This is a genomic window from Frankia sp. CcI49 (genome assembly GCF_001983215.1).
In the GTDB taxonomy this organism is placed as follows: domain Bacteria; phylum Actinomycetota; class Actinomycetes; order Frankiales; family Frankiaceae; genus Parafrankia; species Parafrankia irregularis.
Map to the genome: position 1 here is coordinate 57,672 of NZ_MOWP01000015.1, position 57,671 is coordinate 115,342.

38 protein-coding genes and 1 pseudogene (1 of these 39 only partly in view) are annotated in these 57,671 nt (G+C 71.7%); 29 read left to right on the top strand and 10 right to left on the bottom strand.

Features of this window, described 5'->3' with window-relative positions; all coding sequences use genetic code 11:
- Both CcI49_RS13685 and CcI49_RS13690 read right to left on the bottom strand, forming a co-directional pair.
- A protein-coding gene (locus tag CcI49_RS13685) for a DNA/RNA non-specific endonuclease (RefSeq protein WP_054569507.1) crosses the window boundary here: on the bottom strand, nt 1–1,784 show its 5' portion. The gene continues 268 nt to the left of window position 1, outside the view; 1,784 of the gene's 2,052 nt are visible here — the first part of the coding sequence; its start codon is at nt 1,782–1,784; the stop codon falls past the left edge of the window.
- Nucleotides 1,785–2,078: 294 nt separating this feature from the next.
- Complete coding sequence (locus CcI49_RS13690; protein ID WP_076826956.1) at nt 2,079–2,843, bottom strand: hypothetical protein; 765 nt, start codon at nt 2,841–2,843, stop codon at nt 2,079–2,081.
- A gap of 279 nt (nt 2,844–3,122) precedes the next feature.
- Between CcI49_RS13690 and CcI49_RS43260 the strand changes: the two genes are divergently transcribed.
- Nucleotides 3,123–4,271 carry a histidine kinase gene (locus tag CcI49_RS43260; protein WP_158230764.1) on the top strand — a complete coding sequence of 383 codons (1,149 nt, stop codon included), beginning with the start codon at nt 3,123–3,125 and terminating at the stop codon, nt 4,269–4,271.
- A complete protein-coding gene (locus CcI49_RS13700) occupies nt 4,268–4,906 on the top strand; it encodes a response regulator (protein WP_076826960.1) in 639 nt (212 codons plus the stop codon). Before CcI49_RS43260 ends, CcI49_RS13700 begins: the two co-directional genes overlap by 4 nt.
- A 69-nt stretch (nt 4,907–4,975) precedes the next feature.
- Here the strand turns inward: CcI49_RS13700 and CcI49_RS43265 are convergent, their stop codons facing one another.
- Nucleotides 4,976–5,908: an MBL fold metallo-hydrolase gene (locus CcI49_RS43265; RefSeq protein ID WP_158230765.1), complete on the bottom strand. Its 933-nt coding sequence runs from the start codon at nt 5,906–5,908 to the stop codon at nt 4,976–4,978.
- A gap of 196 nt (nt 5,909–6,104) precedes the next feature.
- Between CcI49_RS43265 and CcI49_RS13715 the strand changes: the two genes are divergently transcribed.
- From CcI49_RS13715 to CcI49_RS13730, 4 genes and pseudogenes are all read left to right on the top strand, one after another.
- Nucleotides 6,105–6,353: a type II toxin-antitoxin system Phd/YefM family antitoxin gene (locus tag CcI49_RS13715; RefSeq protein WP_054569500.1), complete on the top strand. Its 249-nt coding sequence runs from the start codon at nt 6,105–6,107 to the stop codon at nt 6,351–6,353.
- Nucleotides 6,350–6,775, top strand: coding sequence for a type II toxin-antitoxin system VapC family toxin (locus CcI49_RS13720; protein WP_076826968.1), 426 nt, complete (start codon nt 6,350–6,352; stop codon nt 6,773–6,775). The genes CcI49_RS13715 and CcI49_RS13720 overlap by 4 nt, the downstream gene beginning before the upstream one ends.
- 198 nt (nt 6,776–6,973) lie before the next feature.
- Nucleotides 6,974–7,330, top strand: a pseudogene (locus CcI49_RS44440) (MerR family transcriptional regulator); the annotation flags it as partial.
- 222 nt (nt 7,331–7,552) lie between these two features.
- Nucleotides 7,553–9,337 (top strand): DUF2207 domain-containing protein, encoded by a 1,785-nt coding sequence (locus CcI49_RS13730; protein WP_241840051.1) that lies wholly within the window; start codon nt 7,553–7,555, stop codon nt 9,335–9,337.
- A gap of 19 nt (nt 9,338–9,356) precedes the next feature.
- On the opposite strand, the gene CcI49_RS13735 is transcribed toward CcI49_RS13730, so the two are convergent.
- Nucleotides 9,357–9,950 carry a TetR/AcrR family transcriptional regulator gene (locus tag CcI49_RS13735; RefSeq protein ID WP_054569498.1) on the bottom strand — a complete coding sequence of 198 codons (594 nt, stop codon included), beginning with the start codon at nt 9,948–9,950 and terminating at the stop codon, nt 9,357–9,359.
- 63 nt (nt 9,951–10,013) lie between these two features.
- Between CcI49_RS13735 and CcI49_RS13740 the strand changes: the two genes are divergently transcribed.
- Nucleotides 10,014–11,114 (top strand): hypothetical protein, encoded by a 1,101-nt coding sequence (locus CcI49_RS13740; protein WP_076826969.1) that lies wholly within the window; start codon nt 10,014–10,016, stop codon nt 11,112–11,114.
- A 68-nt stretch (nt 11,115–11,182) separates the two neighbouring features.
- Here CcI49_RS13740 and CcI49_RS13745 read toward each other — a convergent pair whose 3' ends face one another.
- Complete coding sequence (locus CcI49_RS13745) at nt 11,183–12,025, bottom strand: SDR family oxidoreductase (protein ID WP_076826972.1); 843 nt, start codon at nt 12,023–12,025, stop codon at nt 11,183–11,185.
- Between the two features lie 873 nt (nt 12,026–12,898).
- On the opposite strand from CcI49_RS13745, the gene CcI49_RS13755 reads away from it, so the two are divergent.
- From CcI49_RS13755 to CcI49_RS13780, 6 genes are all read left to right on the top strand, one after another.
- Entirely contained in the window at nt 12,899–13,102 is a 204-nt protein-coding gene (locus CcI49_RS13755; protein ID WP_235498268.1) for a 2Fe-2S iron-sulfur cluster-binding protein, read from the top strand.
- A 55-nt stretch (nt 13,103–13,157) separates the two neighbouring features.
- Complete coding sequence (locus CcI49_RS13760; RefSeq protein WP_054569496.1) at nt 13,158–13,913, top strand: iron-containing redox enzyme family protein; 756 nt, start codon at nt 13,158–13,160, stop codon at nt 13,911–13,913.
- 92 nt (nt 13,914–14,005) lie between these two features.
- A complete protein-coding gene (locus CcI49_RS13765) occupies nt 14,006–15,295 on the top strand; it encodes an ATP-grasp domain-containing protein (protein ID WP_054569495.1) in 1,290 nt (429 codons plus the stop codon).
- Nucleotides 15,292–16,503 carry a hypothetical protein gene (locus CcI49_RS13770; RefSeq protein ID WP_076826977.1) on the top strand — a complete coding sequence of 404 codons (1,212 nt, stop codon included), beginning with the start codon at nt 15,292–15,294 and terminating at the stop codon, nt 16,501–16,503. Before CcI49_RS13765 ends, CcI49_RS13770 begins: the two co-directional genes overlap by 4 nt.
- Nucleotides 16,500–17,885 carry a biotin carboxylase gene (locus tag CcI49_RS13775; RefSeq protein ID WP_076826979.1) on the top strand — a complete coding sequence of 462 codons (1,386 nt, stop codon included), beginning with the start codon at nt 16,500–16,502 and terminating at the stop codon, nt 17,883–17,885. Before CcI49_RS13770 ends, CcI49_RS13775 begins: the two co-directional genes overlap by 4 nt.
- Nucleotides 17,878–19,203, top strand: a complete 1,326-nt coding sequence (locus tag CcI49_RS13780) for an MFS transporter (protein ID WP_054569647.1) — start codon at nt 17,878–17,880, stop codon at nt 19,201–19,203. Before CcI49_RS13775 ends, CcI49_RS13780 begins: the two co-directional genes overlap by 8 nt.
- 105 nt (nt 19,204–19,308) lie before the next feature.
- Here the strand turns inward: CcI49_RS13780 and CcI49_RS13785 are convergent, their stop codons facing one another.
- The 5 genes from CcI49_RS13785 to CcI49_RS13805 form a co-directional block, all read right to left on the bottom strand.
- Complete coding sequence (locus CcI49_RS13785) at nt 19,309–20,202, bottom strand: DUF11 domain-containing protein (protein WP_083749495.1); 894 nt, start codon at nt 20,200–20,202, stop codon at nt 19,309–19,311.
- 124 nt (nt 20,203–20,326) lie between these two features.
- Nucleotides 20,327–29,653 (bottom strand): putative Ig domain-containing protein, encoded by a 9,327-nt coding sequence (locus tag CcI49_RS13790; protein WP_083749496.1) that lies wholly within the window; start codon nt 29,651–29,653, stop codon nt 20,327–20,329.
- Nucleotides 29,654–29,842: 189 nt separating this feature from the next.
- Nucleotides 29,843–30,481, bottom strand: coding sequence for a hypothetical protein (locus tag CcI49_RS41540; RefSeq protein WP_131831088.1), 639 nt, complete (start codon nt 30,479–30,481; stop codon nt 29,843–29,845).
- 524 nt (nt 30,482–31,005) lie between these two features.
- Nucleotides 31,006–31,551: a hypothetical protein gene (locus CcI49_RS13800; protein WP_235498267.1), complete on the bottom strand. Its 546-nt coding sequence runs from the start codon at nt 31,549–31,551 to the stop codon at nt 31,006–31,008.
- Between the two features lie 491 nt (nt 31,552–32,042).
- Complete coding sequence (locus CcI49_RS13805; protein ID WP_076827337.1) at nt 32,043–32,909, bottom strand: TauD/TfdA family dioxygenase; 867 nt, start codon at nt 32,907–32,909, stop codon at nt 32,043–32,045.
- A 952-nt stretch (nt 32,910–33,861) separates the two neighbouring features.
- Between CcI49_RS13805 and CcI49_RS13810 the strand changes: the two genes are divergently transcribed.
- From CcI49_RS13810 to CcI49_RS13885, 16 genes are all read left to right on the top strand, one after another.
- Nucleotides 33,862–34,518 (top strand): peroxiredoxin-like family protein, encoded by a 657-nt coding sequence (locus CcI49_RS13810; RefSeq protein WP_241840052.1) that lies wholly within the window; start codon nt 33,862–33,864, stop codon nt 34,516–34,518.
- Nucleotides 34,519–34,551: 33 nt separating this feature from the next.
- Nucleotides 34,552–35,427, top strand: coding sequence for a class II aldolase/adducin family protein (locus CcI49_RS13815; protein ID WP_076826990.1), 876 nt, complete (start codon nt 34,552–34,554; stop codon nt 35,425–35,427).
- Between the two features lie 259 nt (nt 35,428–35,686).
- Nucleotides 35,687–36,544 carry an NmrA/HSCARG family protein gene (locus tag CcI49_RS13820; protein ID WP_241840053.1) on the top strand — a complete coding sequence of 286 codons (858 nt, stop codon included), beginning with the start codon at nt 35,687–35,689 and terminating at the stop codon, nt 36,542–36,544.
- A 387-nt stretch (nt 36,545–36,931) separates the two neighbouring features.
- Nucleotides 36,932–38,392, top strand: a complete 1,461-nt coding sequence (locus CcI49_RS13825; RefSeq protein WP_076826994.1) for an NtaA/DmoA family FMN-dependent monooxygenase — start codon at nt 36,932–36,934, stop codon at nt 38,390–38,392.
- Nucleotides 38,393–38,499: 107 nt separating this feature from the next.
- Entirely contained in the window at nt 38,500–39,177 is a 678-nt protein-coding gene (locus CcI49_RS13830) for a GNAT family N-acetyltransferase (RefSeq protein ID WP_076827339.1), read from the top strand.
- A gap of 596 nt (nt 39,178–39,773) precedes the next feature.
- Nucleotides 39,774–40,808, top strand: coding sequence for a 3-oxoacyl-ACP synthase III family protein (locus CcI49_RS13835; protein WP_076826997.1), 1,035 nt, complete (start codon nt 39,774–39,776; stop codon nt 40,806–40,808).
- A 113-nt stretch (nt 40,809–40,921) separates the two neighbouring features.
- Nucleotides 40,922–42,907 carry an HAD-IIIC family phosphatase gene (locus tag CcI49_RS13840; RefSeq protein ID WP_076827341.1) on the top strand — a complete coding sequence of 662 codons (1,986 nt, stop codon included), beginning with the start codon at nt 40,922–40,924 and terminating at the stop codon, nt 42,905–42,907.
- The gene (locus CcI49_RS13845; RefSeq protein ID WP_054569483.1) at nt 42,904–43,131 is read left to right on the top strand and encodes an acyl carrier protein; all 228 of its coding nucleotides are present in this window, start codon (nt 42,904–42,906) and stop codon (nt 43,129–43,131) included. The genes CcI49_RS13840 and CcI49_RS13845 overlap by 4 nt, the downstream gene beginning before the upstream one ends.
- A complete protein-coding gene (locus CcI49_RS13850) occupies nt 43,128–44,033 on the top strand; it encodes a 2-oxo acid dehydrogenase subunit E2 (protein ID WP_076826999.1) in 906 nt (301 codons plus the stop codon). The genes CcI49_RS13845 and CcI49_RS13850 overlap by 4 nt, the downstream gene beginning before the upstream one ends.
- Entirely contained in the window at nt 44,030–45,040 is a 1,011-nt protein-coding gene (locus tag CcI49_RS13855; RefSeq protein WP_076827001.1) for an alpha/beta hydrolase, read from the top strand. Before CcI49_RS13850 ends, CcI49_RS13855 begins: the two co-directional genes overlap by 4 nt.
- A 687-nt stretch (nt 45,041–45,727) precedes the next feature.
- Nucleotides 45,728–46,969 carry a cytochrome P450 gene (locus tag CcI49_RS13860; protein ID WP_076827003.1) on the top strand — a complete coding sequence of 414 codons (1,242 nt, stop codon included), beginning with the start codon at nt 45,728–45,730 and terminating at the stop codon, nt 46,967–46,969.
- Nucleotides 46,970–47,073: 104 nt separating this feature from the next.
- On the top strand, nt 47,074–47,271 hold the full coding sequence (locus CcI49_RS13865) for a ferredoxin (protein ID WP_054569480.1): 198 nt from the start codon (nt 47,074–47,076) through the stop codon (nt 47,269–47,271).
- Between the two features lie 71 nt (nt 47,272–47,342).
- Nucleotides 47,343–47,945: an acyl carrier protein gene (locus tag CcI49_RS41545; RefSeq protein ID WP_131831089.1), complete on the top strand. Its 603-nt coding sequence runs from the start codon at nt 47,343–47,345 to the stop codon at nt 47,943–47,945.
- 99 nt (nt 47,946–48,044) lie between these two features.
- The gene (gene fabD, locus CcI49_RS13875) at nt 48,045–48,905 is read left to right on the top strand and encodes an ACP S-malonyltransferase (protein WP_076827005.1); all 861 of its coding nucleotides are present in this window, start codon (nt 48,045–48,047) and stop codon (nt 48,903–48,905) included.
- Nucleotides 48,906–48,966: 61 nt separating this feature from the next.
- On the top strand, nt 48,967–55,605 hold the full coding sequence (locus CcI49_RS13880; RefSeq protein WP_076827007.1) for a type I polyketide synthase: 6,639 nt from the start codon (nt 48,967–48,969) through the stop codon (nt 55,603–55,605).
- 6 nt (nt 55,606–55,611) lie between these two features.
- A complete protein-coding gene (locus CcI49_RS13885; RefSeq protein ID WP_083749499.1) occupies nt 55,612–57,543 on the top strand; it encodes a polyketide synthase in 1,932 nt (643 codons plus the stop codon).
- Nucleotides 57,544–57,671 lie beyond the last annotated feature (128 nt).

Genomic DNA, 57,671 nt, shown 5'->3' on the forward strand with positions numbered 1-57,671 from the left:
AACTGCCGGGGCAGCTGCACGCCCCGGTAGGAGTCGTCGTCGGCGGCGAGGACGGGACCGGCGAAGACGTTCACCTTGAAGTTCCGGTTGTCCGCGTTCTCCAGGATGTAGTCCTCCAGCCCCAGCCAGGTGGTTTTGTTCTGGTTGAAGTCGGCGTGCTGCGGTGTGCAGTTGGTGAAGTGGAAGGTGTCGTCGTTCGCCAGCTTGGCCTGGGTTCGGCTGGCCCCCCAGACGGGATCGAGGCGGCGGACGAGGTGGCCGCGGTCCAGTGGGTTGTTGCGGTAGACCTCCTCGCCGGTCTGCTCGTCCGCTGGCACGCGTGGGTCGAACGACCAGTGGTCCTGGTCGCGGGGCAGCCGGACCGCGCTACCGCCGTCGATGTTCACCGCGGTGAAGAACGCCAGCCGGCGTTGTCGGTTCAGCACGACGCTGAAGTGGTGGTAGGGCAGCACGTATGCGGGCCTCTGCCCGAGGGGACGCCGGTTGATCGCCGCCAACGGCACCAGGTCCGGGTGCAGGGCAGGCAGCGCGACCCGGTTGCCGCCTCCCAGGAAGTCCTCGTCGTAGCCATGCCGGCTCGTGTAGTCCGGGTCGATCCGGATCGCTTCCTCGGCGGGCGGAGAAAGGACCGGGCCGGCGAGGTCGCCGTGCAGCTGGACGTTGAACGACGGCACCGTGAGCGTCACTGACTGCTGGATTCTGCTCGCCTCGGGGACCAGCATCGGTCCGACAGCGGGTGCTCCTCCGAAGACCGGTATCACGACTTCTACCGCGGAAGCCGGTCCGCCGCGGCCGTCGAAGAGGCGGTCGACGAGTGGCTGTTGCATCGAGGGGAAGGACTGGTCGCGCAGGGACGCGAGCAGCCGGCTGATGCGAATCCCCTCGTTCAGGATGCCGCCGAGCTCTCCATGGTCCGGCGCCGGCACGGAGGCGTGGTGCAGCGCGACGATTTCCCACTGGTCGTTGAACACGGGCGACCCTGATGATCCAGGTTCCGTGTCGGTCTCGTAGTGCATGAACAGGTCAAGCACGTCCACGATCCGGTTCTCCCGCAGCGCGATCTGCTTCTTGCCGCCGCCGGGATGCTGAATGATCGTGACGAAGTCCCCGACGATTGCCTTGCCCTCCGCCGTGACCAGCCGGTTGAATCCGAACTGATTCAGCTCGGCCGGGGTCGCCCGCAGCGCGACCAGCGCGAAGTCCATCGCCTCGTCCGCGCAGAAGAACCGGTCCGGGTCAAACGCGAACTCCATCGGTGCCGCTGGCTGGCCGCCAGGCGCGTCCTGGAAGCCGAACTGGACACTGCTCAACCCGGCTGTCCGGGTGTCGCCGAGAACATGGTGGTTCGTCAGGAGAAGTTCGGGGGAGACCATGCTCCCGGTGCCGAAGCCGACCTCCCGGCCCCGGGCGTCCCGAATGACGATCCGGCCCACCGCCCGCGCGGCGGCGACGCCGTTCTCCAGATAGTCGACCCCGAGCAGGTCATTCGTCAGAATGATCTTCTCCAGGGCGACGCCCGCCTCCGCGATGGCCGCCGGATCCTCGGCGCCTATCGCGGCCGGACTGACCGACCGCGCAGCCGGGTGATATCTGGCCAGCCGCTCGATCCGGGCCGCCACCCGGGTCGGGTCGTCCGCCCGCGCGACCCCGCCTGGCTCCTGCAGCACGGAGATTTTCCCCCGGCGTGGTTCGGTCCTGTCCGCCGCCCGTGCCGCGAGCGCTGCCTCCTGCTCGGCGAGAAGTGCTGCCGCCCGTTCGGTTCGTGCACTGTCTACCGACACCATCGGTACCTCCCCGATTGCCCCCCGATCTACTGCCACGGCCTCGACACCGGTGTCTTGCGCCTCATTCCCGCAATGCGGCCGGCTGACCCCACACGCCGGCGCCAGGCTGCTCGGAAATGCGACGGCCTCGGCGAAAGGCCTGATACTCAGGCGTCCGGGCACGCCGACCGCACGAAGATCGCAGCGGTCCGGCTGACGAGTCGGAGCCCGCGGCCAGAGGTGGTCGCGGGCTCCGAAGGACGAAGCGGCGGTCAAGGCCGGCAGACCTGACCGCCGCGGCCACTTCACTGGTCCCTACTGGTCGCTGCCCTTGCGCAGCCAGTGCCAGGCGAGCGCCCCCACCCACAGTTCGAAGCCGAGCGTGCTCAGGGCGAGCAGCGGGAACACGTCGCTGGCCACCAGGGTGGCGCTGCCGACGAGGCTGACCGGCAGCAGCGCGACGCCGGTGCGCCGCAGCCACGGCGCCACACCCTGCGCACGCAGGCCGAGCAGGATCGCGCCGACGAAGAACACCCGCGGCAGCACCGAGAACGCCAGCGCGAACGGCGCGGCCGCGTCCCATCCGGCGAGAATCCGCACGTCACTTCCCGTGGTCGCCGTTTCCAGGGCGATGTCGTGTAGCACCCCGGCGAACGGCCAGATGAGGGCCAGCAGGGTGCCCGCGGCGACGGCGACCGTCGCGAGCATGCCGGTGTCGTCCACCCGGCGCAGGCGCATGTGTGTCACGCCGAGAAACCCCAACAGCAGCGACCCGGAGATCATGAACACGTAGTTGCCGATCCGGTAGGCGGTCTCGGCGTCGAGCACGTTTGTGCCGCGTTCGAGCGCCGGGTCCTCCGGCGAGCCACCGTGCGGCAGCACGAACACCGCCATACAGATCATCACGACGAGCTGGCAGACGGTGAAGGCGATGCCGAAGCGCGCGCTGAGCCGTCCGACGTCCAGGCCGCCGCCGGGGCGGGCGTGGGTGGAGCGCAGGCCACCGCTCGCGCGGTCCGGGGCGTGACGGCGGGACGCGGTGTCCTCCAGAACAGCCAGAACAGGGCTGACCGTGGTCATGATCCACCTTTCATCTGGCCCATCCGGAGCCGGATCGAGCCGGGTTTCGCCGGCCTTGGTGCCGGCACCAGAAAGGTAGGAGTCGGGCGCCCGGCCCCACATCGACCGAGGGGCTGGTCGTGGAGTCAGCCCGGGATGACGCGCGGCTCATCCGGGATGACGTGGGTTTCAGCCCTGGGGCTGATGCCACGGCCGCCCCGCGCCCATACGCTCGCGATCGTGGACCGTGCCCAGGACCGACTGCCGCGATGGCTCCGGACGCCCGGGACGGACGCCACCATGGCGGCGGCGTTCACTCTCGCCGGGCTCGTGCAGACGGCGATCTACCCGATGGCGGGCGGCGTGCTGGGCCCGTTGTATGTGCTCGGCTCCACGCTGCCGCTCGCCTGGCGCCGTAGCCGGCCGGTCGAGTCCGCGCTGGTGTCGTCGGCGTTCTGGCTGATCCCGCTCGAGGGATACCCGGTGCTCGGCTACGTGGTGGTGATCCTTCAGTTCTTCGCCCTGGGAAGCCGCGGGACGCCGCGTGCCGCGGTCGCGCTGGCGACCCTGTGGGCGTGCGCGGTCTCGGTGGTCGGCACCCTCCTCGGGCCTGAGGCGCCGGTCGCCGCCATCGGTGGTGCGCTCGCGGTGGCAGCGCCGGTCGGCGTCGGGCAGGTCGTGGCGCGGCTGCGACGGCAGAACGCCGAACTCGCCAGGCTCACCGAGGACCTGCGGCGCGAGAGGCTCAACGCGGAGGAGGCGGCGGTCGGCGCCGAACGTGCCCGCATCGCCCAGGAACTGCACGACGTGGTGGGGCATGAGGTGACACTGATAGCGATCCAGGCGGAAGCCGCCGCGTACGCGCTGCGGGTGAGACCGGAGCGAGCCGCAGAGCCGGTCGAGGCCATCAGGGCCACCGCGCACCGGACACTCGCGGAGATCCGTTCCGTCCTCGACATCCTTGCGCCTGACGGCCGGGATGGTCGGGACGGCCGAGAGCCCGCCCGGGAGGATGTAGCCGAGATCTCTCGCCGCGCCGAGGACGCGGGCATCGCCAACACGCTCGTCGTCACCGGTGACCCGTGGCCCGCTCAGTCGCCCGTGTCGCTCGCGGTCGGTCGGATCGTGCGTGAATGCCTGACCAACGCGGGGCGGCACGCCCCGGGGGAGCGGGTCAGCCTCACCGTGAACTGGACCGCGAGGGAGGTCCGCCTGGAGGCGGTGAACCCAGGTGCGCCCACCCGCCCGCCGGCCCCCGGCCGAGGCCTTTCCGGGATCCGCCACCGGGCGGACCTGCTTGGCGGAACGTACCAGTCCCGAGTCCACGATGGGCTGTTCGAGATCCGGGTGACATTGCCAGCGGCATCGCCGACCTCCACCGCCGGGCCGGCGGTGCGAGAGGCCGACCCGAGCGTACGGAGCACAACGGTGGCGGGAGGTCCGCGGTGACCCGCGTACTGATCGTCGACGACCAGGATCTCGTGCGGCAGGGACTGCGGATGATCCTGGAGCTGGCCGGGATCGAGGTGGTCGGCGAGGCGCGGGACGGGGACAGCGCGGTGCGGGCCGCGTCGCGGTATCGGCCCGACGTCGTCCTCATGGACCTGCGGATGCCCGGTATGGACGGCGCCGAGGCCACCCGCCGAATCGTCGCCGCCGGTGACGCCCGGGTCATCGCGCTGACCACGTTCGACGTGGATCAGAACGTGGTGGACGCCCTGCGCGCGGGTGCCGTCGGATTCCTGTTGAAGGACGTCACGTCGGAAGGACTGGTCGACGCGGTGCGGCGCGCCGAGGCCGGCGAGCCGGTCGTCGCACCCGCCGTCCTGGCCCGGATGATGGACCACTTCGCCACCCGCCCGCCCGAACAGCCCCGCCCCCCGGCCGGCCTGGACGAACTGAGCGACCGCGAACGGGACGTTCTGGCCATGATCGGGGCCGGGCGGTCGAACGCCGAGATCGCCAGCGAGTTGTTCATCAGCATGGCCACAGTGAAGACGCATGTCCGGCACATTTTCGCGAAGCTCGGCCTGCGTGACCGTGCACAGGCGGTGGTGGCCGCGCGCGACGCCAGGCTCGGATGATCGGCCGCCCTTCGGTTGTCCCGTGAGCTGATCACTTTCGCCGAAGCAGCGTTCGCCGCCGTCCGCGGGTCAGCCGCGCCCGGCACACCGGCGAGCGCTGGAGCGTCCCACGGGGTGGGCGAGGACGAGGTGGTGGAGGACGATGTGGTGACAGCCGGCGGCTGAGCCCTGATCAGCCGCCGGGGCGGGCGTCCTGGCATCCCGCTCGCCCGCCCCGGTACGCGGCGGCCTTGCCACGGCCGGCGACTCGGCGAAGACCGCGGCCGAGCGCCCGGGCTGCTCGACGAGCGTGTCGGGGTGGAAGAAGCGCAGGTCGGGCTCGGAGAACAGGTAACGCGCCTGGGGAAACGTCGGCGTCCAGCCTCCGTCGCCGTCCGGCCGGGTGTTCCAGCCGACGTGGTCGGCGTGCAGGTGGGTGCAGATCACCAGGTCGATGTCGTGGGCCGTGACGCCGACGGCGGCGAGTGCGGCGGGCAGGTCGCTGCCCGCCGGTACGCCCGGCCGCGTCGTCGCCGCGCTGAGGCCCGTGTCGACGAGCACGAGCCGGTCGTCGCTGCGCAGCAGCCAGCTCTGCACGGCTATCCGGACCTGGTCGGTCGCCGGATTCCAGTGGGCCGGCGCGAGCCGGTCGCGGTGGTCGGTCCAGGTGCCCGGATTCATGTCGGGGAAGAAATCGGCCGATGCCAGCGTCCAGTGTTCAATGTGCGGGATACGGGTCAGCGAGACGTCGCCCACCTGAAGGGTGTCCATGGCGGGAAGCCTGGCCGGCATGAGAACCGTCGAGAAGAAGGCACTTTGACGTCCACTGCCTCGACCGCCTCCAGAGGCCCCGCCGTCGACGATGATGCCGGCGCCCAGCCAGGTGTTACCCCGATGCCTGGCGCGCGGGTGGTTGTGACGGGGCGGCAGCGCGAGGAATGCCCGGTGACCGGTGTACTGCGCCGGGTCGGAGACAAGTGGAGCCCGGTGGTCCTGCGGCTGCTGGGCGAGCGGTGGCGGCACGTCGCTGGTCGTCCAGCAGTGGGTCTACGGAGGCCGGCAGGCGGTAGCCGGCGAGCAGTCCCGACTGCGGATCCATGCGCGCCGACCGGCTGGGGGCCGCGCGACCCTGGTCGAGACCGCAAAGCGCGAACTGAGCTCGGCGGTCCGGCACATGAACGCCGCTCGGCGCGTAATGTAGGTACGTACCTACCGGGAGGTGGTTGTGGTGGCCATCGTGTCCTCGCGAGAGTTCAACCGGGACGTGAGCGCCGTCAAGCGTGCCGCCGCCAGTGGCCCTGTGATCATCACTGATCACGGCCGCCCGTCGCACGTCCTGCTGTCGTTCGCCGAGTACCAGAGGCTCACCGGTACCGCTGGCAGTCTGGGGGACGCGTTCGTCCTGGACGAGGAGATCGACTTCGAGCCGGTGCGGCCGAGGGACTCGGTGCGTGAGGTCGACCTGTGAGCTTCCTGCTCGACACCAACGTCATCTCCGAGCTCCGTAAGCCCGCGAAACGCAGGGATCACCGATTCAACGCCTGGGCTGAGACCCTCACCCCGTCGGACACGTTCCTCTCGGTCATCACCCTGCTTGAGCTGCGCGCCGGTATCGAGAACAAGCGGCGGCAGGACGCCCGGCAGGCGGCTGTCCTGGATACCTGGCTGGACCACAGCGTGCTCCCCGCCTACGCGGGCCGGCTGCTCGATGTCGACCAGTCGGTCGCCGACTCGGCGGCGAGGCTCCACGTGCCTGACCGGCGCCCCGCCCATGACGCGCTGATCGCCGCCACGGCGCAGGTCCATGCCCTCGTGCTCGTCACGCGTAACGAGTCCGACTTCGCCCCTATGGGCGTCACGCTCGTCAACCCCTGGACGTCCCAGCCATAGTGCGGTCCTGGTGGCGTCATGGTTGGTGTTCGGCATGGGGACGGAAGGCGGGGTTCGGTTTCGGCGATGGTGCGCGGGCTTGACCTTGACACGATGTCAGGGTGTCCACTCGGTGCGGGAGGTGGTCACGATCAACCCGACAGACGGAACCCCGCGGAGCACCCGGGTGGCCGAGGCGCTGGGCGCCGGGGACGCGGATTGCTGATCGGCGATGTGGCGCGTTGCTCGGGGGTGAACACCCGAATGCTTCGGCTCTACGACGCCCTTGGGCTGGTGCGACCAAACGGTCGCACCGTCGGCGGCTACCGTGAGTACTCCGCCGAGGACATCCGCAGGATCTTCCACGTGGAGAGCCTGCGGTCCCTCGGGCTCTCGCTCAAGCAGGTCGGGGCCGTGCTCGGAGACCCGACCTTCACTCCGTCCGCCCTGGTCAGCGACCTCATCCGGTGGGCCGAGGACCGTCTGGAGCGGGAGCGAGAGCTGCTCCGACGGCTCCGCGCGATCGACGCGTCGCCGCCCACCGGCTGGCAGGGCGTCCTGCGCATCGTCGAGCTTTCGGGACCCTCCGCGCGGGAAGTCCTGCGCCATCTGGCCGACGACAACGACCCTGCTGTGGCCCTCGTCGCTGCGGCTTTCGTCGGAGTTCTCGAAGCCCGCCGCGAGGACTGACGCCTTTTCCGCCGTCGCCTCGAACGCGCGGAATCAATGCGCGGGATACGCGCCGGTGGCATATTGCCGACATTGCGCGCCTCGCCCGTGCCGGTCATGGTTGTCGCCATGTCGGAGGCTTTCTCCTCGTGGAGCCCCTTCGGGGTGGTCAGCCATGTCGTGCTGGCCGGCCCCGCACTCGCGTTGTTCGTCCTGGGGCTGAAACTGATGGCCCTGCGTTTGCGGCTCGTGTTGTGGTTCCGCCTCCGCTGGGGGCCACCCCCGTCGCAGATCGCGCCGCCGGAGCCTTCCATGAACACCGATGGCGGCGAGGGCTCGGAGGCGCGCGAACGGGAGGAGCGGCTGGAGGCGGAACTCGCCCGGCGAAGAGCCGAATGGAGGGACAGTTTCTGGGGACCGGCGGTCGCGGCGACCGTCCTGGACCTGGCGCGCCGGGGCTACCTCCACATCTCGCGGGACGCCCGACATGGTCTGCTGGTCCAGCGGTCAGCCAAACCCGTGGAAAAACCGCTGGCCGGGCACGAGAGCACCGTGCTCGATCTCATCAGCGCGGAGACGGCGACCGGCCCGCTTCCCGCCGACGTCCTGCTCACCGAGGCCCAGCCCGACGGCGAGAAATGGCACGACTGGGTCACGGCCGACGCACTGCACCGGCCACGGCAGTATCAGCGGCTGGTGACGAAGCTCTGGGTGGCATCCGCCCTGTTCGGGCTGACCTACGCGATGATCAACGGTCTGATCGAGGCGGACTTCTGGGTCGCCCCCGAGGTCCGCACCGAGAACACGCTGAACTCGCGCTTTCAGGCCTGGTTCAACGGATTCTTCTGGGGAGCGCTGCTGACCGCGATGGTGACCGGCGTTTTCTACGCCTGGACGAACGGGTGGCGCCGCTCGCTCCACAACGCACAGGTGAAGCGGACAACGAGAGCGATCGACGCCGAACCCGCGCTGGCGACAGCCACCGCGGACGAGATCGAGCGATTCGGGATCGCACTCGTGTACGCCGCCGCGCTCGGCCGCGCTCCCGCCGCGGTCGCTCCCTTCACCCGCGCTGCCGCATCCAGCACAGGATCCTGGACCCCCCGCGGCGGGACGCCCCGGTTCGTCACCATCGACCAGCCATCGCCATCGCCATCGCCATCGCCATCGCCATCGACGTCGATGTCCACGTCGACATCCACCGACGCGGACATCGCTGGTTCCGAGACCCTGGTCGGCCACGTGCTGCGTTCGTGGACCGACTCGTCCGGAATGTGGGTTGCCCTTGACGAAACCGATGGCCGCGGCGACCGGACGCCCGCCCGCCCGATCGGCGGCCTCGTCGGCCCCCTGCCGAGACGCCACACCCGGGTACGCCTGACCCGCCACAGCGGTCAGACCACCTGGGTGGTGAGCACCCTCGAACACGCCCCCGGACCACCGCCGGCCTGGGTGGCACTCCGCGACCTCCTGTCCATGGCCGAACTGGAGCGGCTGCTACCCGGGGGCGAGGTCAGGAGCAACGGCCGGGGGCAATGGGTGATCCGTCATCCGCACGCGCCGACCGTGCTGATCAGGGTCAGCCTGTGGGCTAGCCGGCGCCCGCCGGGCAGGCTCCTGCTGGCGCTGGGCGGCCGGCGCCGCCACCAGCCCACACCCGGCACGGCGGACGTCGCGGGCCGCCACCATGCCCTCGTCCGCGTCGGGGACGTCACCGCTCTCGTGCTGGCCATCGACTGGCACAGGACGGATCGACAGGACACGATCGCCGCCCTGGTCTGGCTCATCGCCGCCCGGCTCGGCGCGCCCGTCGGCGAGCCTCCGCCGGCCCTCTCCGGCCCCTCCGGCCCTGTCGACACCGCCGGCCCCGCGGACACCGAAGAGGATCGGCCGTCGCCGGCCTCGCCTTCGTAGCCGTTCCACCCGGCACTGGTCAGCCGGGCCGCCGGCCGTGACCGGCGGCTGCTCGGAGCAGCGGCATGAGGATGACGTCGACGATGGACCGCAGGGCGGCGTCGGACGGTGTCCCCGTCACGAGTATCTCGTGGCGGACGAGGTCGATTGGGAGTGCCAGCAGACGGCTGGGCAGGTGTGCGTCGCCGAGCTCGCCGCGTTGCCGGGCGTGGTCGACGATCGGCTGGACCAGCTGGGTGCCACGGGCGACCAGCAGCTCCCGCAACGACTCGGCGGCTGAGGGCGGCAGCTCGGCCATCAGAGTGAGCAGCACAGAGCGGTCACTGGCGTCGACGACCGTTCGCACCTGCTCCAGCAGGGCCAGCAGGTCGCCGGCGAGACTCCCGGTGTCGGGCGACACGATTGTCGTCGCGTTCGCTCGAACGGTGGCTGCGGCGACCATCTCGGCCTTGGTCGGCCAGCGGCGGTAGAGCACGGGCTTGCTGGTCTCGGCGCGTGCCGCGACGCCCTCGAAGGTGAGTCCCGCGTACCCGTGCTCGGTGAGCTCGGCGGTGACCGCTTCGAGGATCGCCTGCTCCAGGGCCTCGCCACGTCGTCTGGTTGTCTTCGCCACAGCCCTGTAGGATACGCTACGTTTCTAAATTAAGATACGATCCGTTTCTTATGGAGGCGTCTCATGGCCAGCACTCCACCTGCCGCGCCCGTTGATGACCGCCAGACCGGGTCGGAGACCGCCCCCGCCGTGAGCGCCGCAGCCGCAGCCGCAGCCGCAGCCTCGGTGTCGGTATCGGTACGCAAGATCGTCACGGTTGTCCTTGGGCTGACCGCCCTTCTGGCCGTGCTGCTGCTCGCGTTCGGGCTCCCGGCGTCCAACACCGGTGCGCACGGTGTCCCGATCGGCGTCGTCGCCGACGGCGCCGGGGCGGAGCAGGCCGCGGACCAGCTCCGCGGCTTCACCGTGACCCGGTACGAGACCGCCGCCGCGGCCCGGACCGCGATCCTGCACCGTGACATCTACGGCGCCCTCGACCTCAGCTCGGGTGGCACGGTGCGGGTGCAGGTCGCCTCGGCATCGAGCTACTCCGCCGCCCAGCTGGTTGAGCAGGCGGCCGGCGCCGTGGCCTCGTCGCGGGGGGCGACCACGACGGTCCAGGATGTCCGGCCCTTCCCGGCTGACGACACGCACGGAGCCGGCCTCTCGGCTGGCGCCCTGCCGATGGCGCTGGGTGGCTGGATCGGCGCGGTCGTCATCATGCTCCTCATCCAGACACCGGGCCGCCGCGTCGCCGCTGCTCTCGGCCTCGCGGTTGCGGGCGGTTTCGCGCTCACCGCGGTCATCCGGTTCGTCATCGGGACCTTCGACACCAACTATCTGATCACCTCGACGGGCGCGATGCTCGGGCTGGCCGCCACGGCCATGACCGTCCTCGGGCTGCGCAACCTGCTGGGCGGACTCGGTCTCGGGATCGCCGCCATCGCTCTCGTCGTGCTCGGCAACCCGCTCTCGGGCCTGGCGAGTGCGCCCGAGATGCTGCCGAGGCCCTGGGGTGCCCTCGGCCAGTTCCTTCCGCCGGGGGCAGTCGGCACGCTGCTCCGCGACCTCGCCCTCTTCGACGGCCACGGCAGCACCCGGCCACTTCTGGTCCTGCTCGGCTGGCTCGCGGGCGGCTGCCTGTGCTTCTGGCTCGGTGTGCGCCGCAACCGCGACCAGCTTCAGTCCGAGCACCTCGAGTCCGAGATCGAGGAGGCCATCGGTGAAACCCCCGCCGTCGCATGACGAGCGTCGGCGTTCTCCCGTTTCCGGCCGCTGTCGGCCACGCCGTGCTGCTCCGGCGCCAGGGCCGTTCAGACGCCTCGGGCCATCGCGATCATGCCCTTGAGGGTGAGGCCGGCCCTGGTCCCGCCGTCGCAGAGGATGTCGGTGCCGGTGAGGTAGCCGGGTCGGTCGCCGGCGCAGAAGGCGAGCAGCTCGGCGATCTCGTCGGCCCGGCCGAAGCGCTTGAGGGCGGCGTGGTCGAGGAGCTTCCCGGCGCCGCTGGCCTCCTCGAGCCGGCCCATGGCGGTGTCGAACGAGCCGGGGGAGACGGACAGGATGCGGGCGCCCTTCGCGCCGAACGCCGCGGCCTGGCGCTGGGAGTACCAGATGACGAAGTTCTTGCTGAGCGAGTAGGCCGAGCCGGGGCGTGACGCCTTCGGGCCGCGGCTCGCGGCCGCGAGCAACTTCTGGGTGAACCTCTCGACGTCCACGTCGGCCAGCTTGTAGGCCCGCTTCGGGATGAGGAAGCCGGGGAGCATGTGCCCGGCGATGGAGGCCACGTTGACGAGCGCGAAGCCCTCGCCCGCCACGGCCAGCGCGGCCTGGGTGACGTGGATCGTGCCGAGCGCGTTGATCCGGATGATGGTGTCGGCCGAGCCCATCTGCGGGCTGACGCCGGCGGTGTGCACGACGGCCGTGACCGGTCCCGACTCGCCGGCGCGGGTGAACAGGGCCGTGACCGCGTCCCGGTCGGTGATGTCGCAGGCGACGCCGTCCGCCTCGACACCCAGTTCCTTCAGCTCGGTGACGGCGTCGTCGAGCCGCTGCCCGTTGACGTCGCTGATGACCACACGATGGTCGCGGCCGAGGATTCGGGCGGTCGCGAGCCCCATGCCGCCCGCGCCGCCTGTGATGACAGCGGTCTTCGGCATGGTGTCCTCCGTGTCCTCCGGCGGGCCTTTCGGGCGTCATGTGCGGCCCCGTCCCATTGTCCGGGCGCACGCGCTGCGGGGCGAACGGTCGGCGGGCGTGGACGGTGACGGCGCCGGCGCCGGCGATGGCGATGGCGATGGCGATGGCGACGTGGACGGTGACCCGAGGCCACCAGGCGTCGGGGGATCGTCGCGCCCACGACAGGATCCGGAACCGGCCCGTTCTCGGTGGGCCGACGGTCCGACCCGAAAGGGCGCCACAAAGACAGAGTGACGCTCCGGTGGCCCGGTTCCGTGTCCTGTCAAGCCTGTTAACCCACCGATCGTGCTTCTGTTGGGACTGTCGTGTCACGCGCTGGACAGACCTGCGACGCCGTGTCAGCTGATGGTTGCGGGGAGCGGCACGTAAAGTAATTCGCGTAGCCCGTCACCGAACGGTAACCGGATGGTTTCGGTGTAGGTGGCCGACGCTATCCAGGTCTGCCGAAAGACGGTTATGGAAAACCTCCCGGACGGTGAACGCCGCTGTGGTTCCAGAATATTTGCGGTAGCTCACCAAAGGGGATTGACAAGCGTTGTCGTGTTTCCTTGCGCGGCATCCACCGTGATGTTCTGCCGGATGTCGAAGCAGGCGCGATCGGTTCAGAAGATCTTGTAGTCACCGGGACTGTCCGAAGAGAAGGCGCCGGATCCCCCCGGTGTGGGGGAACCGGGCCGGAGCGCTGAAGGAGTCACTGTGGTCGACGACGGTTCTGCGTCTGGCTGGTCGGCTGTCCGCCCGACCGGACGGCATGGAGGTGCCGAATGCCAAGTCTGAAATTTGTCAATGCCGATGAGACGGTCGAATTCGATGGTTGTGTTGAGCTCATCGAGATGGACGACATCATCACGTTCGGCTGCAGATCCGGCAGGTGTGGAATCTGCGTCGTACGGATCGTGAGCGGCGGCGAGAACCTGTCGCCGCGAACGGCCCGGGAGGAACGGCTCTTCGGGCTCCTCGGCGAAGAGAGCCCGGCGATGCGCCTGGCCTGTCAGAGCAGGGCCTACGGCGACGCCGTCCTGGACGAGATCAACTGAGCGCGCCCCCCGAACCCAGCTTCTACCAGCTTCTACCAGCACCGGGAGTAGTGACATGCAGACCTCGAACCGCCTCACCCACAGTGCCCTGCTGCGCCGCAAGCCGTTCCTTTCCGGCGCCGACAGCGCCCGGGCCAAGCAGGACATCGACGCCTTCCTGGACGCGAAGATCGAGGAGTGGAACGCGACCGTACCGTTCGCGAGACACCTTGAAGGCACCGAAATTCATATGCAGTACTACCGGCAGACGCTGATCGAGCACGCCTGGCGTATCCGGCTGATGCGCACCGCGCAGTCCTACGCACTCCACAAGATCACCCGCGTCAACGCGGAGGCGGCGAAGCTCTACGCCGCCTATCAGGACGAGGAGATGCTGCACGACGTCCTGTTCATGAAGGACGCCGAGAAGGTGGGGCTCTCGGCCGAGGACATCTTCGCGACCGAGCCGAATCTCCACACCCGCCTGCTGGCCGGCTACCTGTACTTCGTCGCGGAGCACGAGAAGGTGCTCGGCGTGATCTGCTACAGCTATCTGGTGGAATACACCACGCAGAAGATCACCCCGAAGCAGATCAAGGCCATGCGCACGTCGCTCGGCAAGGACATGATTGTCGGCCAGGCCGCACACCTGAACACGGACCTCGTCGAGGACCACACCCAGGACATGTGGAACATCCTCAGCCTCTTCGTCGAGAGCGAGCAGGACATCGTCGACATCAAGCGGTACTTCGACGAGATCCAGGAGCTGCTCAGGCAGTTCTTCGTGGACATTTACCAGCGTTTCGGCACCGCCGAGCTCCAGTCGGCCTGACACCGGCGCACAGTCTGATCCCGCCGGGTCGGCGGCCACCCCGCCACACCTGCCACCGACCCGGCCCGCGTCCTCGAGAACGGATTATCGGCATGGCTGGGAATTCTGCCTTTCTCATTCTCGCGCACCAGCTCAAGACCATGGTGCCGCCGCTGGCCGAGGCCCTGCGCCAGCGCGGGATCACCCCCTACGTCCTGTCGTCGCGTCCCGCGCAGGACGCCGGGACGCCGGAATGGCGCTCGCAGGTCGCGGGGCTGCATGTCACCGACGGCCACGCCGTGCGCCAGGCCGACGTCGACGCCGAGCTCGCACGGCTGGCGGCGTCCGGCGTCCGGCTGCTCGGCTGCATCACCGTCTGGGACGCCTACCGGGAGCTGATGGCGTACGCGAACCGCTCGCTCGGCGTCGCTGACCTGACCGAACAGACCGTCCGCGGCCTGCGGGACAAGCTGACGATGCGCGGGCAGCTGCGTGAGCACGGCCTGTCGCAGGTGGCGGCCTGGCCGTTCGACGAGGAGCGCTACGCGGCCCTGGCCGACCCGTCCCGGTACTTCGTCAAGCCGCGCACCGGGTTCGCCTCGCTGGGCGCGCAGCGCGCCGACCGGCTCACCGGTGCCGCCGAGCTGGAGCGGCTCTGGGAACGCGCGGCGAGCGACGTCGCCTACGCCGGCGCCTTCGAGGGCACCCCGTCGTTCCTCATCGAGGAGTTCATCGACGGCGTGGAATGCAGCTTCGAGGTCAGCGTCGAGCGCGGCTCGGCGACGGTGCACGCGGTGCACGAGAAGGTCGACCTGCGTGAGTCCGGGCGGACGGTGCTCGAGAACGCCTGCGCCTGCCCGCCCGTCTCGCTGGACGCCGCGGTGGTCGCGCACGGCGTCGAACACATCGCGCTCGCACTGAAGGCGCTGGGCGTGGACACCGGCGTGCACCATGTCGAGGCCCGGTACACCAGCCGGGGCACCTGGGAGATCGTCGAGGTCAACCTGCGGATCGGCGGCGCGTACATCGTCCCCAGCACGCGGCTGCACAGCGGTGTGGACCTGATGGGCCGGTGGATCGACCTGCTGCTGGGAGACGCCGGCCAGCGGACGGCCGAGCGGTCACCGGCTGGCGAGCCTGCGGGCGACGGCGTGCGCAGGACCTTCTTCCGGGTGTTCTTCGGCGAGCCGGGGCGCCACGTCGCCCGGCTGAGCCGCCGGCCGGGCCGGATCGAGGTCCTGGAGGACAAGGTCTTCGTCCACGAGGGCGACACGCTCCCGCACGTCGATCGGGAGATCTTCGTCGGCCAGGCGCTGTGGGACATCACCGCGCTCGGCCCCGACCTGCCGGCCGACTTCGTCGCCGAGACGGAGTCCTATCTGGAGATCGGCTACCGGCCATGAACATCGTCATCCTGCATCGCATCCCGTTCGCGAAGATCCGCTACGACCTGGCCGTCGACCACGGCCGCCACACCGTGCGCTACCTCAGCGCGACCGGCACCACCGACGGCCTGCCGGCCGGTGCGGGCCGACGTGTCCTGACCACCCCGACCGTGGACGTCGACGCGCTGGCCGCCCAGCACGCCGACTGGCTCGGCAGCGCGGACCGGCTGATCGCCCGCTCCGAATACGACCTGCTGCCGGCGGCGCACCTGCGCGAGAGGTTCGGCATCCCCGGCGACCGGCCGGCCGACATCGCGCCGCTGCGGGACAAGTGGCTGATGCGCACCCGCGCCGCGGCCGCCGGCATCGCGCAGCCCGCGTTCTGGAGCGTCGCGGACTTCCGCCGCAACCCGCCCGCCACCGGTACGTATCTGATCAAGCCGCGCCTGGAGGCGTCCAGCACCGGCATCGAGACCGGTGACGCCCGGCACATCCTCGACCGCCTCGCCGCACGCCCGGCGACGTCCGACACATCCAAGGCGTCGGACATATCGAACACATCCGACATGTCCGATGTGTTCGTCGAGGAGTTCGTGCCCGGCCAGATCTGGCACCTCGACGGCTACCTGCGCCACGGCGTCGTCCGCACCGTGACGAGCAGCGTCTACGTCGGGGACTGCCTGAACTTCGCCCACGGCAGCCCGCTCGGCTCCGCGCAGACCCCGGACGAACCGGAGGCGCTGGCGCTGCTGCGCCGCACCCTGCCCGTCCTCGGCCAGCGCGACGGCGCCTTCCACTTCGAGCTGATCCGGACCGGCGACGGCCGGTTCCTGTTCCTGGAGACGGCGGGCCGGGTCGGCGGCGCCGGCGTCGCGGAGACGTTCGAGCTGCGCACCGGCGTCAACCTCTACCAGGTGGACCTGGCACACCAGCTGTACGGCGACATCGACGAGCCCACCACCCGGCCCTCGGCGCACTGGTACGGCTGGTTCGTCTTCCCGGCGCACCACCGCGCCGAGGGCACCAGCGTCGACTTCGACCCGGGCCGCTTCGCCGGGCGCCTGGTCTCCTACGTGCACAACGACCGCCCCGCGGCCAAGGCCGGCGAGATCAGCTACGCGGCGGCGGCGACACCGCTGTCAGGGGTGGTCCGCGGCAGCGCCGAGGGCCTGCGCGACACGCTCGCCGAGATCTGCACGCAGACATCCGTCCTGGAGCCGGTATGAGCACCGCGTGCTTCGTCCTCACCGGCTACAACAACACCCGCGTCTACGACGTCGCGAAGCTGCGCGACCTGTGCCACCAGGAGTACCGGGCCCGGCTCGTCCTGGTCACGGACCAGCCGAAGCCGCAGGACGCCGCCGCCGCCGACCTCGTGATCGCCGCCCCCCTGAGCCCGCTCGACCAGCTCAACCAGCTCGACCAGCTCAACCAGCTCGACCAGCTCAACCAGCTCGACCAGCCCGGCCGGCCCGGCCTGGACGACGGATCGGATGAGCCGCCGCCGGATGCGGCCGCCGTGGCCGGGCAGGTCGCCGCGCGGCTGGACCGCCACGACCTGCGGCCGATCGGGGTGCTGCCGTTCTCCGACCGGGGCGTTGTGCTGGGGGCGCACCTGGCGGCGCGGTTCGGGCTGCCCGGCGCCGAGCCGGCCCGAGCGGCGCTCGGCCTCGACAAGCATCGGTTCCGTGCGGTCGAGGCCGCGTCCGCCGACCATCCGACCGGCTACACGCCGCTGCGCAGCCTGGTCGTCCACTCGCTGGCCGAGTTCGAGGCCGCCGTCGCACGCTTCGGCGGCACGGCGTTCGTCAAGCCGACCAGCGAGGGCAACAGCCGCGGCTGCCAGCATGTGCCGGACCTCGCCGCCTGCCCGGCCCTGTGGGCGGCCCTGGAGCCCTACCACGACCGTGGCGTGATGGTGGAGACACTGGTGACCGGCGCCCGCGAGTACAGCTGGGACTTCGTCGGCGGCGCGCGCTGGCTGACGGAGAAGCGCACCACCTCGGGCCGGTTCCGCGCCGAGTTTCAGCAGATCGTGCCGGCGCCGCTGGACGAGGTGCAGACCGCCCTGCTCGACCAGGGCGGCGCGCATGTCCGGCAGCTGGTGTCCCCGTCCAACGGGGCGTTCCACACCGAGCTGTTCCTGCTGGAGCAGGGGGTGGCGGCGGTCGAGACCAACCTGCGCCCCGGCGGCATGCACATCTGGGACCTGGCCAGGCTCGCCTTCCCCGGCTTCGATCCCTGGCGGGAATGGCTGCGCTGGTCGACCACGGGTGCGGTGGTGCACAGCCGGCCGCAGGCCCAGGCGGTGAGCGGCATCCGCATGCTGCGCGCGCCGCGGGACGGCGTCGTCGCCTCGGTCCCGGACGTCGCGGCCGTGGCGGACGAGCTCGGCATCCCGCTGCATGACGGGGAGCTCCGCGCGGCGCCCGGGCAGCGGGTGCGCACCGAGATCGCGGACAACGCCGGCTTCGTCGGGCAGATCATCCTGGTCGCCGACGACGCCGCGACGCTGTTGGACCGCCTCGACCGGCTCAGCGAGGCCGTCGAGGAACGGATCGACGTCGACGTCGACGTCGATGGCCGGGCGGGGCGGGGTCATGGGTAGCTGGCGGCTGCGGGTGTTCCTGGGCGCCCGCGTCCTGTCGACGCTGGGCGACCAGGTGCTCCAGTTCGCCGTGCCACTGATCATCTACACCGCGACGGGCAGCGTGTCGCTGGCGGGCCTGGCGTTCCTGGTCGAATGGCTGCCGCGGCTGAGCTCCCTTCCGCTGGCCGGGGTGCTGTCCGACCGGTTCGGCGGACGTCGGGTCTACGCGGCCAGCGACAGCATCCGGGCGGTGGCCTGCCTGCTCACCGCGCTGGCGCTGGCCAGCTGGCCGGGGCATGCCTTCGGGCTGACCGCGGCGCTCATGGCGCTGTGCGCGTTCTGCTACGCCCAGACGTTCATCGCGCTCGAGTCGACCATCCCGCAGCTGGTGCCGCAGAAGGACCTGGCGAAGGCCCAGAGCGTGCTGCAGATCATCAACAGCGGGTCCGGGGTCTTCGGACCGGCCCTGGGCGGGCTGATGCTGCTCTGGGTGTCCCCGACGCGGCTGCTGTGGGTGAGCGGGGTGGCGTTCGCGGTGGGTGCGTGCGGTGTCGCCGCGCTGCGCGGCCTCGGCGCACCGGCCACACCGGCCACGGCCGCGCGGGCCACGGCCGCACCAGCCGTGCCAGCCGCGGGCGGACCGGTCGCGGGTGGACGGGCCGCGGGCGTGCCGGTGGACGCGCGGCGCAGTGTGCTCGGCGACCTGCGGGTCGGCGTCCGCAGCCTGGCCGGGGCGCCGATCCTGCTGTCCCTGGTCGGGCTGACGATGGTCGCCAACCTGATGGTGGGTCTCGCCGTGGCCACCGGAGCACCCCTGACCGTCGGGCATTTCCACCAGCGCGACGCGGTCTTCGCGACGCTGCAGATCACGGTCGGGGTGTTCTCGATCGTCACCCTGGCGTCGATGACGTGGCTGTTGCGGCGCCTGTCCGTCTACCGGATCGGCGTGCTGTCGTTCCTGGTCAGCGTCGCCGGGGTGGTTCTCATCGGGGTCGCGCCGCTGTTCCCGCTGTATGTGCTCGGCTATGGCCTGTGCCTCGGCATGACCGGGCTGTTCAACGTCTTCATCCGGGTCGAGCGGCTGCACTGGATCGCCCCGGCCGAACGGGGCCGCGTCATCAGCCTGATCGTGCTGCTGAACCAGAGCACACTGCCCCTGGCCGGTGGGCTGGTCGCGCTGGTCGGCGCGGTGCTGCCGGTGCAGGTGCTGTTCCTCGCCGTCGCGGTGCTGGCCTGGCCCGCCTATGCGCTGCTGTTGCGCCCGCTGGGCGCGCAGGCCATGACGGCCCGCCCGGCCGCCCCGGCCGTACCGGTGCGCGTACCGGTGGCGAGGTGACGCGTCCTGCCGAGGGTCTCCTCCGCGCCGACCCACCACCGCCCGCGGTCCTGCGGGCGGAGGCGCCATCAGCGAGGGCCGGGCTCGCCTCCGTCTTCACATTTCCTATCGCCTCGGACGCGGGACAGCGCCGTGGTCTGCGGAACGATCCCAGGCATCGTCCGGGGCGGGCGGCTGGGCGGGAACCTCGACGGTCTCGCGGGCCGCGATCGGGTCCTGGGGAAGGGCTGCCCCGCCGCCGGTCACCTGGCCGCCGGTCACCTGGCCGCCGGTCACCTGGCCGCCGGTCACCTCGCCGGTGGTCACGAGCCGGCGGCGGTGAAGGAGCCGCCGGCCAGCGAGCGCGGCCCCGACCCCGAGCACCACAACCCCGCCCAGCGTGGCCAGCGACGCGGCCAGGCCAAGCGGGCCGATGACCCCGTCGGACCGGTCGTCCCGGTGCGCGGCGTCGGTGGCGGCGGCGGACGGCAGCACGTCGGAGTCGGCCGCGCAGACGACCGGTCTGTCCGCGTCCTCGAGTGCGACGCAGGAGACCACCGCCAGCCGGAGCTGGTTGGGCGGTACCTGTCCCACCTTCAGCGAAGCGACGAACGTGGACGTCTGCCCTCGCGGTATGTCGGCCTGCCAGACGACGCTGTCGTCGACGGCGGCATCGCCGTCGGCCGAGTCGACGCGGGTTCCCGGCGGCAGGGACAGGGTGACGACCAGATCCTCTGCGTCGGTGGTGCCGAGGTTGCGGATCGTGGTGGTGTAGGTCCGCCGGTCGCCATCCCTGACGGCGGTACTGCCGTCGTCGACCGTGATCGTCAGGCTCGGGCCGCTCTGTCGCTGGTCGGGCGTTGCGGCGGCGGCCGTCGCGGCCAGCGCCCCGGAGGGCATGAGGACGGACGCGGCGACGGCGAGCGCTCCCGCACCCAGTGCGCCGAGGAGGCGGGCCGCGACGGGCGGCGGCACGCCGGGTGGGGACGTGCTGGGGGAAACGGTGGGGGAAGCGGCCATCTGAGCCTCGTTCCTGAGTTCCTGATGAGCCCGGTGACGTTGCCGCGCGGCCGGTCATGGCACGGCGAAGGGTGCCCCGTGCGGGTGGGCCGTCTCCCGGCGGCGAGCGGCGGTGCGGCGCGGGTCATTGCGTGGCAGCTATGTAATCGAGTGTCGTGCTGTAGGTGTCGGATGCGACGAAGGGGATGTCGACGGAGTAGTCGTTACTGATCGCGTCTCCGCCCGGCGCGGACGGGACGTCCTGGCTGTGCACCAGGACGGCGGTGGTGTGCGACAGCGGCTGGAAGGCACCGTCTCCGGTGGCCCGGACCGACAGCAGGTCCAGCGGGATGGTGTCGTCGTTGCCGGGAAGCGTTCCGGCCAGCGCCGGGGCGGTTCCCTGCACGGAGACCGTGTAGCCGTCCGCGCTGTTCGTGAGGACGGTCATGGTGACCGCGTGGTCGGCGGTGACCGTCTGGTTCGGCACGCCGGACAGGGTGAAGGACGTCGGGAGGTCGGTCAGGCTGAGCGTCTGCGCCTCGATCGTCGTCGTCGCCGTGCAGGCCGGCCCGGACCCGCTGCCGGTGCAGGTGCTGCCCGGGGCCGCGGAGGCGGCCTGGTTCGCCAGCACCGCCCCGGGTGTGGCCGCCGGGTCGACGGTGACGGAGTAGGTGATGGTGACGCTCGCGTCGACGGCCAGGCTTCCGGTCCAGGTCAGTACGGGGGCGGTGTAGCTCACCGTGCCCGTGGTGGCGGTGGCGTCGTTGTTCCAGGTGGCGTTGTCGGTCAGCTCGGTGAGGTCGTCGCTGATGGCAGCCACCGGGTACGGAGCCTCGCCGGTGTTCGTCGCGGTGATCGTGTACTGGATGGTGCCGCCGACCACGGCGCTCGACCGGTCGGCCACCTTGGTGATCGTCAGGGTCGGGACCAGGACAGTGGTGGTGGCCGTGCAGGTGGTGTCCGTGCCGCCGGCCAGGCAGTTGGCGCCGGAGGTCGCCGAGGTGACCACGTTCGTGGCGGTGTGGTCTCCGGTCGCCGGCAGCGCGGTCGTCACCGAGTAGGTGACGGTCGCGCTCGCGCCGACGTCGAGGTCGCCGGTCCAGGTCAGGTGCGGGCTGGTGAAGCTCACCGTGCCGGTGGTGGCGGTGGCGTCGTTGTTGTACGCGGCGTCGTCGAGCACGTCGGACAGGTCGTCGGTGAAGGACGCCCCGGTGTAGGGCGTCTGACCTTCGTTGGCCACGGTGACCGTGTAGGCGATCGGGCTGCCCGCGACCGTGGTGTCGCTGGTGGAGGCCGTCTTGGTGATGGTGAGCCGGGGGATGAGGATCAGGACGATGGTCCGGCAGGGGGAGGGGTTGTTCCCGCCTGCTGGTGGGCAGGTGCTGCCGAGCTCTGTCGAGCTGACGGTGGTGATGAGCGCGTGCGGGCCCAGGATCTGCTGGTGCACGGTGGCCGAGTAGGTGATGGTCACGCTGGCGCCGACGTCGAGGTCGCCGGTCCAGGTCAGCTGCGGTGCCGTGTAGGTCAGGGCGCCGGCGGTGGCGGTCGCGTCGCCGTTGTAGTCGGCGTCGGGGGAGAGACCGGTGAGGTCGTCGGTCAGCGTTGCGGCTGTGTACGACGTCTGTCCGGTGTTGGCGACGGTGATCGTCCAGGTGACGGTTCCGCCGGGGAGGGTGGCGGTCGTGCTCGGCGTCTTCTGGATGGTGAGCTGCGGCACCAGCAGGGTGAGGGTGGCGCTGCAGGCCGGGTCGGTCCCGCCGGCGGGGCAGGTGCTCCCCGGGGTGGGGGACTCCGCGAAGTTGGTCACCACACCTCCCTGGGTGATCGGGCCCACCGTCACCGACAGGGTGATCGTGGCCGTCTGCCCGGGGGCGAGGTCACCGTTCCAGGTCAGCTGGAGACTGCCCGGGCCGAACGTGAGGGTCCCGACGGTCGCGGCCGCGTCCCCGTTGTAGGCCAGGTTGTTGTCGGCGTCGTCGTTGCCGAAGCTCACCGTGACCCCGGGGTAGGCGACCTGGCCGGTGTTGGTGATGGTGATCGTCGAGTGGATCACGTCGCCCGGGCCCGCGGACGTCCGGTCGATCGCGGTGGCGATCGTGAGCTCGCTGATCCGCGCGGTCGCCGAGCACCGGGCGTCGCCGCTCCCGGCTGGGCAGTTGTTGCCGGCGGCCGTGGAGACGGCGGTGCTCGTCAGCACGCCGTCGCCGCCTCCCACCCCCTGGGCGCGCACGGTGACCGAGAAGGTGACCGTGGCGGAGACGTCCGGGTTGAGGTCGCCGGTCCAGGTCAGGGTGGAGCCGGTGACGTCGACGGTGCCCACGGTCGTGGCCGCGTCACCGTTGTAGGTCGCGTCATCGAGCACGTCCGCCAGCGCGTCCGTGACCGTGGCGCCGGTGTAGGGAACCTGGCCGGCGTTGCTGATGGCGAGGGTGAAGGTGACCGTCTCGCCCGGCAGGACCGTCGCCGCGCTCACCGAGCTCGTGACTGTCAGCGCGGGGGTCAGGACCGCGACGCTCACGAGGCACCCGGCGTTGGCGCTGTTCGGCGGGCAGGAGCTGCCCGTCTCGGTGGACGCGAGCGTGGTCACCAGCACCTTGTCCCCCGGGTCGGGGTCACGCACCGTGAGGGAGTAGGACACCGTGACCACCACGCCGACGGCGAGGTCGCCGGTCCAGGTGAGGGTCTGGCCGGCGAACGTCGGGGTCCCCGCGGAGGCGACGGCGTCCCCGTTGAAGATCGCGTCGTCGAGGGCGCCGGTGAGGTCGGCCGTGACCACGGCGCCGGTGTAGGGCGTCTGGCCGCTGTTGGTGATGGTGGTGGTGTACCCGACCACCTGGCCGGGCTCGGCCGAGGTGGTGTTCGCGGCCGTGGTCATCGTCAGCCCGGGGATCAGGACCTGTACGGCCCCGCCGCAGGCCGGGTCGGTCCCGCCGGGCGGGCAGTTGCTGCCGGGCGCGGAGGTGACGAAGGCTCCCTGGACGATCCGGTCACCCAGGTCCGGGTCGTTGATCACCGAGCTCGCGGTGATGGTCACCGTCGCCCCCACCGCGATGGGGCCCCTCCAGACGAGCGCCTGGCCCGGGATGGTGACCAATGTGCCCGAGCTGGCGGTCTGGTCGCCGGTCGGGGTCGCGTCGTCCCTGATGCCGGCAGAGGCCAACGTCACCGTGATGTCGCTGTACGGGGTCGCTCCGGTGTTGGTGAACGTGGCGGTGAACGCGATCCGCTGGCCGGGAACGGCGGAGGTGACCGTCGTCACGTTGATCGCCAGTCTGCTGACGGTGACCGTGGAGGTGCAGCGTGGGTCGGCGGACCCCGCCGCGCAGTTGGAGCCGGGCGACCCGGACTCGAGCTGGTCGGTGAGGGTGCCGTCGCTGAAGGTTCCCACGGTCACCGAGAAGGTGATGGTGACCAGTCCCGATGCCGGGACGTTCCCGTTCCAGGACAGCGTGGACCCCGTGACGCCCACCGTGCCCGCCGAGGCCGCCACGTCGCCGTTGTAGGTGCTCTGGTCGAGCACCTCGCCGAGATCGTCGGTGAGCGCGGCGCCCGTGTACGGGGTGGCGCCGCCGTTCGTGACCGTGATGGTGTAGGTGACCGTGTCGCCCGCGGGAGCGCTGGGCACGTCCGTGCGGGTGGTGAGGGTCAACAGTGCCGGCGCCGTGATCGGCACGGTGGTGGTGCACGACGGATCGGTTCCGCCGGCCGGGCAGTTCGCGCCCGCCGAGGTCGAGACGACCGTCCCGGTCAGCGCCTGGTCTCCGGGCGCGGGATTGCCCACGGTGGTGGTGAAGGTGATGGTCGCGGTGGCGCCGGGAGCGAGCGCGCCGGTCCAGGTCAGAGTGGGAGCGGTGTAGGAGACCGAGCCCGTCGAGGCCACCGCGTCGCCGTTGTACCCGGCGTCGTCGAGGATGCCGGCCAGTGACTCGCTGATCGTGGCCGCGGGGTAGCTCGACTGGCCGGTGTTGGCCACCGTGATGGTCCAGGCGACCGTCTGCCCGGGCAGGGCGGTCGCGGCGTCGGCGGTCTGGTGGATCGTCAGCGCCGGGGTGAGAACCACGACACCCGAGAGGCAGCCGGGAGTGGTGACCTGCGGGCAGGAGCTTCCGGCCGCGGTCGACGTGGTCGTGATGAGAACCGTCTTGTCCCCCGGGTCGGGGTCGCGGACCGTCGCGGAGAAGGTGATCGTCGCCGTCGCGCCCACGGCGAGGTCGCCGGTCCAGGTGAGGGCGGAGCCCGCGAGGCTCACCGTCCCGGCCGAGGCCACGGCGTCGGCGTTGTAGACCGCGTCGTCGAGGAGCCCGCTCAGCCCGGCCGTCACCGTCACGCCGGTGTAGGGGGTCTGGCCGCTGTTGGTCACCGTCGTCGTGTAGGCGATGGTGCCCCCGGGCAGCGCGGTGGAGGTGTTCGCGGTGGTGCCGACGGTGAGGCCGGGGACGACGACCGTGGCGTACAGCGAGCACCGTGGGTCGGTGCCGCCCGGCGGGCAGTTGCTGCCCGGCGCGTCCGTCGTCGAGGAACCGCTCAGGACACGGTTCCCCGGGTCGGGGTCGCGGATCGTCATGGTGGCGGTGACGACGAGCGTTGCGCCCACCGGGATGTCGCCGGACCACACTCCACCGGCCGCGGAGACGGAAAGTGTGCCGAAGTTGGCCGTCTGATCACCGTTGCTGATCACGTCGTCCCCGATATCGGTGCCGTCGCTGCTGATCGTGATGCCCGTGTACGGCACCTGCCCGGTGTTCGTGACGGTGGTGGTCGCCCTGATCACCGATCCGGGGGTCGCGGTCGGCCGGTCGAAGGCCGAGGAGATGACCAACTGGGCGATCGGGACCGTCACCGTGCAGCGGGTGTCCGTCCCGCCCGCGGGGCAGTTGCTCCCCTCGCTCGGCGAGGTGATCGTGTTGGTCAGCAGCCCGTCCCCCGCGGCCGGGCTGTCGGTCGTGACCGAGTACACGATCGTCGCGCTCGCGCCGGCGGCCAGGGCGCCCGCCCAGCTCAGTACCGGCGCCGCGTAGCTGGCGGTACCCGTGGTGGCCGTGACGTCGTTGTTGTAGACGGCGTCGTCGAGCACCCCGGCGAGCGGGTCGGTGAACGACGCGGCCGGGTAGGGGACCTGGCCGGCATTGGTCACCGTGACCGTGTAGGTGGTCACCCCGCCGGGCGTGGACGTCGCCGCGCTCGCCGACTTCGCGATGGTCAGCCGCGGGACCAGGATCTGCACGGCCGCGGTGCAGGCCGGGTCGGTTCCGCCCGGCGGGCAGTTCGCGCCGAGTGCCGAGGAGGTGGCCGTGTTGACGAGGGCTCCGTCACCGGTGGTGGAGCTGAGCGTGGTGATCGAGAAGGTGATGGTCGCGCTGGCCCCCACCGCCAGATCGCCGGTCCAGGTGATGGTCTGCGCGGCGTAGGTCACCGAGCCGGTGGTGGCGGTGGCGTCGCCGTTGTAGTCGGCCTGCTCCAGCAGCGCGGCCAGCGAGTCGGTCACGGTGGCGCCGGTGTAGGGGGCCTGGCCGGTGTTCGCCACCTGGATCGTGTAGGTGACGGTGCCGCCGGGGGTCACCCCGCCGGTGTTCGCGGTCTTGGTGATGGTCAGCGCGGGGATGAGCACCGTCACCGTCGTGGTGCAGGCCGGGTCGGTTCCGCCGGGCGGGCAGTTGCTGCCCTGCGCGGTCGAGGAGATGGTCGTCCGGACCATCCGGTTGCCCGTGTCCGGGTTGCGTACCTGGACCGACGCGGTGATCGTGACCGATGCTCCCGGTGCGAGGTTGCCGGTCCAGTACAGGTTGTGGGCGTCCGCCGTCAGCTGGCCGGAGGTCGCCTGGCCGTCGCCGAGGTAGGTCGCGTCGTCCTGTTCGTCGGTGAGGCCGATCGCGAACAGCCGTCCGCTGTACGGGGTCTGGCCGTTGTTGACCGCGGTGAAGGTGCGTCGGATCACGCCCGTCGGGATGGTGGTGCTCACGTCGGAGCTGGCGGTCAGCGTCAGGATCGACACGGTCACCCTGCTGGCGCAGCGCGGGTCGGTCCCGCCGGCCGGGCAGATCGTCCCCACGGTGGGCGAGGTGACCGAGCTCGACAGCACCTGGTCGCCGGTGTCCGGGTTGGCGACGGTCACCGAGTAGGTGACGGTGACGGTTGCCCCGACAGCCAGGTCTCCCGTCCAGGTGACCGCGGACCCGGTGAAGGCGGCKACACCGGACGAGGCGGTGACGTCGGCGTTGTACGTGGCGTCGTCGAGCACGCCGCCGAGGGCGTCGGTGAACGTCACCCCGGTGAACGAGCTGGCGGCGGTGTTCGTGGCGGTGACGGTGTAGGTCACCGTCTCGCCCTGGGCCGCTGACGGGGCGCTCGCCGTCTTCGCGATGACGAGCGGCCCGGCCGCGACGGCGAGGGTGGCGGCCCGGCTCGCGGTCTGGCCGAAGGAGTCCGTCACTGTGACGGTGAAGGGGTAGCTGCCGACTGTCGTCGGCGTGCCGGCCAGCAGGCCGGTCGACGGGTCCAGGGTGATACCGGGCGGCAGGCTGCCGGAGCTGACCGCCCAGGTGAACGGGGCGGTCCCGCCGGTGACCGTGAGCTGTTGGCTGTAGGGGACGCCCGCCTGGGCGGCCGGCAGCGACGAGAACGTCAGGCTCGGCGGCGCCGCGATCGTGAGGGTGAGGCTCCGGGTCGCCGACTGGTTGAACGCGTCGGTCACCCGGACGGCGAACGAGGCCGTGCCGGCGGTGGTCGGCGTCCCGGACAGCAGCCCGGTGGACGGGTTCAGCGTGAGGCCGGCAGGCAGCGCGCCGGCGCTCACCGACCAGACGAACGGGCCCGTCCCGCCGGAGACGGTCAGCTGCTGGCTGTAGGCCACGCCGACCTCACCGGCCGGGGGAGCGGGGAACGGCAGCGTCGGGGCCGAGGCGATCGCGATGGCCAGGTTCTGGGTCGCCGACTGGCCACTGGCGTCCACCACCCGCAGAGTGAAGGGGTAGTCCCCGGGGGCGGTCGGGGTGCCCGTCACCAGGCCGGTGGCCGCGTTGAGGATGAGGCCGGGCGGGAGGCTGCCGGAACTGAGCGACCAGGTGAAGGGGGACGTACCGCCCGCCGTCGTGAACTGGACCGTGTAGGCCGCGCCCACCTCGCCGGCTGGTGGTGCCGGGTTCGCCAGACCGGGCGAGACGTTGGCCGTGACCGGGGCGGAGATCGCCGACGCCGGCCCGGTGCCCGCCGCGTTGACGGCCGCGACGGTGAACGTGTAGGTGGTGCCCCCGGTCAGGCCGGTGACCGTCCGGGTGGTCGCGGTGCCGGTGAAGGTCTGCGGCGCCTGGGCCACCCCGTTGATGTAGGGGGTGACCACGTAGCCGGTGATCGGGCTGCTGTTGTTCGCCGGGGTCGTCCAGGTCAGGGTCGCCGACTGGCTTCCCGCGCTCACCGCGGTGATCGACGGCGCGGCCGGCACGTTGTAGGGCACCACCGCGGCCGAGGGCTGGCTGGCCGCACCGCTGCCGAGCGCGTTCACCGCCCGCACGGTGAAGGTGTAGGAGCCACCCACCGTCAGCCCGGTCAGCGTCCGCGTCGTCGTCGAGGCGTCGAACGTCACCGGCGTCTGCGCCACCCCGTTCAGAGCGGGGGTGACGACGTAGCTGCTGATCGCGCTGCCGTTGGCCGGGGGGGCGACCCAGCTCACCGTGGCGCTGGTGACCCCGGCGGTGGCGGTCGGTGCCGCCGGGGTGCCGGGGCCGCTGGTGTAGATGTACGGCACCAGCCCGGCGATGCCGGCGGTGACCACGGTGACCCCGACCACTTCGACCGTCGACCGCGCGGGCATCGAGGAGATGGACAGCGAGCCGTTGGGATTGACGGTGAAGCAGCCCGCGGCCGGGCCGGCCTGGYAGGGCAGCAGCACCACGGGGGTGCCGGCGCGCTGCTCGGTCGTGGTGCCGATCTCGATCGCGGTGGCGCCCGCGATGTTGGTGCCGGTCACCGTGACCGAGCCGCCGCCGGACACCGAGCCCGAGGTCGGTGTGATCGCGAGCCCCGTGGGGGCCGACGGCACTGTCCCGGCCGTCGTGGAGCTGGTGTAGCCGGGGGCGACGTCGCCCGCGCCCACGGTGCTGACCGAGGTGGTCTGGATCAGCGATGGCGTGACACCCGACCCGGTCACGATCGCCACCACCGTGATCGGTGGCAGGGACGTCCCGGCCGCGAACGGCGCGCTGCTGTTGGTGCAGCTGATAGTTCGCCCCGAAGGCGCCTCGCAGACCCAGCCCGATCCGAACGCCCCCACCGGCACCACGTTGACCGGCACCGTCTGGGTGACCGTGACAGGCTGCGTCACCGCGGCGCCGGCTGCCACGGCCGCGGTGACCGTGTAGGTGACCGGGTCTCCGGGCTGCGGGCTCGACCCGTTGTAGCTCGTGGTCGCGACCGTGAGGGTGGGAACCGCGTCGATCGTGGCCACCTTGACCTCGTCGATCTCGTGGTTGTCGTTCTCCCCGCCGGTGGCGCCGACCCAGCCGAAGGTGAGCTGGCGCGGGACGCCGTCCGCGTCGGTCCAGGACGACGACGGGTACAGGCCGGCCGGCGCCGCCGGCAGCAGGCCGGTCAGGACCACGGCCGACCCGCCGATCGGGGTCACCTCGACCCGGTAGCGTTCGGGGCCGACGGACGTCCCGGTGTCGTCGACGATCGTCGACGAGGTGGGGTTGATGATCACCTTGACCGGCACCCGCGCGCTCGCCCGGTTGCTTGTCCGCAGGTTCAGCGGCGTGGCGGAGGTCGTGGTCGCGGTGCTGTTGACCGCGCAGTACCCGGTCGTCCCGTTGCCGGGGCCGCGGACGACGACCTGCGCCGGCACTCGTGCGCCCGAGGCGATGTAGGGCGGGTCGACGCAGTTCGTGCCCTCGTACTGGTTGTTGCTGAAGTCGCCGTAGAGGTCCACGCCGACGCCCAGGTAGGCGTTGCTCAGCCCGACCGCGCTCGGCCGGCTCGGCGCGTAGCCGAGGGCACCGGCGGACTGCCCGAGGTTCGCCGGCGCCGCCGGCCGCGCGGGATCAGTCGCCGCCAGGACGAACCCGATGCCGTCGCCGCCGGACGAGCCGCCGTACTGGTACGTGTTGAAGCTGACGACCAGCCCCCGGGAGGTCGGCACGCTGGTCGCCCCGAAGACGCCACCGACCAGGCTGGCGGAGTGAGTGGTCAGCCGCAGTTTCCCGAACCCCTGGGTGTCCTTCTCGGTCTGGCAGCTGCGCAGCACGCCGATGGTGCTGTTCCCGTTGGCCGTGAGGCAGGCGGCGTTGCCCCCGCTCTGCCCGGGGGCGAGAGCGGGCAGCACGACCGCGCCGGTGCCGTTCGGCGTGTTGTTGTGGAACGGCTGATCGAAGACCACCGTGCCGGCCGCGAGCGCCGGCGGCGACGTGAGCATCGAGATGGACCCGGTCAACAACGTGGTGATGACCAGGAGTACCAGGACTCGCTCCGGACCGCGCCCCATTCGGGAAACCTGGCCCGGTGCCCTTTCCCGTTCCGATTCTCTCGCCGTGCTCACCGCGGCCACGATAAGGGTCTTTACGCCGAACAACAGTGAGGCGTTGTCCCCTAGGAATCCGGTGTGTCGCGGCGGATATCCGGCGGCGGCTCCCGAGGTTTCATGAAGTCGTCTTCTGCTGCCCTTGTTCGAGTATCACCGACCATCGGTAGTATCGGGCATGGCGTCCTTTCCGGCCGTGGTTGCCGTCTCGGCATCCTCCTGTCGGCGCAGCACCTCGGCGGCTGCCGTGACCCGGCCGCGGTAGAAGCGCCGGCCGAGCAGGCCGACCAGCCCGAGGAGCACCAGGCCGACAAGAACCACAGTTGCCCTGACTACCGGGAAAATCGTTACCGAGGCCGCTGCCCGCTGCATCGATCCATCCCGCGACGGAAAGGCCAGCTCGGCCCGGCAGCGACACATCGCAGGCGGGTCGTTCCACTGTACCGAGACATTACGGGTCTCGCCGCGCGGCACCGTGAAATCAGGAAGGGTCACCGTACCGCCGCCCACCCGGAGGCGCAGCCGGCCCTTTTCGCCGCGGAAGTCGCGATGCACGGTCCCGGTGTTCCGGAAGGTCGCCGAAATCCGAATCGGCCCGCCCGGTGAGAACGACGGCATCGCCAGTCTCGTGATCTTCACCGTGTCGTCGACGGGGCCTGGGACAGTGATGTAGATCGGCGCGCCGATTCCCCGGTTCAGCCGGATCTGCTCACGCCCCTGCGCGGGAACCATGAACAGGATGGCGACGTGATGGTCGCCCGGCTCAGGTCTGGGCGGCACCGTGATCCGCACGGTGACGACCTGTCGGGCGCCGGGAGCCAGGCGGAACCGCTCGGGCTGTACCTTCACCCAGCTCATGGCCGAGTACGGGGTTTCCTCCCGTAGGAACCGGACATTGCCCTCGTGATCCGCGGAGAAACCGGTGTGGCTCACCGCCAGGTCGAGCGGGTCCCGTCCCCGGTTGGTCACCGTGAACTCATGCCTGCCATCGATCTGCTCCGGCGAGACGACCATCCTGGTCGGACTCACCGAAAGCCCGAACGCGGGGGCCGGGGCCGTGGGCGCCGGCGCGGCAGGAGAGGCAGCCGCGGCAGCCGGGCCCGCGCCGGCCAGCGCGAGCTGCCCGAGGAGGCAGCCGAGCACGACGAGGATCCGGGCAACACGTCCGGTTCGGGCCCTCCGGCATTCGTGAATCTGGTAGGTCACCATCAGGCCATCACCGTTTTGGAACCCTTCTGCGTGGTCGCGCTGTCCGGTTTCCGGCCCGGCAGCCGCCTATGTGCGGCTGTTATCGGACCGGAAACCGGGCACAACCATTACAGGGTGGTGGCGACGTAGTCGAGGACCGCCGAGTAGGTGTCCGGCCGGACGAACGGAATGGTGATCTGATAGTCGTGCGAGACGGAATCGCCCAGTTCGGCCGATGGTGACGCATGGCTTTCGACCACGACCGGCGTCCCGAATGTCAGCGGGGTGAAGGCCCCGCTCCCGGTCGGACGCACCTGCAGCGAACTGATGGGGATCGTGTCGGTGTTCGTAGGTGCCGGCGGGGCGAGGGTGGCCGTCTGCGGCGAGACCGAGACCGTGTAACCCTCGAAGTTGTTGGTCAGGACGGTCATGGTGACCGGCGTGGTGGTGGCCACGGTGTCTCCCGGGTTACCCGAAAGCACGAAACTTGCGGGAAGACCGGTGAGGGTGATGGCCGAACCGACCACCACCTGGGCGGTCGTGGACTGGGGTGGCGAGGTCTGCCCCGGGGCAGCGCTCGTCTCGATGCTCGTGGTGCCGACCACCATCGCGGCCCCGGTGGCAATGATCAGGCCGCGCCGAAGCGTGACCTGCGATCTGCCTTTCTTGGACATTCCGAACTCCGCTCGCTTGAAACGACTACGGAGAGTGTTCGGATCGAGTTTTGCCTGGTCAAGGAAAGGCTGGCCGCGGCGCGTGCTGTCCCGCTCTGGCATAGGGAATATACGACGGAATGGCGTGTTCGCCCGGCTGTCGCGAGACAAGCCGGGAGCGTCGCGGCGACCGTGTCGCCCCGGGCACGCCGGCGCGGGTCTCGGTTATGGGAAATCGAGGCGGTCGCTGTCCGGCCGTGCCTGCTGCCCATCAGCAGTCGGCCGGGGCGGCCTGGGTGCGCACAGGCGGGCGATAGGGCCGCGCCGGTTCGCACGGATAATTATCCAACCGAACACCGCCTTGTGGCAGGAGGTAGCCAGGGCGCCCGAGCGCCCGAGCGCCGGCGGGTCGGAATCGGTCTCCCGAGGACGAGTGGCATCGCTACCTCCCGACGTGCCCTGTCAGCAGAGGTGCCCTGTCAGCAGAGGTGCCAAGGCTCGTCCTGGCCCTCCTACAGGTCGGCATGGAGTGTTTCCTCGGCGATGAGGATCCTTTCCAACAGCCGCGGGAACGTTCCGTAGTTGCGTACCGCGTAGTGGACGGTCGCGCGATTGTCCCAGAACGCGACTGAGCCCGGTCGCCACGAGAACCGCACCTGGTTCGCCGGCCTGCGGTACTGGTCGATGACCGCCGTCAGAAGTTCCCTGCTCTCGGCACGGTCGAGCCCGAGAATCGTCGGCCGCTGGGTGAAGTTCACCCAGAGGATCTTCTCGCCGGTTTCCCGGTGTGGGCGGACGACCGGATGGGCGACCACCGGATAGTCGTGTCCGGACTGGTGCAGTGCGGCGCGGTAGTCATGGGTGACGTGGTGGCCCTCGAGCCGGGCCTTCACATCGTCGGGCAGGCCCTGGTAGGCGAGTCCGGCGTCGACCCAGATGGTGTCGCCGCCGACCTCGGGCAGGTGGACCGCCCGCAGCACCGCTCCCCAGGTCGGCACGAGCCGCCAGCTCGTGTCGGTGTGGTATGGCTCCCAGACGTCGTCGCCGGCCTGCGGAGTGTGGGCCTTCTCGTACTTCTTGAGGTCCTCGCTGGCGATGCGGTGAATCGCCGGGCTGATGTCAGGGCCGGCGGTGCCCGCGCCCGGATGGGTGTAGAGGGGGCCGAACTGCCGGGCGAAGGCTTCGTGCTGCGCCTGGGTCAGTTCCTGGTCCCGGAAGAAGACGACCTTGTGCTTCAGCACGGCCGCCCTGATCTGGTCGCGTACCTCGGGAGTGAGCGGCTCCCGGAGGTCGACACCGCTGATCTCCGCGCCGATTGTCGGTTGCAGAGCCTGGACGGCCAAAGAAGACTGGACGGGCGTTTCGGCGACTGTGGTCACGAGGTGTCCCTTCGGTGGATGCTGCCGGTGGGTGCCGCTGGTCACTGGTGGACGGGTCTGGGTGCCGCCGCCGGTGACGATCGCCCGCCGAGCCGAAATCTGAAGATCTGCGTACGTCCGCTGTCATGTCGCCGAGGTCCCGGCCGCTTCGTCGTCGCGGCGGAGTTCAGGGACGGCGTCCGGTGGCGCGCGTCGGCGCATCTGGTGGAGCGGATGCGCGCCAGGCACGGATGGTCGTTCGGAATGCGGCGGCCGGCGCCTCTCCGACGCCAGCCCAACGCGTCCGCCATACCGCGCTGGTGCCGCCGCGTGGCCTCTTGATTCCGGTGCGCGGAGGGCGCCGTGGCCTGGTGGCCGCTTCAGCTCGACGTGGCTTCGTGCCCGTCGTTCGCCGGGCCGTTCGGGTCCCTGATGCTGGGCGTCAGTGGTCGCTGTGGCTGTCGGGACAGCTCGCGGAGGCCACTCGCAGCAGGTCGATGTGCTGTCGCGACACCAGGTACGCAGTTCTCAACACAGGTCCAACATGACCACAGTTTGTCGATCGGTCAAGTGTGAAAATAAAGTGACCCGCGTCACATGGGGGCGTGTCGGGATGGGTGTGATCCGGATCGATTGCCGGGGCGGCCGGGGCTGCTCACCTTTACCGTTATTTCCACCGAGAAACTTGACAAGCCTCGACGTCTGCCGCATGTTGCTACCTGTGCACCCACCCCACGCTGGCCCGCCGTCTGTGCGTGGACTCACACGAGTGTGTGTCGGCCGCTGTAGCGGGCTCGGATTGCCCACCGGGTGAACCGGCGCACGCTGTGTTACGTCGGGAATGGTCAGGTCTCCCGTCTGTGGCGGATTTCTGCACTTTCCGTCCTCCCAGCTCTGGCCGGGAGGCGGACGACTGCTTCCGAAAGGCATTGGATGAGGAGGGAATCCTATTAACCAGACCGTGGCAGCGCCCGTGACGATCCAGGGTCTGTTGGACCAGCTGCAGGCCACCCGGGACGCGGAATGGGCGCCGGAGCAGCTTCGGGCTCATGCCGACCTGCGGCGCTCCCTCGAAGCGAACGCGGACCGTGCACGCTTCGTCAAGCCAGGCGACGTGGTGCCGCCGTTTGTGCTGGCCGAGGTCGGTGGCGGCACCGTCATCCTTGACGACCTGCTGGCCGAGGGGCCGGTGACGCTGGTCTTCTTCCGGTTCGAGGGCTGCCCCGCGTGCAACACGGCCCTGCGTGGCTACCAGCTCACCCTCGCGCCGGCCCTGCGCGAGCTGGGTGCGCACCTCGTCATCGTCAGCCCCCAGATCGCCGAGAAGCTGGTGGCGATCAAGGAGCGACACGGTTTTGATTTCCCGGTGGCCAGCGACCCCGACCGGGTCCTGATCGACTTCTTCGGTATAGGTTTCGCGCCTGACGAGGAAGCGCGTGAAGAATCTCGGCGTAAAGGTGCGGATCTCGGTGCGATTCTCGGCACCGGAGAGTGGACGCTGCCCTATCCGACGGTCGTCGTCATCGACCAAGACCGGACCGTTCGTTTTGCCGACGTCCATCCCGACTGGATGGTGCGCACCGAGTCCTCGGCCGTTCTGGCCGCGGTGCGGCCCCTTGTCGGTCAGTAACCGGCCCCTTTATGAGGAAGGGCAGGCCAGGGCATGACGCTTTCCACCCATGACGTGCCGGCGGCGGCGATCGGGCCGGCGCCGGACGCGTCCCCCGAATCATCCGCCGGCGAGCGGAGGAGCCCGTGGGCCGGGCTGGTCGCACCGGCCGAAGGCGGGCAATGGCCTCGCCCGGAGCCGGTCAGGACGCTGGCGGAGGAGCGGCTGCACCGTAAGCGCAAACTCGCCGCTGCGTACCGGCTCTTCGCCAAGCTCGACATCGCCGAGGGGCTGTCCGGCCATATCAGCGCCCGTGATCCCGAGCTGAGCGACCATTTCTGGGTGAACCGGTTCGGCCTCGACTTCAGCCGGATCAGGGTCTCCAACCTGCTGCTGGTCAACGGCAACGGGGAGATCGTCGACGGAACGCCGCCGCTGAACCCGGCGGCGTTCAACATCCATTCGCAGATCCATGCCGCCCGGCCTGATGTTGTCAGCGCTGCGCACACCCATGCGCTGTACGGCCGGGCGCTCGCCGCCATCGGCGAGCCGCTGCATCCGATCTCCCAGGATTCCCTCGCGTTCTATGAGGATCAGGTGATCTTCGACGAGTACAACGGAGTCGTGCTGGACGAGGCGGAGGGCCGGAAGATCGCCACCGCCCTCGGTCCGCACAAGCTGGCGATCCTGCGCAACCACGGCCTGCTCACCGTCGGCACCAGCGTGGAGGCGGCGGCGTACTGGTACATCGCGGCGGAGCGGGCGGCGCGGACCCAGCTCGTCGCGGCCGCGGCCGGCGCGCTGCGAATCCTGGACCACGAGATCGCCAGCGCCACCGCCGGCGAGGGCTGGGGTGACGACGGCGCTCGCTGGGCCTTCGAGGCCCTCTACGACCTCATCGTCGAGGAACAACCCGACCTGCTCGAGTGACGCCCCGCTCGGCCGGTACCCGTGCCCTGGACGGGCTTGCCGCGGGCGGGCCTGCGCCGTACGGGTGTGATCTGTGTCGGACTCGTGCGACACGTGGAGATCGCCGCCAGCCTGGGGAACTGCTCTCGTAGTGTGCACGACAATCACGTTCGGTGATTATTCGTGTGCTGATGAGGTCGGATGGTCCGCTCTCTGGTTCCATCCGGCAGCAGAGAGAGGCGGTGTCGTCATGGTCGGTGGTGGCAGGGATGTAGTCCTGGTGACAGGGGCGACGGGTAACCAGGGTGGTGCGGTCGCGACGCGGCTGCTCGCCGACGGCTGGTCGGTGCGGGCGCTGACGCGCGACCCAACGGGAGCGGCGGCCCGCCGGCTCGCCGACCGGGGTGCGGAGATCGTGGTCGGCGATCTCGCCGACCCGCAGTCTCTGGACGTGGCGGCGAAGGGCGTCCACGGGGTGTTCAGCGTTCAGCGGGGGGCGCTCGGCTATCCGCCCGTGCCGTTCGCGGACGAGGTCGCCTGGGGTCGCAACGTGGCCGACGCGGCAGCGCGGGCCGGTGTCCGTCACGTGGTCCACGCCTCGGCGGCGGGGGTGGGGCCGGCGGCTCCGCGGGCGCTGGCGAGCAAGTGGGAGATCGAGGAGTACCTGCGCGGCAGCGGGCTGCCGGTGACGATCCTGCGGCCGGTGTCGTTCATGGAGAACTACGCCTCGCCGGCCTTCGGGGTGCACACCGGCACCCTGGCGAGCCCGTTCGCGCCGGACGTCGCCGAGCAGCTCATCGCCCTCGACGACATCGGTGCGTTCGTCGCGCTCGCCTTCGCCGATCCCGCCCGGTTCGCGGAGCGGACCCTCGCGATCGCCGGCGACGAGCTGCGCCCCGCCGAGACGGCACGGGCCCTGAGCCGGGCCACCGGCCGCGACATCGGCCACGTGCAGCTGCCCGTCGACGTCGTCCGCGCGGCGAACGAGGACTTCGCCGACGCGGTGGCCTTCGTCAACGAACGCGGCGGTTACGGTGCCGACCTCGCGACCGCGCGGGCACTCCACCCGGAGCTGATGACGTTCGAGACCTGGCTGGACCGTCGCGGCGCCGCGCTGGTGGCCGCCCTGTTCGACTGACCGCCCTGTTCGACTGACCGCCCTGTTCGACCGACCGCTCGGTTCGGCTGGTCGCTCGGTTCGGCTGGTCGCCCGGTTCGGTTGAGCGCCCTGGTCGAGTAGTCGCGGGTGCCGTCCCGCAGCACCTGTCCGTTCCGCCAACGTCCGCCGGGGCGTGTTCTGGATCACTTTCCTACTTCTTGACTCGACAAGGTGTATTTACGCAGAGTGCTTTCCTGGGCCGCATTTCGACATGTCGGCCGGGAAGGGACGGGACCGATGCCCGATTCCACTCCGCTCCATCTCGCCGTCGCGCTCGACGGGGCGGGGTGGCACCCTGCACCCCGCCCCGCCAACCGCTGCGCCGACGCCGACATCGCCGCCGTCTGACTCCGAAGGGCCGCCCTCGTGAGCAAGCCGCGCAAGCAGATCATCCTCGGCGCCTACCTGGCGGGCGTGAACCACCACACGGTGTGGTCGGACCCGGCCGCAGGCAGCCAGATCGCGTTCTCCTCCTTCCAGCACCTGGCGCAGACCGCCGAACGTGGGAAGTTCGACTTCTTCTTCCTGGCGGAGGGCCTGGCCCTGCGGGAACGGTTCGGGGCGTTCCTGGACACCGACGTGGTCGGCCGCCCCGACACGCTGCCGGTGCTCGCCGCGCTGGCGGCCGTCACCGAGCACCTCGGGCTGGTCGGCACCGTCAACGCCACCTTCAACGAGCCCTACGAGCTGGCCCGCCAGCTCGCCTCCCTGGACCACCTCTCCGACGGCCGGGTCGGTTGGAACGTGGTGACGTCCCTCGACACCTTCACCGGCCGCAACTTCCGGCGCGGCGGTTTCCTGCAGCCCGCGGACCGCTACCTCCGGGCGGAGGAGTTCCTCGACGCCACGCGGGCTSTGTGGGACAGCTGGCCGGCCGACGCCGTCCCCGCCGACCGCGACCGCGGGCGATTCCTGCGGGACGGACAGGTGGGCCGGTTCGCGCGGCACGGTCGCCAGTTCGACATCGCCGGCCGCTTCACCGTGCCCCGCTCCCCGCAGGGCCGCCCGGTGATCCTGCAGGCCGGGGTCTCCCCACAGGGCCGGGACTTCGCCGCCGCCGGCGCCGACGCGATCTTCTCCCCGTACCACAGCCTCCCCGAGGCCCAGGAGTTCTACCGGGACATCACCGCCCGGGTCGCCGCCGCCGGACGTCCACCTGGCTCGGTGCGGCTGCTGCCCGCCGCGCTGTTCGTCCTCGGCGACACCGCGGCGGACGCCCGCGAACGGGCCCGGGAGATCGCCCGCGCGCAGGTCACCGGCCGGACCGCGCAGATCCTGCTGGAGGCGGTCTGGAACCGTGACCTGTCCGGCTACGACCCGGACGGCCCGCTGCCCGACGTCGAGCCGGACACCGACGGGCCACCGGCGATCGAGGGCCGGACCACGCGGCACGGCGACGCGCACGCGACGGTGAAGGCGTGGCGCGAGCTCGCGGAGGCGAACGGGTACTCGCTGCGCGAGCTGGCGATCCACCTGTTCGCCCGCGCCGAGTTCGTCGGAACGCCGACCCAGGTCGCCGACCGGCTCGACGAGTTCGTCCAGAACGACGGCTCGGACGGCTTCATCCTCGGGTCGCACCTGACGCCCACCGGGCTCGACGAGTTCGTCGACAAGGTCGTCCCACTGCTGCAGGAACGGGGATCGCTGCGCACGGAGTACGAGGGGACCACGCTGCGCGCCAACCTCGGCCTGCCGGCATTCCCAGCGCCGGCACTCCCAGCGCCGGCCATCCCGGAGGCAGCCGGCCCGGAGCCCGCGATTCCGGCGGCGGCGATTCCGGCGGCGGCGATTCCGGGGGCGGCCGGCCCGGAGCCGGCCCCGCGGTGACCGAGGCCGCAGCGGAGGCGGACCTGGGGCGGCCCGCCCCCGCCCCCGCCCCCGCCCCCGCGCTCGCCGCCCCCGCTCCCGCCGGCTCCGGCTCGGGCGGGCACCACGTGCTCGACAATCCGGTGCGCTCGTCGCTGTGCGGCCCGCACGCCCCGTTCGCGCAACGGCGCGGCGATGTCCGGCGCTACCCGCCGCAGATGTCGCAGTTCGCGGCCATGCCCGAGCGGCCCGACGCCGCGGACTGGGCCGATCTTGCCGCGCTCGCCGGCCCGGGAGCCGTCGTGCCGCTCGCCGCCGTCGAGACCCCGCCGCCCGCCGGCTGGGAGGTCGTCCTGCGCGGCACCGGGGTGCAGATGACGGGAGAGGGGGTCGCCGGCGCCCCGGGTGGCTCCGAAATCGTCCGTCTCAGCCCCGCCGATGTGCCGGAGATGCTCGCACTGACCGCCCGCACGAATCCCGGGCCGTTCCTGCCCCGCACGATCGAGCTCGGGACGTTCCTCGGGATCCGGCGCGGGAACCGGCTGGTCGCGATGGCCGGTGAGCGGGTCCGCCCGCCCGGCTGGACCGAGATCAGCGGCGTTTGCACCGAAGCCGCCCACCGGGGGCAGGGCCTGGCCTCCCGGCTCGTGCTGGCCCTCACCGCCGGCATCGCCGCCCGCGGCGAGCTCCCCTTCCTGCATGTCACAGGCAGCAACGACACCGCGCTGCGGCTCTACGAGGCGCTGGGTTTCCGCGCGCGCCGCACGCTCACCTTCACCATCGTGCGCGTCCCGCCCGCCGCCTGAGGGGCCTGGGCTCCGCCATCTGAGGGGCCTGCCGTCAACGATCAGGTCGTCTCGGTGACCAACAGCCCGCGTCGGCCGTGGCCGGGCCACCCGGAGGTGATCGAAAGCTGGCCGGGGTGGTGCTGGCGCGGCGTCGCGGTGCTTCCTTGTCTCCGGCCATCGCCGCATGGCGCCGATAATTCGCCCCAAAAAGGGCAAAAGGTGTGCAGTTCGCCTGGCAATCCGCAAGAAAGGAGGATTTTGGTCGTTGGAACGACCAAAATCCTTCATTCTTGCGACTCGCCAAACCGCCAAACCGCCGAACCGCGCCATGGGGCTACCGGGCGCGCTTGGGCGCTTGGGCGTGCGGAGGTCCGGTGGCGTTCGTGGAGCGCGAACCTCTCCGCCTGCCGACTAGCGATCTTGGTCGGTGTCAGTCTGTGACAGGCGGAAGGTGACGACCCATCTGCGCTGCCAGGGGGTCTCGACTGCTCGGCGCTCCGCCGTCTGGCGGCCCGGAGCCGCCTGGCCGCCCGGATGTCGGCTTAGGGCGACGTTAGCCGGCGCGGCGACGATGACGTCCGTTCCGGAAACAGCACGACAGCTGGAGGCAACCGGTGGCGGACGTTTCGGACGTGCACATTCTCGGGGTGGGGACCGCCCTGCCGGGGGCGCCGGTGGACAACCCGACGCTCGCCGCCCGGCTCGGCCTGGACACCTACTGGGGACAGTGGATCGATCACTTCGTCGGTACCGACACCCGCCACATGTCCGTCGACCTGGACAGCGGCGAGGTGGTGTCCACGCTGGCGGACCTGGGGGAGAACGCCGCCCGGCTGGCCCTGGCCGCCGCCGGACTGGGGCCGGACGCCGTCGACCTGATCGTGATGGGCACGGCCACCCCGGACAAGCTGATGCCGACCACCGTCAACGTCGTCGCCGACCGGCTCGGCATCGACGGGGTGCCGACCTTCCAGCTCCAGTCCGGCTGCACGGGGGCGTTCCAGGCCCTCGCGGTCGCGTCCCGGCTGCTGGTCGCGGGTGGCCCCCGCACGGCGCTGGTCCTCGGCGGCGACGTCGGCACCAAGGTCTTCGACTACAGCGCGGACTTCTCCCGGCTGCCGCCCCGCGAACTGATCAACTACATGCTGTTCGGTGACGGCGCGGGCGCGGCGGTGCTGAGCGTCGACCCCACCCCGGCGGCGGTGACGATCCGGCAGGTGAGCACCCGACTCACCGGTCTCGGCCGGGCACCGGGCCAGTCGCTGGACTGGTTCGGGGCGCGCCCGCCCGGCCCGGACTCGCCGACCGTCGCCGAGGACTACAAGGCCATCGAGGAACTGGTCCCGGTGATGAGCGAGGAGATCCTCGCCGAGCTGCTGGCGGACGTCGGCTGGAAGCCCGGCGACGTCGACTACGTTCTGCCGCCGCAGCTGTCGGGACGGATGACGACCCAGATCATGGAGCGCCTCGCGCTGCCCGGCGCGCAGGAGGTCAGCTGTGTGCGCCGGACCGGCAACACCGGCAACGCCACCCCCTTCTTCCAGCTCGAACGGATCCTCGACCAGATGTCGAGCGGCGACCGGGCGGTCGGCGTCTCGGTCGAGTCCTCCAAGTGGATCCGGGCCGGCTTCGCCGTGGAGAAGGCGTGAGCACCGTCGAAGGCACGGGCACCGTCGAAGGCACGGGCACCGTCGAAGGCGCGAGCACCTCCGAAGGGGCGAGCAGCTCCGAAGGCGCGAGCAACGTCCCAGGCGCGAGCACCCTGCTGGAACTGCACCGCGCCGATGAGCTCGCCGCCCGCTACCCGCTCGTCGCACCCCTGCTGGCCGGGCTCGGGACGGACGAGCTGGCTCGGGCGGGCGCGTTGCTGGCCCGGGTGCCGGCGGCCGAGGTGCGGCGGCACCATCCGACGGTCCCGGTGGTGAAGATCGCGATCACCGGGCACGGCACCCTGTCACCGCTCGTCGCGCCGCTCGCCGCGGAACTGGCCCGGCACGGCCTGGTCCTCGACCCCGTCGTCTCCCCGTTCGACAGCTACGTGTTCGACCTGACCGACCCGGGCAGCGCGCTGTACGCGGCCGGCGCGGACCTCGTCCTGTGCGTGCTGGACCCGATGATCGTGCTGGACGAGCTGCCCGTCCCGTGGACGCTCGCCGACCTGGAGAAGATCGTCGACGAGAAGGTCCGGCTGCTGACCGGGCTCGCCGACCGGTTCCAGGCGACGGGCCGGGGGACCCTGGTGCTCAACACCCTGCCGCTGCCCCGGCTGCTCGCCGGGCAGCTCGTCGACTACCGCTCCCGGGCCGCGCTGGGCGCGCTGTGGCGGCGTGCGGCCACGGCGCTGCTCGGGCTGGCCGAGGACCGTCCGTCCGTCGTCGTGCTGGACCTCGACCCGATCCTCGCGGACGGGACGGCGGCCCGCGACCCGCGGCTGAGCGTCTACGCCAAGGCGCACCTGGCTCCGGGCCTGCTCGCCGCCTACGCCCGCGAGGTCGGCCACCTGGCCCGCCTGGTCGCCGGGCAGACCCGCAAATGCCTGGTGCTCGACCTCGACGGAACCGTGTGGGGCGGCATCCTCGGCGAGGACGGACCGGACGGCGTCGAGGTCGCCGACACCTACCGGGGGGAGGCGTTCCGCGCCTTCCAGAAGGTGGCCCGCCAGATCGGCTCGCAGGGGGTCCTGCTGGCGGTGGTGAGCAAGAACGACCCCGAGCCGGTCCGTCGGATCCTCGCCGAGCACCCCGGGCTGACGCTGCGTGCGGAGGACTTCGCCGACGTCACCGCGAACTGGCGGCCCAAGCCGGAGAACCTGCGGGAGACGGCCCGCCGGCTCAACCTCGGCACCTCGAGCTTCGTGTTCGTCGACGACAGCCCGTACGAGCGGGCGCTGGTGCGCCGCGAGCTGCCCGAGATCGCCGTGGTCGACGTCGACGACGAGCCGGCGTCGCACGTGGAACGGCTGCTCGCCGACGGCTGGTTCAACGTCCGGGAGGTCACCGCGGACGACCGGGCCCGCCCGGCGCGCTACCGCGAGGACGTCGCCCGCGGCGATTTCCTGGACACCTTCGACTCCATCGAGGACTACCTGCGCGAGCTGGGCGTCGCCGTCCGCCTGGAGGCCGCGCGGGCGTCGCAGGTCGGGCGGCTGTCGCAGCTCACGCTGCGGACCAACCAGTTCAACCTGACCACCCGGCGCCTGCAGCCGCCGGCGGTGGCGGCACTGCTCGACGACCCCGCCGCGCTGGTCCTGGCGATCCACTCCGCGGACCGCTTCGGCGACAACGGCCTGGTCGGCGCGATCCTCGCCCGCCGCGTCGGGCTCGACGGGCCAGCGGGGACGGGGCTCGGTGGGCCAGCCGGGACGGACGACACTGGCGGCGCGGTCCTGCGGATCGACAACTTCCTGCTCAGCTGCCGGGTGTTCTCCCGCGGCATCGAACAGGCCTGCCTGGTGGCCCTGCTGCACCACGCCCGCGACACCGGCGCCCGCGAGGTGCTCGGCGAGTACGTGCCGACCGCGAAGAACGGCATCGTCGGCGACTTCTACCCCCGCTACGGCTTCACCGCGGCCCCCGCGCCCGCCACTGCGGCCCCCGCGCCCRCCGCCGCGGCCCCCGCAGCCGACGACCGCGCTGCCGGGTCGCCTGGCGGGACCGGCGGGACGACCTTCCGGCACGACCTGCGCGACATCGTCGCCGCGCCGACGCATGTCGCGCTCACCACCGTCTTCCTGGGAGAGCATGAATGATCAACTCGACGGAGTTCGCCGTCCTGGTCAGGGACGAGCTCGGGCTGCCCCTGGCCGAGGAGGAGCTCGGGGCCGCGTTCGATGAGCTGCCCGGCTGGGACTCGGTGTACCTGCTGCGCCTGCTGACCGTCATCGAGCGGGAGACCGGCGCCCGGGTCTCGCTGCCGGACGTCCTCGAGGCACGCAGCCTCGCGGAGGTCTACACGCTGGCGGTGGGAGCGTGACCGTGACCGTGGAGCCGGTGGCCCCCGCGCGCCGCCACACCCTCTACTTCCTCGACCAGATCCGGTCCTTCTCCCCGGTGTTCCTGGACACCGAGGTCGACATGACCCAGGTGCTGGCGCACCGCGCCGCCCGCCGGGAACGCACCGGACGGAAGCTGTCCCTGGTGACGTACATCGTCGCCGCCGGCGGGCGCGCGCTGGCCGCGCACCCCGAGGCCAACGCGTCGATCCGCGGCTGGCTGCGCCCGGTGGTCGCCCGCCACCCGCAGGTCAACGGCAAGGTCACCTTCGACCGGACCATGGGCGGCCAGCGCGTCGTGCTCGCCACCGTCGTCCCGGACGTCGCCGCCGGTGATCTCGACGCGATCCAGGACCGCATCGAGCAGTTCCGCGACCTCGACCCCGACACCGCCCCGGCCCTCGCCCCGATCCGCAAGCTCCAGGGGCTGCCGGTGCCGCTCGGCCGGCTGCTGGCCTGGCGGGCCGCCCGACCGCCGGAGCGCCGCGCGCTGCTGCTCGGGACGTTCGCGGTGACCTCGCTGGGCCACCGCCCGGTGGACGGCTTCCACTCCGTCGGCGGGACGACGGTGACGCTCGGGGTCGGCCGGGTGCTGGACCGCCCGGTGGCCCGCGACGGCCGGGTCGAGGTCGCCCCGGTGCTGCGGCTCAGCCTGGCGTTCGACCACCGGGTGATCGACGGGGCCGAGGCCGCGGACGTGCTCGCCGAGATCCGCCGCGTCCTGGAGGAGCCCTGGCCGCAGCCCATCGCCGCGATCCCCTCCACCGAGAGCGCCTCCACCGAGAGCCCTTCCACCGCGGCTGCTTTCACCGAGAGCACCTCCGCCGAGAGCCTCGACGACGTCCGGCCGACTGTTCCCGAGACCGTCGGGGGGCAGGCGTGAACGACGTCGCCGAGCTCAAGCAGTTCGGGTATGTGCACACCCAGACGCAGGGCATCCCGGTCGCCGAGTTCGAGCGGCTGCGTGACCGGATCGTCTCCGACGCGGGCGACGAGCCCGGATCCTGGGTGCACGAGTGGTCACACGAGGCGGCGGAGCTCGACCGGGCCGGCCGGGTCGACGAGGCCTGGCGCTACCACGCGATGGCGCGCTTCCCCTTCCCGGACGGGGCGCCGCGGCGCGCCGCGCAGGCACACTGCGTCGACGCGTTCGCCCGCTCGGCCACCGGCAGCGCGCTGGAGCGCCTCGACGTCGAGACGCCGGAGGGCCGGATCCGCGGCTGGGCCGTCGGCCTGTCCGCGGCGGAGCCGAAGCCGCTGCTGGTGATCTCCGGCGGGATCGTCGCCGCCAAGGAGCAGTACGCGCCGATGCTGCGGATCGCGACCGGGCTGGACATGGCCGGGATCGTCACCGAGATGCCCGGCGTCGGCGAGAACACCGTCGGGTACACGGCGAAGAGCTGGCAGACACTGTCCCACCTGCTGGACGCGGTGGGTGACCGGGCGCAGGCGTCCCGCACGGTCGCGATGGCGCTGAGCTTCAGCGGGCACCTGGCGCTGCGCTGCGCCGTCAACGACAGCCGCCTCGTGGGTGTCGTCACCGCCGCGGCGCCGATCTCCGACTTCTTCACCGACGCGCAGTGGCAGCGCGGCCTGCCCCGGATCACCGTCGACACCCTCGCCCACCTGACCGGGGTGGACGCCGAGAAGCTCAGCGGGCACATTCGCGACTGGGCGCTGTCGGACGACGAGCTGACCGCCCTCGCGGTGCCGCTCTACTACATGGCCAGCGACCGCGACGAGATCATCCCGCCGGGGGAGCTCGGCCATCTGCAGCGGTCCGTCCGGGAGTTGCACGTGCTGAGCCACGACGACGAACACGGCGCTCCGCGCCATCTCGAGGAGACCCAGCGGTGGGTCGCCGCGGCCATCCACACCCTGCGCGGCTGACTACTCCGGTCTCCGACTCTCGAGCCCGTGGCAAAACCGCTCTTTCCCCACCCGGAATCAGGCACGGCGGTGGTAGCGGTAGCGGCGGCGACGGGGCGAGGAGTGAAGGATTTTGGCTGTTCTGGCGACCATTATCCTTCAGCCTTACTCGGAAGCGGCCGCGTCCAGCCGGCTACCGCTCCCAGCGGGCGCGATTCCGCCGCGTTTTCTTCCGGACGATGACTGAGGCCGGCGCGTTCATGTTCCGATTGTCTCCGGCGGTAGCCACCGGCGTCCAGAACCCGTCCGGAACCTTTGGACGGGTGTCCTTCCGGCCCCGTCCGGCAAAGTGACAGTGGTGTTTGAAAACCGAATCGTTCCGATGTGTTGGATGAATGAAACCCAGAAGCTCGACGAGCCCCGCAGTCCCGGCAGCCCCGCAGTCCCGGGTCCCACCAGCCCGCAGCGCGCGATGTGTACCCCGGCCTGCGGTGGGAAGCTCGCAGCACGCCAGGCACGACGCGCAGGGAGCCTGTGACGCGTTGCACGTCGTCCGCGGCGTGATGCTCCGAGTAGTCGCCACGGCCTCCGCCTGATGCCAGGCAAGCGTGACTTTGCTACGGGCTCCGCCGGCATAAGCCTGGGATTAGCGGCCGCGCGGATAGTGATTCGACGCTCACGCATTATCCGACATGCTGGAGATGCCAGATGACCGAAGCGCAGGCGGTGCCCGCACTGACGCACGAACAGCCGACCTCCGTACCTCCGACCTTCCCGATGCCCCGGGCCTGCCCGTTCGCCCCGCCGGCGGCCTACTCCGAGCTCGCGGAGAAGGGCCCCCTCACCCCGGTGGTCGACGTGGAGGGCACGGCGGGCTGGCTGACCACCCGCCATGACGTGGCCCGCGATCTGCTGGCGCATCCGAAGGCCAGCAAGAACCTGACCCGGCCGGGCTTCCCCGCCCTGTTCCCCGGCGCGGCGGCGCTCACCGGGGAGATCAAGGGCTTCCTGATCTGGATGGACCCTCCGGAGCACACCCTCTACCGGCACATGCTCGCCGGGGAGTTCACCCTGCGGCGCGTGCAGACCATGCGCCCGCAGATCGAGAGGATCGTGGACGAAGGCATCACCCGGCTGCTCGACGGTCCCCGCCCGGTCGACCTGGTGCACGAGTTCGCGCTCCCGACCGCGTCGCTGCTGATCTCGGAGCTGCTCGGCGTCCCCTACTCCGAGCGGGACCTCTTCCAGCACGCCACCGGCGCGATCCTCAGCCACGAGAGCACCCAGGAGCAGCGCAAGAACGCGTTCATCCAGGTCCGCGGCCTGCTCAGCCGCGTCATCGCCGAACGTACCGAGAACCTCGGCGACGACCTGCTGAGCACCCTGATCCGCAAGTACCGCGAGGCGGACGTGTTCGACCACGACCACCTCGTCGGGATGGCCGTGATGCTGCTGGGCGCCGGGCACGAGACCACGGCGAACATGATCGCGCTGGGCACGCTCGGGCTGCTCGAGCAGCCCGAGGCCCTCGCCGAGTTCAAGGCCGACCCGGCGCTGGCCCCGCGGGTCGTCGACGAGCTGCTGCGTTACTTCAGCATCGGCGACCACGTGACGTGCCGGGTGGCGACCGAGGACATCGAGGTCCACGGCGTGCACATCCCCGCCGGCTCCGGGCTGATCGCGCCGAACGCGGCCGCGAACCGGGACCCGGCGGTGTTCCCGAACCCGGACGCGTTCGACATCCACCGCAACTCGCGATCGCATCTGGCGTTCGGCTTCGGCATCCACCAGTGCCTCGGGCAGCACCTCGCCCGGCTGGAGCTGGAGATCGTCTTCACCGAGCTGTTCCGCCGCATCCCCGACCTGCGGGTCGACGGCGAGGTCGCGGACCTGCAGTTCAAGGACCAGGCGCTGTTCTACGGCCTGCACCGGCTGCCGGTCACGTGGTGACACCGGCGCAGCGGGTGGGAGCAGAGCCGGTAGGAGTGCGGCCGGCAGGAGCGGAGCCGGCAGGGGCGGAACGGGCGGGGGCGGAACGGGCGGGGGAGACGACGATGCGGGTCACCGTCGACCACGACCTGTGCGTCGGTGCCGGCCAGTGCGTGCGCGCGGCGCCCGAGGTGTTCGAGCAGCGCGACCCGGACGGGAAGTCGACGGTGCTGCAGCCGGTTCCCGACGCGCGGTACCAGGCGGCCGTGCGGGAGGCCGCCGCCCGGATGTGCCCGGCACGGGCGATAACCGTGGTGGGCTGACGCGCAAGGCCGCCTGGCGATCGACAAAAGGTGAGGATTCTGGTCGTGCGAGCAGCCAAAATCCTCAACCTTTGCCCGCCAGCAACGAAAATTCGAACCCTCGGCCCGAAGATCTGAGGGCTTTTGTCGTCCTGGCGACCAAAATCGTCATATTTTGCGCGGCAGCAACGGCAGCAACGGCAGCAACGGCAGCAACGGCAGTAACGGCAGCAACGGCAGCAACGGCGGCATCGGTGGCCGGACGCGCCGGGCGGCCGTATAAGGAGGAGATTAGCGGCCGGTCGGACAATGAATTCATGGAACCTGGGCGGTACGTTCCCGGCGCCGGCATCCGGCCGGTGGGCGTACCGCCCGATCCGTGTACCCACAAGGTGGTCGGAAGGCCACCGGCCGGAGGGAGAAGCGCCGTGAGCCAGCAGGTCGAGGACATCGAGATCTTCATCATCGACATCGTGTCGCAGCGTCTCGAGGTTCCCGTCGAGGAAATCCCGTCCGACGCCGCCATCGGCAGTTTCGGCATCGATTCGTTCGGTGCTGTGGAGATCGCCGTCGCGCTGAAGAACACCTACGACGTGCTGTTCGTCGCCGGTGAGATCGGCGTCGACTTCACGATCGCCGACATCGCGGAACTGGCGGTGGAGAAGCTCGCGCAGCCGGTCGACGTCGGCGCCTGACGCACGTCCACGCCAGGCGGCCGAACGCCGCCCTGCGGCCGAACGATGCCCCGTGGCCGAACGAGTCACGGTCACCCGACAGACGAACGGGAGGCGACGATGAAGGTGATCGGATTCCCGGGGCAGGGTGCCCAGAAGGCGGGAATGGGCGCGGACCTCTTCGCCGACTTCGGGGAGCTGGTGGCCGCCGCCGACGCGGTGCTCGGGTACTCCGTCGCCGAGCTGTGCGTCGAGAATCCGGACGGCGCCCTGCTGCTCACCCAGTACGCGCAGCCGGCCCTGTACGTCGTCGAGGCGCTGGCCTGTCTGCGGCACCGGCAGGCCGACCCGACGCCACCGGACTATCTGCTCGGCCACAGCATCGGCGAGTTCGCCGCCCTGTTCGCAGCCGGCGTCTTCGACTTCGTCACCGGGCTGCGGCTCGTCGCCCGCCGCGGCGAGCTGATGAGCCGGTGCACCGGGGGGACGATGGCCGCCGTCCTCGGCCTGGCCGCCGAGGAGATCGACGACCTGCTCACCCGCCCGGGCCTGGCGGAGCTGGACGTCGCGCTGTACAACGCCCCCGGGCAGATCGTGCTCGCCGGCCCGGAGGACGCCGTCGACAGGCTGCTTCGGGAAACCGCCGGCACCGCGGTCCGGGCCGTCCGGCTCAACGTGAGCGGCCCGTTCCACTCCCGTTACATGAAACCCGCCGCAGTCGAGTTCGAACGGTACGCGCGGGAATTCGACCTGGCGCCGCCGGAGATTCCGGTCATCGCGAACGTGACGGCCCGCCCGCACGTTCCCGGCGAGATCGCGCACACCCTCGCCCGGCAGATCTGTGAGCCCGTCCAGTGGGAGCGCAGTATTCGCCTGCTGCTGGCAGCGGGTGAACTCGATCTGGTCGAGCTGGGCCCTGGAACAACGCTTGCGGGAATGGTCGCCAGGATCCGCGGGAAACGGCTGCGCGCCGCCGCGTGAACCGGACCGCCCGAACGAGGAACTCCACCGTTCGGGAACTCCTACCGTTTGGGAGATCGATGTGTTGCAGGAACCGTCCCGGCTCCTCGCGGTGGTGGGTGTGGCCGGCCGCTTTCCCGGCGCGCCTGACGTCGACAGCTTCTGGCGGCTGCTCGTCGACCGCGGTGACGCGATCCGTCCGGTGCCGGCCGACCGTTGGGACCGCACCGCCCAGCTGGACCCGGAGAAGGTGATCCAGGACGTCGGAGGTTTCCTCGACGACGTCGGCGACTTCGACGCGACGTTCTTCGGTATCTCGCCGAGGGAGGCCGTCGCGATCGACCCGCAGCACCGGCTGATGCTGGAGACGTCCTGGCGGGCGCTGGAGGACGCGGGGACCCGGGCCGCGAGCCTTGCCGGCACCCGCACCGGCGTGTACGTCGGCTCGTCCTGGCATGACTACGAGCTGCTGCGCAAGGACCGCGGCGCGGCACCGACCCAGCACAGCGCGTTCGGGACGGCGATGGACATGGCCGCCACCCGGATCTCGTACTTCCTCGGGCTCACCGGGCCGTCGCTGGCGGTCGAGACGGGCTGCTCGTCGTCGCTGGTGGCGCTGCACCTGGCCGGCCAGGCACTGTTGGCCGGGGAGATCGACGCGGCGCTGGTCGGGGGCGTGAACCTGATCCTCTCCCCGGAGGGCTCGGTCGGCCTGACCCACTTCGGCGGCCTGTCGCCGACCGGGCGATGCCAGGCGTTCGCCGCCACCGCCGACGGTTTCGTCCGCGGCGAGGGCGTCGCGGCGGTGTATGTGAAGACCCTCGCCCGGGCACTCGCGGATGGCGACCGGATCCGCGGTGTCATCGCCCGCACCGCGGTGAACAACGACGGCGGCGGCGAAAGCCTGGTGACGCCGAACCCGGGCGGGCAGGAGGACCTGCTGCGCACCGTCTACGAGGACTCGGAGATCCCCCTCGACCAGGTCGCCTACGTCGAGGCGCACGGCACCGGAACAGGCCGCGGCGACCCCGTCGAGGCGGGTGCCATCGGGCGGGTGCTCGGCGCGCGGCGCTCCCCGGGCGCCGGCCCGCTGCCGATCGGCTCGGTCAAGACCAACATCGGCCATCTCGAGCCGGCGGCCGGCATGGCCGGGCTGGTCAAGGCGCTGCTCGCGCTGGAGCACCGGGTCGTCCCGCCGAGCCTGTTCGCCGACGACCCGCACCCCGATATCCCCTTCGACGAGCTGAACCTGCGCCYCACCGGCGAGCCGGTCGGGCTTCCCGCGGACGCCCCCGTCTTTCTCGGCGTGAACTCGTTCGGCTGGGGCGGCACGAACGCCCACGTGGTGCTCACCGACCCGCCTGCCGCGTCCCGCGTCCCGGCATCGCCTACGGCGCAGCCGCCCGTCGCGCAGTCTGCTGTGGCGCAGTCGCTCGTCGAGCAGCCGCCCGCGTCCCAGCCGCCCGTGTTGCTGGCGCTTTCGGCGCAGACCGACGGGGCGCTCACCGCCCGGGCCCACGACGTCCGCGCCACGCTGGCACCCGCCCCGGCCGACGGCGGTGACGCGGTGCCGCCGGTGTCGGCGTCGGCGTCGGCGCCGACGGAGCTCCCGGCGCTGGCGGGGACGCTGGCCTGGCGGCGCGACCAGTTCACGTCGCGGCTGGCGGTCCTCGCCACCACCGCGTCCGGCGCTGCCGCGGCCCTGGACCGGTTCACCGCCGGCGACACCTCCGACGGCCCGGACCTGCTCGTCGGCAAGGCGCGGGCCGCGGGCCGGACCGCGTTCGTGTTCCCCGGGCAGGGCTCCCAGTGGGCGGCCATGGGCCGGGACCTGCTCGCCACCGACCCGACGTTCGCCGCGACCATCGACCGGTGCGCCGCGGCGCTGCGCCCGCACGTCGACTGGGACCTGCGGGAGCTGCTCGCCGGAGCCGCCAGCGACGAGTGGCTGGCCCGGGTCGACCAGGTCCAGCCGGCGCTGTGGGCGGTGTCGGTCGCCCTCGCCGAGGTCTGGCGTGCGGCCGGCGTCGAACCCGACGTCGTCATCGGTCACAGCCAGGGCGAGGTCGGCGCGGCCACCGTCGCCGGGATCCTCAGCTACGACGACGCCGCGCTGATCGTCGCCCGCCGCGCCGTGATCGTGCGGCGCGCCTCGGGCCGCGGCCACATGCTCGCCGTCGACCTGGACGTCGACGGGGCGCGGGCGGCTCTGGAGGGTTTCGAGGAGGTCGTCTCACTCGCCGTCAACAACGGGCCGCGCTCGTGCGTCCTGTCCGGTGACGGCGAGTCCGTGCTCGCGCTGAAGGAACTGCTGGAGGCCGACGGCACGTTCTGCCGCCTGGTCAACGTCGACTACGCCTCGCACAGCCCGCAGATGGACGAGCTGCGCGAGGACCTGCTCGCCGCGCTCGCGCCGGTGCGCCCCCGCGCCGGCGACATCCCGCTGAAGTCGACGGTCCGGGGCACCCTGCTGACCGGCCGCGAGCTGGACGCCGTCTACTGGGCCGACAACCTGCGCCAGCCGGTGATGTTCGCCGACGCGCTGGCGGACCTGTTCGACGAGGGCGTCACCCACGTCGTCGAGATCAGCCCGCATCCGGTGCTCGCACCGGCCGTCGAGGAGCTGGCGGGCGCGCGGGAGGACCCGCCGCGGGTGGTGACGACGCTGCGCCGCGACGAGGGCACGGCCGCCGACCTCGCGCACGCGTTCGGCCGTGCCTACATCGCCGGCCTGGAGCCGTTCGGGCGCCTGCCGCGTGACGCGTGGGCAACCGTCCCCGGCTACCCGTGGCAGCGCCGCACGTACTGGGTCGAGGCCGGCCGCGGCGGGCCGCGGCGCGCCGGCGCGCTCGACGTCACCCTCACCCCGTCCGTCACCGAGAGTGATGTCTGGACGGGTGTGCTGGAGCTGGCCCGCGACGACACCCCCTGGTTCGTCGACCACCGGGTGTTCGACGCGGTCGTCCTGCCCGGTGTGGGCATGCTGGCGCTCGCGCTGGCCACCGCCCGGGCCCGGACCGGCGCGGTGCCGGGCGCACTGACCGACGTCGAGTTCCGCAGCGATCTGACGTTCGGTGACGACCCGCTGCGCGTCAGCGTGCTGTGGCGGGACGACGTCAGCGGCGGCGGCAGCTTCGTCCTGTCGTCGCTGCCCGCGGGCGCCACCGACTGGACGACGCATGCCACCGCCCGGGTGCACCACGGCGCCGCCGCACCGGTCGGCGTCCCGTCCAACGGCGTCCCGTCCAACGGCGGTCCGGCGCTGGGCGATCCGGCGTCCCACGGCGCCCCGCTGTTCCCCGGGCATCTGCTGGCCGGCGAAGCCAGTGACCCGGAGGAGTTCTACGCGGCGTGCGCCGCCCGCGGCCTGAACTACGGCCCGTCGTTCCGCGGCCTGCGCCGGCTGTTCCAGGCCGGCCCCGGGACGGACGGCGCCACCGGTGCCGAGGCGCTCGGTGAGGTGGTGCTGCCCGAACGGTGCCGGGCCGGCGCACGTCCCGACGAGCTGCATCCGGCGTTGTGGGACGCCGCGCTGCAGGTCGCCCTGGCCCTGACCGGAGGTGACGGAGCCGTGGTGCCGCGTTCGGTCGACCGGGTGCGGGTGGTGGGATCGCTCACCGAGCCACCGACCGCGGTGTGGTCGCACGCGGTGCGCCGCGACTCGACCACCCTGGACTTCCACGTCTTCGACGCCGACCGGCGCCTGCTGCTGACGATGGAGGGCCTGCGCATGGAGGCCCTCCCCGACGCCCCCGGCGAGGCGGGCGCGGGGGAGTGGCGTGACTACCGCCTTGAGTTCACCGAACAGCCCCCGGCCGCCGACGCGGCGGAGCCGACGGACACGGCCGGTGGGGGCGCGGGCGTTGCGGGCGTGGCCGGAACCTGGGCGGTCGTCKCCGGACCGGGCCTCGGTGACACGGCCCGGGAACTGGCCGAGGCCCTCACCGCCCACGGCGTCACCCCGGCCCAGCACGACCTCGCCGACCCGGCGGCGCCGTGGGGCGGTGCACCGACGCATGTCGTCGTGCTCGCCCCCGCGGCCGACGCCGGTCTCGCCGCGCAGCGCCGCGGGCTGCTCGAGCTGGCCGCGCTCGTTTCCGCCGCCGTGGAGCAGCCGACCACCCCGCGGTTCGTGATCGTCACCACGGCCGCCCAGGCGCTCGACGGGTCCGCCGCCGACGGGTCCGCTGCCGCCGACCCCGCCGCCCCTGACCCTGGCGCCGCGCTGTACTGGGGCTTCGGCCGGGTGCTCGGCCGCGAGCACCCGGAGCTGCGTCCCGTGCTGCTCGACGTCACGCAGGGGGCACGCGGCCGGGTGGCCGACATCGTGACGGGGCTGTCGGCGCTGCTGTCCGCCCCGGGCGAGGACACCGACCAGGTCGTCGTCCGCGACGGCCGTCGCCACGTCGGCCGGATCGTCGCCGCCACCGTCGCCGCCGGGGATGCCGGCGAGCCGCCGGCCGGGGTGACCCCGTGGCGGCGCGCCGAGCAGGCCGTGCGGCTGAGCCCGGATCGTCCCGGCAGCTGGGACGGGCTGACGCTGCGTCCGCTGGTCCGCCGCCCCCCGGGGCCCGGTGAGGTCGAGCTGGTCGTCACCGCGTCCGCGCTGAACTTCCTCGACGTGATGAAGACGATGGGCACCTACCCCGACCCGCGCGGCGCCGGGCTGCTCGGCACCGAATGCGCCGGCATCGTGACGGCCGTCGGCGACGGGGTCGCCGCTCCGGCGATCGGCGACCGGGTGGTCGCCTGCGCGATGCCGGCGCTGGCGTCGCACCTGACCGTGCGTGCCGCCCACACCCGCCCGATCCCCGACTGGCTGGCCGACGTCGACGCCGCCGGGCTGCCGATGGTCACCGCGACGGCCTGGTACGGCCTGAACGACCTGGCCGGCCTCGCCCCGGGCGAGACGGTCCTGATCCACTCGGCGGCGGGCGGCCTGGGCCTGGCCGCCGTCGGGGTGGCCCGCCACCTGGGCGCCACCGTGATCGCGACGGCGGGCACCGCCGAGAAGCGCCGCCACCTGGCCGACCTCGGGATCGAGCACGTCTTCGACTCCCGCGATCTCGGCTGGGCCGAGCAGGCGCGGGCGGTGACCGGCGGGCGTGGCGTCGACGTGGTGCTCAACTCGCTGACCGGCGCCGCGATCGGGCTCGGCCTGGATCTGCTCGCCGAGGGCGGCCGGTTCGTCGAGGTCGGCAAGAAGGACATCTACGGTGGGCGCACCATCAGCCTCAGCGCCTTCCAGAAGGGCATCGGCCTGTACTCGGTCGACCTGAGCGCGCTGATGACCCGCCACCCGGTGCGATTCGCGCGGCTGCTGAGCGACGTCTGGGACCGGGTCGAGGCCCGCGACCTGCCACCGCTGCCGGTGATCACCCGTCCGTTCGCCGAGGTGGCGGAGGCGCTGCGGGACATGTCCCACGGCAGCCACATCGGCAAGTTCGTGGTGCGGATCGACCCGGCCGACCTGCCGCCTGCCGCGCCGGAGCCGATGCCGCAGGGCCGGTTCCGCGCCGACGCGACCTATCTGATCAGCGGCGGGCTCGGGGCGCTCGGCCTCTCCCTCGCCGAGTTCCTGGCCGACCACGGTGCCCGCAGCCTGGTGCTGCTGGGCCGCCGCGCGCCGGACGCAGCCGCGACCGCCCGCCTCGACGCCCTGCGGGGCCGGGGCGTGCGGGTGGAGACCCGCCAGGTCGACGTCGCCGACGGCGCCGCGCTCAACGCGGCGCTCACCGAGCTGCGTGCCGCGCTCCCGCCGCTGCGCGGTGTGGTGCACGCCGCCGGCCTGCTCGACGACGCGACGATCCTGACCCTGCGGCCCGAGCAGGCCGAGCGGGTGCTGGCCCCGAAGGTCGACGGTGCCCGCAACCTCGACGCCGCTACCGACCCCGACCCGCTCGACTTCTTCGTCCTGTTCTCGTCCGCGGCGGCGCTGATCGGCAACGCCGGCCAGGCCGCCTACGCGGCCGGCAACGCCTACCTCGACGCGCTCGCCGTCGCCCGCCGCCGCCGCGGCCGGCCGGGGCTGAGCGTGCAGTGGGGGCCGTTCGCCGAGATCGGGCTGGCGGCGAGTGAGGACAACCGGGGCGCCCGCCTCGCCGACCGCGGGATGGGCAGCTTCACCGCCGAGGAGGCGTGGCAGGCACTCGCCGGCTACCTCGGCGCCGGTGGTCCGGACACCGCGGGCCAGGGTGCCGCGGGCCAGGACACTGCAGGCCAGGAGACCGCAGGCCAGGAGACCGTGGGCCGGCGCATCGCAGGCCGGGGTGCCGACGGGCAGGTCGTCGCCTACCTGCGCCTCGACCTGCGGCAGTGGTTCGACTCCTACCCGGACACCGCCGCGCTGGAGAGCTGGAGCGTGCTGCGCCGGGCCTCGCGCGACGGCACCCCGGTGGGTGAGCAGGGCAACGAGTTCCTCGCCCGGCTGCGCACCAGCGACGGCGACGACCGCCGCGAGCTGCTCGAGGGCAAGGTGCGCGAGCTGGCCAGCCGGGTGCTGCGCCTGGACCCGACCGCGATCGAGCGGGACCTGCCGTTCAAATCGCTCGGCCTCGACTCGCTGATGGGCCTGGAGTTCCGCAACCGCCTGGAGTCGGCGTTCGGCCTGAAGCTGTCGCCGACCCTGCTGTGGACGTACGGAACGATGCGCGCCCTGTCCGGCGCCCTGACGGAGCGACTGTTCGAGGCCGCGGCCCCCGCCGCCACCCAGGAGGACTGAGAACGCATGGCTCACGACGACAGTCCCACGCTCGTCCCGGCCGCTGCCCCGCCGCCCGGCGCCCCGGCCCCCGCACCGGCGTCCCGTACCGCGCTCGCGCGGGCGCTCGACACGATCCGCTCGCTGCGGGCGCAGCTCGACGCGCAACGCGCCGACCAGCCGCTCGCCGTCGTCGGCGTCGGCCTGCGCCTGCCCGGTGGCATCGACGACCTCGACGGCTACTGGACGGCGCTCGCCGCCGGCCGTGACCTGGTCACCCCGCTCAGCCAGGAACGGATGGGCCCGTTCGCCGACCAGTGGGCGGGCCTGCACCGCAAAGGCGGGTTCCTCGACGAGGTGATGGACTTCGACGCCGGCTTCTTCGGTATCGGCGGCCGCGAGGCACGGCGGCTCGACCCGCAGCACCGGCTGCTGCTGGAGGCTGCCTGGGAGGCCCTCGAGGACGCCGCGCTGCCCCCGGAGCGCCTGACCGAGACCCGCACCGGATTCTTCGTCGGCATCACCAACCAGGACTACGACGACTGGCGGCCCGCCGACGTCGACGCGGTCTGGGGCATCGGCAACGCGATCTGCTACTCCGCCGGGCGGATCGCGTTCACCCTGGGGCTGACCGGCCCGGCGATGGCGGTGGACACGTCCTGCTCGTCGTCGCTGGTGGCTGTCCATCTCGCGCGGCAGGCGCTGCTGCGGGGCGAGTGCGAGGTCGCGCTCGCCGCCGGTGTCAACCTCATCGTGTCTCCGGCGTCGACCAGGCTGATCTCCCAGTCGGGCCTGCTCGCCCCGGACGGGCTGTGCAAGCCGTTCGACGCCCGCGCGAACGGCTTCACCCGCTCCGAAGGCTGCGGGATCGTCGTGCTCAAGCGCCTCGCGGACGCCCGGCGGGACAACGACCGCATCCACGCGGTGATCGCCGGCTCGGCGCTCAACCAGGACGGCAGGTCCGCCAGCATCACCGCGCCCAACGTGCGGTCCCAGATCGACGTCATCGCCGCGGCGCTGGCCGACGCGGGCCTGACCGCCGCGGACATCGGGCACCTGGAGGCGCATGGCRCCGGGACCGCCCTGGGCGACCCGATCGAGATGGACGCGATCGCGACCGTCCTCGGCCGTCCGCGCGGCGGGCGCCGGCTGACGGTCGGATCGGTGAAGTCGAACCTGGGCCACCTGGAGTCCGCGGCGGGCATGGCCGGCCTGCTCAAGGCGATCCTGTGCGTGCAGCGCCGGGCCGTGCCTCCGCTGGTGCACTTCCGGACCCTGAACCCGCGCCTCGACCTCGCCGGTACCGGAATCGCCATCCCCACCGAGGTCGAGGCCTGGTCACCGGACGACGGCCGCTACGCCGGCGTCAGCTCCTTCGGCATGAGCGGTACCAACGCCCACGTCATCGTCGGCCCGGCGGACGTCGGCACCGCGGTGGACATCGGCGCGGTGGACATCGGCGCCGCAGCGGGCAGCGGTGCGGCGGTGGGTGCCGGCGCCGCCGTGGGCACCGGTGGTGCGGTGGGCACCGGCGCCGCGGTGGGCAGCGGTGATGTGGTGGGTGCCGCGGCCGGTGGCGGGAGGGCGGTTCCGGTGGCCGGTTTCGAGGTGACGGCACGAACCCCGGACGCGCTGCGGGTCCTCGCGGCGCGCTACCGGGACCGGCTGGCCACCCTCCCGGACGACGCCTACCCGGCGTTCGCCTACACGGCGACCGCGGGCCGGGCGCGCCACCCCGTCCGCGCCCGGGTGCTCGCCGCCAGCCGGCCGCAGGCCCTCGCGGCCCTCGACGCGCTCGCCGCGGGCACTCCCGTGGAGCCCGGCGAAGGCGAGCTGACGGACCTGCCCCGTGCCGTCGTCGACCTGCCGCACTATCCATGGGAGCGGCGCCGCTACGCGATCGTCCCGGCTGGCAGCGCGGAGACCCCCGCAGCCACCCTTCGCCTCACCGCCGTCTGATCCGCAGCGCTAGTCCAAGGGCGATGAGCGAAGAGCCCGTCGCAGAATCCTGAGAAGCGGCGGATCCGGGCTGCCTGTATGGGCTTGGCGGAGCCGTGCTGATGGGGGGTGAATCCCGCCCGTCCGGC

Coding starts and splice junctions, on each gene's coding strand:
- CcI49_RS13770 (WP_076826977.1), top strand. CDS start 15,292: ATGAACATCGTCATCCTGCATCGCATCCCGTTCGCGAAGATCCGCTAC.
- fabD (WP_076827005.1), top strand. CDS start 48,045: ATGAAGGTGATCGGATTCCCGGGGCAGGGTGCCCAGAAGGCGGGAATG.
- CcI49_RS13800 (WP_235498267.1), bottom strand. CDS start 31,551: ATGTCCAAGAAAGGCAGATCGCAGGTCACGCTTCGGCGCGGCCTGATC.
- CcI49_RS13765 (WP_054569495.1), top strand. CDS start 14,006: ATGGCTGGGAATTCTGCCTTTCTCATTCTCGCGCACCAGCTCAAGACC.
- CcI49_RS13740 (WP_076826969.1), top strand. CDS start 10,014: ATGGCCAGCACTCCACCTGCCGCGCCCGTTGATGACCGCCAGACCGGG.
- CcI49_RS43260 (WP_158230764.1), top strand. CDS start 3,123: ATGGCGGCGGCGTTCACTCTCGCCGGGCTCGTGCAGACGGCGATCTAC.
- CcI49_RS13755 (WP_235498268.1), top strand. CDS start 12,899: ATGGACGACATCATCACGTTCGGCTGCAGATCCGGCAGGTGTGGAATC.
- CcI49_RS13775 (WP_076826979.1), top strand. CDS start 16,500: ATGAGCACCGCGTGCTTCGTCCTCACCGGCTACAACAACACCCGCGTC.
- CcI49_RS13780 (WP_054569647.1), top strand. CDS start 17,878: ATGGGTAGCTGGCGGCTGCGGGTGTTCCTGGGCGCCCGCGTCCTGTCG.
- CcI49_RS13785 (WP_083749495.1), bottom strand. CDS start 20,202: ATGGCCGCTTCCCCCACCGTTTCCCCCAGCACGTCCCCACCCGGCGTG.
- CcI49_RS13690 (WP_076826956.1), bottom strand. CDS start 2,843: ATGACCACGGTCAGCCCTGTTCTGGCTGTTCTGGAGGACACCGCGTCC.
- CcI49_RS13845 (WP_054569483.1), top strand. CDS start 42,904: ATGATCAACTCGACGGAGTTCGCCGTCCTGGTCAGGGACGAGCTCGGG.
- CcI49_RS13730 (WP_241840051.1), top strand. CDS start 7,553: ATGTCGGAGGCTTTCTCCTCGTGGAGCCCCTTCGGGGTGGTCAGCCAT.
- CcI49_RS13860 (WP_076827003.1), top strand. CDS start 45,728: ATGACCGAAGCGCAGGCGGTGCCCGCACTGACGCACGAACAGCCGACC.
- CcI49_RS13815 (WP_076826990.1), top strand. CDS start 34,552: ATGACGCTTTCCACCCATGACGTGCCGGCGGCGGCGATCGGGCCGGCG.
- CcI49_RS13865 (WP_054569480.1), top strand. CDS start 47,074: ATGCGGGTCACCGTCGACCACGACCTGTGCGTCGGTGCCGGCCAGTGC.
- CcI49_RS13760 (WP_054569496.1), top strand. CDS start 13,158: ATGCAGACCTCGAACCGCCTCACCCACAGTGCCCTGCTGCGCCGCAAG.
- CcI49_RS13745 (WP_076826972.1), bottom strand. CDS start 12,025: ATGCCGAAGACCGCTGTCATCACAGGCGGCGCGGGCGGCATGGGGCTC.